The 55,194-nt window shown below is 31.5% G+C and carries 73 protein-coding genes, 10 tRNA genes and 1 pseudogene (2 of these 84 cut by a window edge); 16 read left to right on the top strand and 68 right to left on the bottom strand.

Annotated elements, in window-relative coordinates:
* On the bottom strand, positions 1-319 hold the beginning of the coding sequence (locus B5D14_RS05405) for a Shedu anti-phage system protein SduA domain-containing protein (protein ID WP_159443733.1). The gene continues 893 nt to the left of window position 1, outside the view; only the first 319 of its 1,212 coding nucleotides appear in the window; its start codon is at positions 317-319; the stop codon falls past the left edge of the window.
* A gap of 208 nt (positions 320-527) precedes the next feature.
* Here B5D14_RS05405 and B5D14_RS05400 point away from each other — a divergent pair, with 208 nt between their 5' ends.
* The 3 genes and pseudogenes from B5D14_RS05400 to B5D14_RS05390 all read left to right on the top strand — a co-directional run.
* Positions 528-725: a helix-turn-helix domain-containing protein gene (locus B5D14_RS05400; protein WP_078711566.1), complete on the top strand. Its 198-nt coding sequence runs from the start codon at positions 528-530 to the stop codon at positions 723-725.
* Between the two features lie 129 nt (positions 726-854).
* Positions 855-1,127: an IS3 family transposase gene (locus B5D14_RS05395; protein ID WP_078711565.1), complete on the top strand. Its 273-nt coding sequence runs from the start codon at positions 855-857 to the stop codon at positions 1,125-1,127.
* A 16-nt stretch (positions 1,128-1,143) separates the two neighbouring features.
* A pseudogene (locus B5D14_RS05390) lies at positions 1,144-1,662 on the top strand (IS3 family transposase); the annotation flags it as partial.
* A gap of 198 nt (positions 1,663-1,860) precedes the next feature.
* On the opposite strand, the gene B5D14_RS12135 reads toward B5D14_RS05390, so the two are convergent.
* The 3 genes from B5D14_RS12135 to B5D14_RS05380 all read right to left on the bottom strand — a co-directional run bounded on the left by B5D14_RS12135 (position 1,861) and on the right by B5D14_RS05380 (position 3,532).
* Positions 1,861-1,952, bottom strand: a tRNA-OTHER gene (locus tag B5D14_RS12135).
* Positions 1,953-2,012: 60 nt separating this feature from the next.
* Positions 2,013-2,663, bottom strand: coding sequence for a hypothetical protein (locus B5D14_RS05385; RefSeq protein WP_078711563.1), 651 nt, complete (start codon positions 2,661-2,663; stop codon positions 2,013-2,015).
* A 401-nt stretch (positions 2,664-3,064) separates the two neighbouring features.
* Entirely contained in the window at positions 3,065-3,532 is a 468-nt protein-coding gene (locus B5D14_RS05380) for a hypothetical protein (protein ID WP_078711562.1), read from the bottom strand.
* A gap of 115 nt (positions 3,533-3,647) precedes the next feature.
* On the opposite strand from B5D14_RS05380, the gene B5D14_RS12355 reads away from it, so the two are divergent.
* Positions 3,648-3,773 (top strand): hypothetical protein, encoded by a 126-nt coding sequence (locus B5D14_RS12355; RefSeq protein WP_280940283.1) that lies wholly within the window; start codon positions 3,648-3,650, stop codon positions 3,771-3,773.
* Positions 3,774-3,960: 187 nt separating this feature from the next.
* A complete protein-coding gene (locus B5D14_RS05375) occupies positions 3,961-4,164 on the top strand; it encodes a hypothetical protein (protein WP_078711561.1) in 204 nt (67 codons plus the stop codon).
* Between the two features lie 314 nt (positions 4,165-4,478).
* Here B5D14_RS05375 and B5D14_RS05370 read toward each other — a convergent pair whose 3' ends face one another.
* From B5D14_RS05370 to B5D14_RS05185, 38 genes are all read right to left on the bottom strand, one after another.
* On the bottom strand, positions 4,479-4,760 hold the full coding sequence (locus tag B5D14_RS05370) for a hypothetical protein (RefSeq protein ID WP_078711560.1): 282 nt from the start codon (positions 4,758-4,760) through the stop codon (positions 4,479-4,481).
* A 2-nt stretch (positions 4,761-4,762) separates the two neighbouring features.
* Positions 4,763-5,110: a hypothetical protein gene (locus tag B5D14_RS05365; RefSeq protein ID WP_078711559.1), complete on the bottom strand. Its 348-nt coding sequence runs from the start codon at positions 5,108-5,110 to the stop codon at positions 4,763-4,765.
* Between the two features lie 14 nt (positions 5,111-5,124).
* The gene (locus B5D14_RS05360; protein ID WP_078711558.1) at positions 5,125-5,955 is read right to left on the bottom strand and encodes a hypothetical protein; all 831 of its coding nucleotides are present in this window, start codon (positions 5,953-5,955) and stop codon (positions 5,125-5,127) included.
* Positions 5,956-5,989: 34 nt separating this feature from the next.
* Positions 5,990-6,184, bottom strand: coding sequence for a hypothetical protein (locus B5D14_RS05355; RefSeq protein ID WP_078711557.1), 195 nt, complete (start codon positions 6,182-6,184; stop codon positions 5,990-5,992).
* On the bottom strand, positions 6,181-7,224 hold the full coding sequence (locus tag B5D14_RS05350; protein WP_078711556.1) for a hypothetical protein: 1,044 nt from the start codon (positions 7,222-7,224) through the stop codon (positions 6,181-6,183). The genes B5D14_RS05355 and B5D14_RS05350 overlap by 4 nt, the downstream gene beginning before the upstream one ends.
* Positions 7,214-9,031 carry a hypothetical protein gene (locus B5D14_RS05345; protein WP_078711555.1) on the bottom strand — a complete coding sequence of 606 codons (1,818 nt, stop codon included), beginning with the start codon at positions 9,029-9,031 and terminating at the stop codon, positions 7,214-7,216. Before B5D14_RS05345 ends, B5D14_RS05350 begins: the two co-directional genes overlap by 11 nt.
* 2 nt (positions 9,032-9,033) lie before the next feature.
* On the bottom strand, positions 9,034-10,491 hold the full coding sequence (locus tag B5D14_RS05340; RefSeq protein WP_078711554.1) for a hypothetical protein: 1,458 nt from the start codon (positions 10,489-10,491) through the stop codon (positions 9,034-9,036).
* Entirely contained in the window at positions 10,491-10,802 is a 312-nt protein-coding gene (locus tag B5D14_RS05335) for a hypothetical protein (protein ID WP_078711553.1), read from the bottom strand. Before B5D14_RS05335 ends, B5D14_RS05340 begins: the two co-directional genes overlap by 1 nt.
* Positions 10,763-11,086 (bottom strand): hypothetical protein, encoded by a 324-nt coding sequence (locus B5D14_RS05330; protein ID WP_078711552.1) that lies wholly within the window; start codon positions 11,084-11,086, stop codon positions 10,763-10,765. Before B5D14_RS05330 ends, B5D14_RS05335 begins: the two co-directional genes overlap by 40 nt.
* Positions 11,087-11,112: 26 nt before the next feature.
* Complete coding sequence (locus tag B5D14_RS05325) at positions 11,113-11,613, bottom strand: hypothetical protein (protein WP_078711551.1); 501 nt, start codon at positions 11,611-11,613, stop codon at positions 11,113-11,115.
* Entirely contained in the window at positions 11,597-11,971 is a 375-nt protein-coding gene (locus B5D14_RS05320; protein ID WP_078711550.1) for a hypothetical protein, read from the bottom strand. Before B5D14_RS05320 ends, B5D14_RS05325 begins: the two co-directional genes overlap by 17 nt.
* Entirely contained in the window at positions 11,958-12,494 is a 537-nt protein-coding gene (locus tag B5D14_RS05315; protein ID WP_078711549.1) for a hypothetical protein, read from the bottom strand. Before B5D14_RS05315 ends, B5D14_RS05320 begins: the two co-directional genes overlap by 14 nt.
* On the bottom strand, positions 12,481-12,786 hold the full coding sequence (locus B5D14_RS05310) for a phage head closure protein (RefSeq protein WP_078711548.1): 306 nt from the start codon (positions 12,784-12,786) through the stop codon (positions 12,481-12,483). The genes B5D14_RS05315 and B5D14_RS05310 overlap by 14 nt, the downstream gene beginning before the upstream one ends.
* Positions 12,779-13,084, bottom strand: a complete 306-nt coding sequence (locus B5D14_RS05305; protein WP_078711547.1) for a hypothetical protein — start codon at positions 13,082-13,084, stop codon at positions 12,779-12,781. The genes B5D14_RS05310 and B5D14_RS05305 overlap by 8 nt, the downstream gene beginning before the upstream one ends.
* A 40-nt stretch (positions 13,085-13,124) precedes the next feature.
* Entirely contained in the window at positions 13,125-14,294 is a 1,170-nt protein-coding gene (locus tag B5D14_RS05300; RefSeq protein WP_078711546.1) for a phage major capsid protein, read from the bottom strand.
* Complete coding sequence (locus B5D14_RS05295) at positions 14,291-14,866, bottom strand: HK97 family phage prohead protease (protein ID WP_200804763.1); 576 nt, start codon at positions 14,864-14,866, stop codon at positions 14,291-14,293. The genes B5D14_RS05300 and B5D14_RS05295 overlap by 4 nt, the downstream gene beginning before the upstream one ends.
* Positions 14,850-16,031, bottom strand: a complete 1,182-nt coding sequence (locus B5D14_RS05290) for a phage portal protein (protein WP_078711544.1) — start codon at positions 16,029-16,031, stop codon at positions 14,850-14,852. The genes B5D14_RS05295 and B5D14_RS05290 overlap by 17 nt, the downstream gene beginning before the upstream one ends.
* Before the next feature lies 1 nt (position 16,032).
* Entirely contained in the window at positions 16,033-17,694 is a 1,662-nt protein-coding gene (locus B5D14_RS05285; RefSeq protein WP_143254392.1) for a terminase large subunit, read from the bottom strand.
* A complete protein-coding gene (locus B5D14_RS05280) occupies positions 17,687-18,106 on the bottom strand; it encodes a hypothetical protein (RefSeq protein ID WP_078711543.1) in 420 nt (139 codons plus the stop codon). Before B5D14_RS05280 ends, B5D14_RS05285 begins: the two co-directional genes overlap by 8 nt.
* Before the next feature lie 73 nt (positions 18,107-18,179).
* Positions 18,180-18,500, bottom strand: coding sequence for an HNH endonuclease (locus B5D14_RS05275; RefSeq protein ID WP_200804762.1), 321 nt, complete (start codon positions 18,498-18,500; stop codon positions 18,180-18,182).
* Positions 18,457-18,597, bottom strand: a complete 141-nt coding sequence (locus B5D14_RS12130) for a hypothetical protein (protein ID WP_159443732.1) — start codon at positions 18,595-18,597, stop codon at positions 18,457-18,459. Before B5D14_RS12130 ends, B5D14_RS05275 begins: the two co-directional genes overlap by 44 nt.
* Positions 18,598-18,635: 38 nt before the next feature.
* Positions 18,636-19,190, bottom strand: a complete 555-nt coding sequence (locus B5D14_RS05270) for a hypothetical protein (RefSeq protein ID WP_078711542.1) — start codon at positions 19,188-19,190, stop codon at positions 18,636-18,638.
* A 35-nt stretch (positions 19,191-19,225) separates the two neighbouring features.
* Complete coding sequence (locus B5D14_RS05265) at positions 19,226-19,702, bottom strand: hypothetical protein (RefSeq protein WP_078711541.1); 477 nt, start codon at positions 19,700-19,702, stop codon at positions 19,226-19,228.
* 1 nt (position 19,703) lies between these two features.
* Entirely contained in the window at positions 19,704-20,456 is a 753-nt protein-coding gene (locus tag B5D14_RS05260; protein ID WP_078711540.1) for a hypothetical protein, read from the bottom strand.
* Between the two features lie 105 nt (positions 20,457-20,561).
* A complete protein-coding gene (locus tag B5D14_RS05255) occupies positions 20,562-21,035 on the bottom strand; it encodes a sigma-70 RNA polymerase sigma factor region 4 domain-containing protein (protein ID WP_078711539.1) in 474 nt (157 codons plus the stop codon).
* A gap of 149 nt (positions 21,036-21,184) precedes the next feature.
* Positions 21,185-21,382: a tyrosine-type recombinase/integrase gene (locus B5D14_RS12425; RefSeq protein WP_078711598.1), complete on the bottom strand. Its 198-nt coding sequence runs from the start codon at positions 21,380-21,382 to the stop codon at positions 21,185-21,187.
* A gap of 164 nt (positions 21,383-21,546) precedes the next feature.
* Entirely contained in the window at positions 21,547-21,840 is a 294-nt protein-coding gene (locus B5D14_RS05245) for a site-specific integrase (protein ID WP_078711538.1), read from the bottom strand.
* Positions 21,841-22,266, bottom strand: a complete 426-nt coding sequence (locus B5D14_RS05240) for a class I SAM-dependent methyltransferase (RefSeq protein ID WP_342585672.1) — start codon at positions 22,264-22,266, stop codon at positions 21,841-21,843. It lies immediately after the preceding gene.
* A gap of 274 nt (positions 22,267-22,540) precedes the next feature.
* Positions 22,541-22,849, bottom strand: a complete 309-nt coding sequence (locus B5D14_RS05230) for a hypothetical protein (RefSeq protein ID WP_078711535.1) — start codon at positions 22,847-22,849, stop codon at positions 22,541-22,543.
* 47 nt (positions 22,850-22,896) lie between these two features.
* The gene (locus B5D14_RS05225) at positions 22,897-23,082 is read right to left on the bottom strand and encodes a hypothetical protein (protein WP_078711534.1); all 186 of its coding nucleotides are present in this window, start codon (positions 23,080-23,082) and stop codon (positions 22,897-22,899) included.
* A gap of 14 nt (positions 23,083-23,096) precedes the next feature.
* Positions 23,097-23,825: a DUF4373 domain-containing protein gene (locus B5D14_RS05220; protein WP_078711533.1), complete on the bottom strand. Its 729-nt coding sequence runs from the start codon at positions 23,823-23,825 to the stop codon at positions 23,097-23,099.
* Positions 23,826-23,861: 36 nt separating this feature from the next.
* Positions 23,862-24,479, bottom strand: coding sequence for a hypothetical protein (locus B5D14_RS05215; protein ID WP_078711532.1), 618 nt, complete (start codon positions 24,477-24,479; stop codon positions 23,862-23,864).
* Complete coding sequence (locus B5D14_RS05210; RefSeq protein ID WP_078711531.1) at positions 24,476-25,339, bottom strand: hypothetical protein; 864 nt, start codon at positions 25,337-25,339, stop codon at positions 24,476-24,478. Before B5D14_RS05210 ends, B5D14_RS05215 begins: the two co-directional genes overlap by 4 nt.
* Entirely contained in the window at positions 25,308-25,964 is a 657-nt protein-coding gene (locus tag B5D14_RS05205) for a ThiF family adenylyltransferase (protein ID WP_078711530.1), read from the bottom strand. Before B5D14_RS05205 ends, B5D14_RS05210 begins: the two co-directional genes overlap by 32 nt.
* A 2-nt stretch (positions 25,965-25,966) precedes the next feature.
* Positions 25,967-26,305 (bottom strand): hypothetical protein, encoded by a 339-nt coding sequence (locus tag B5D14_RS05200; RefSeq protein ID WP_078711529.1) that lies wholly within the window; start codon positions 26,303-26,305, stop codon positions 25,967-25,969.
* The gene (locus tag B5D14_RS05195) at positions 26,298-27,329 is read right to left on the bottom strand and encodes a hypothetical protein (protein ID WP_078711528.1); all 1,032 of its coding nucleotides are present in this window, start codon (positions 27,327-27,329) and stop codon (positions 26,298-26,300) included. The genes B5D14_RS05200 and B5D14_RS05195 overlap by 8 nt, the downstream gene beginning before the upstream one ends.
* A gap of 163 nt (positions 27,330-27,492) precedes the next feature.
* On the bottom strand, positions 27,493-27,708 hold the full coding sequence (locus B5D14_RS05190; protein WP_078711527.1) for a hypothetical protein: 216 nt from the start codon (positions 27,706-27,708) through the stop codon (positions 27,493-27,495).
* Between the two features lie 68 nt (positions 27,709-27,776).
* On the bottom strand, positions 27,777-27,968 hold the full coding sequence (locus tag B5D14_RS05185; protein ID WP_078711526.1) for a hypothetical protein: 192 nt from the start codon (positions 27,966-27,968) through the stop codon (positions 27,777-27,779).
* A 51-nt stretch (positions 27,969-28,019) separates the two neighbouring features.
* On the opposite strand from B5D14_RS05185, the gene B5D14_RS05180 reads away from it, so the two are divergent.
* Positions 28,020-28,436, top strand: coding sequence for a hypothetical protein (locus B5D14_RS05180; RefSeq protein ID WP_078711525.1), 417 nt, complete (start codon positions 28,020-28,022; stop codon positions 28,434-28,436).
* Positions 28,437-28,971: 535 nt separating this feature from the next.
* On the opposite strand, the gene B5D14_RS05175 is transcribed toward B5D14_RS05180, so the two are convergent.
* A complete protein-coding gene (locus B5D14_RS05175) occupies positions 28,972-29,163 on the bottom strand; it encodes a helix-turn-helix transcriptional regulator (protein ID WP_078711524.1) in 192 nt (63 codons plus the stop codon).
* A gap of 119 nt (positions 29,164-29,282) precedes the next feature.
* Between B5D14_RS05175 and B5D14_RS05170 the strand changes: the two genes are divergently transcribed.
* The 4 genes from B5D14_RS05170 (at position 29,283) to B5D14_RS05155 (ending at position 32,274) form a co-directional block, all read left to right on the top strand.
* Positions 29,283-29,621 (top strand): XRE family transcriptional regulator, encoded by a 339-nt coding sequence (locus tag B5D14_RS05170; RefSeq protein WP_143254390.1) that lies wholly within the window; start codon positions 29,283-29,285, stop codon positions 29,619-29,621.
* Between the two features lie 7 nt (positions 29,622-29,628).
* The gene (locus tag B5D14_RS05165; protein ID WP_078711522.1) at positions 29,629-30,054 is read left to right on the top strand and encodes an ImmA/IrrE family metallo-endopeptidase; all 426 of its coding nucleotides are present in this window, start codon (positions 29,629-29,631) and stop codon (positions 30,052-30,054) included.
* A gap of 14 nt (positions 30,055-30,068) precedes the next feature.
* Positions 30,069-30,935, top strand: coding sequence for a DUF3825 domain-containing protein (locus B5D14_RS05160; protein ID WP_078711521.1), 867 nt, complete (start codon positions 30,069-30,071; stop codon positions 30,933-30,935).
* A 226-nt stretch (positions 30,936-31,161) separates the two neighbouring features.
* Positions 31,162-32,274, top strand: a complete 1,113-nt coding sequence (locus B5D14_RS05155) for a tyrosine-type recombinase/integrase (RefSeq protein WP_078711520.1) — start codon at positions 31,162-31,164, stop codon at positions 32,272-32,274.
* Between the two features lie 154 nt (positions 32,275-32,428).
* On the opposite strand, the gene B5D14_RS05150 is transcribed toward B5D14_RS05155, so the two are convergent.
* From B5D14_RS05150 to B5D14_RS05115, 8 genes are all read right to left on the bottom strand, one after another.
* A tRNA-Phe gene (locus B5D14_RS05150) sits at positions 32,429-32,504 on the bottom strand.
* A gap of 3 nt (positions 32,505-32,507) precedes the next feature.
* Positions 32,508-32,584: transfer RNA gene (locus tag B5D14_RS05145), tRNA-Met, on the bottom strand.
* Positions 32,585-32,607: 23 nt separating this feature from the next.
* Positions 32,608-32,698, bottom strand: a tRNA-Ser gene (locus B5D14_RS05140).
* A 16-nt stretch (positions 32,699-32,714) separates the two neighbouring features.
* Positions 32,715-32,791, bottom strand: a tRNA-Ile gene (locus B5D14_RS05135).
* 37 nt (positions 32,792-32,828) lie between these two features.
* Positions 32,829-32,905, bottom strand: a tRNA-Met gene (locus B5D14_RS05130).
* 16 nt (positions 32,906-32,921) lie between these two features.
* Positions 32,922-32,998, bottom strand: a tRNA-Pro gene (locus B5D14_RS05125).
* Positions 32,999-33,008: 10 nt separating this feature from the next.
* Positions 33,009-33,085: transfer RNA gene (locus B5D14_RS05120), tRNA-Arg, on the bottom strand.
* Between the two features lie 103 nt (positions 33,086-33,188).
* Complete coding sequence (locus B5D14_RS05115; RefSeq protein ID WP_078711519.1) at positions 33,189-33,560, bottom strand: nuclear transport factor 2 family protein; 372 nt, start codon at positions 33,558-33,560, stop codon at positions 33,189-33,191.
* 197 nt (positions 33,561-33,757) lie between these two features.
* Here B5D14_RS05115 and B5D14_RS05110 point away from each other — a divergent pair.
* Positions 33,758-33,832: transfer RNA gene (locus B5D14_RS05110), tRNA-Cys, on the top strand.
* Positions 33,833-33,847: 15 nt separating this feature from the next.
* A tRNA-Leu gene (locus tag B5D14_RS05105) sits at positions 33,848-33,934 on the top strand.
* Positions 33,935-34,021: 87 nt separating this feature from the next.
* Here B5D14_RS05105 and B5D14_RS12235 read toward each other — a convergent pair.
* From B5D14_RS12235 to B5D14_RS05060, 10 genes are all read right to left on the bottom strand, one after another.
* Complete coding sequence (locus tag B5D14_RS12235; protein WP_200804761.1) at positions 34,022-35,101, bottom strand: ABC transporter substrate-binding protein; 1,080 nt, start codon at positions 35,099-35,101, stop codon at positions 34,022-34,024.
* Positions 35,070-35,894 (bottom strand): ABC transporter permease, encoded by an 825-nt coding sequence (locus B5D14_RS12230; RefSeq protein ID WP_200804760.1) that lies wholly within the window; start codon positions 35,892-35,894, stop codon positions 35,070-35,072. The genes B5D14_RS12235 and B5D14_RS12230 overlap by 32 nt, the downstream gene beginning before the upstream one ends.
* Complete coding sequence (locus B5D14_RS05095) at positions 35,894-36,679, bottom strand: ABC transporter permease (protein ID WP_078711518.1); 786 nt, start codon at positions 36,677-36,679, stop codon at positions 35,894-35,896. Before B5D14_RS05095 ends, B5D14_RS12230 begins: the two co-directional genes overlap by 1 nt.
* A gap of 3 nt (positions 36,680-36,682) precedes the next feature.
* Complete coding sequence (locus B5D14_RS05090) at positions 36,683-38,251, bottom strand: ABC transporter ATP-binding protein (RefSeq protein ID WP_078711517.1); 1,569 nt, start codon at positions 38,249-38,251, stop codon at positions 36,683-36,685.
* 15 nt (positions 38,252-38,266) lie between these two features.
* The gene (locus tag B5D14_RS05085; RefSeq protein WP_078711516.1) at positions 38,267-38,806 is read right to left on the bottom strand and encodes a helix-turn-helix domain-containing protein; all 540 of its coding nucleotides are present in this window, start codon (positions 38,804-38,806) and stop codon (positions 38,267-38,269) included.
* A gap of 211 nt (positions 38,807-39,017) precedes the next feature.
* Complete coding sequence (trxA, locus tag B5D14_RS05080; RefSeq protein ID WP_078711515.1) at positions 39,018-39,329, bottom strand: thioredoxin; 312 nt, start codon at positions 39,327-39,329, stop codon at positions 39,018-39,020.
* Positions 39,330-39,337: 8 nt separating this feature from the next.
* Positions 39,338-40,063 carry a glucosamine-6-phosphate deaminase gene (gene nagB / locus B5D14_RS05075; RefSeq protein WP_078711514.1) on the bottom strand — a complete coding sequence of 242 codons (726 nt, stop codon included), beginning with the start codon at positions 40,061-40,063 and terminating at the stop codon, positions 39,338-39,340.
* Positions 40,064-40,106: 43 nt separating this feature from the next.
* Positions 40,107-40,943, bottom strand: a complete 837-nt coding sequence (locus tag B5D14_RS05070; protein WP_078711513.1) for an aldose 1-epimerase family protein — start codon at positions 40,941-40,943, stop codon at positions 40,107-40,109.
* Positions 40,921-42,756 carry a YgiQ family radical SAM protein gene (locus B5D14_RS05065; protein ID WP_078711512.1) on the bottom strand — a complete coding sequence of 612 codons (1,836 nt, stop codon included), beginning with the start codon at positions 42,754-42,756 and terminating at the stop codon, positions 40,921-40,923. Before B5D14_RS05065 ends, B5D14_RS05070 begins: the two co-directional genes overlap by 23 nt.
* 34 nt (positions 42,757-42,790) lie before the next feature.
* A complete protein-coding gene (locus B5D14_RS05060) occupies positions 42,791-43,801 on the bottom strand; it encodes an acyltransferase (RefSeq protein ID WP_078711511.1) in 1,011 nt (336 codons plus the stop codon).
* A gap of 141 nt (positions 43,802-43,942) precedes the next feature.
* On the opposite strand from B5D14_RS05060, the gene B5D14_RS05055 reads away from it, so the two are divergent.
* Both B5D14_RS05055 and B5D14_RS05050 read left to right on the top strand, forming a co-directional pair.
* On the top strand, positions 43,943-44,941 hold the full coding sequence (locus B5D14_RS05055; protein ID WP_078711510.1) for a phosphodiester glycosidase family protein: 999 nt from the start codon (positions 43,943-43,945) through the stop codon (positions 44,939-44,941).
* A 1-nt stretch (position 44,942) separates the two neighbouring features.
* Positions 44,943-46,001 (top strand): hypothetical protein, encoded by a 1,059-nt coding sequence (locus tag B5D14_RS05050; RefSeq protein WP_078711509.1) that lies wholly within the window; start codon positions 44,943-44,945, stop codon positions 45,999-46,001.
* Between the two features lie 55 nt (positions 46,002-46,056).
* Here B5D14_RS05050 and cysK read toward each other — a convergent pair whose 3' ends face one another.
* Entirely contained in the window at positions 46,057-46,980 is a 924-nt protein-coding gene (cysK, locus tag B5D14_RS05045; RefSeq protein WP_078711508.1) for a cysteine synthase A, read from the bottom strand.
* A gap of 103 nt (positions 46,981-47,083) precedes the next feature.
* On the opposite strand from cysK, the gene epsC reads away from it, so the two are divergent.
* Entirely contained in the window at positions 47,084-47,614 is a 531-nt protein-coding gene (gene epsC, locus B5D14_RS05040; protein WP_078711507.1) for a serine O-acetyltransferase EpsC, read from the top strand.
* An 8-nt stretch (positions 47,615-47,622) separates the two neighbouring features.
* Here epsC and B5D14_RS05035 read toward each other — a convergent pair whose 3' ends face one another.
* From B5D14_RS05035 to B5D14_RS05020, 4 genes are all read right to left on the bottom strand, one after another.
* Complete coding sequence (locus B5D14_RS05035) at positions 47,623-48,219, bottom strand: immunoglobulin-like domain-containing protein (RefSeq protein WP_078711506.1); 597 nt, start codon at positions 48,217-48,219, stop codon at positions 47,623-47,625.
* 55 nt (positions 48,220-48,274) lie between these two features.
* Positions 48,275-48,847, bottom strand: coding sequence for a phosphate propanoyltransferase (gene pduL / locus B5D14_RS05030; protein WP_078711505.1), 573 nt, complete (start codon positions 48,845-48,847; stop codon positions 48,275-48,277).
* A gap of 71 nt (positions 48,848-48,918) precedes the next feature.
* Positions 48,919-50,298, bottom strand: coding sequence for an NAD(P)/FAD-dependent oxidoreductase (locus B5D14_RS05025; RefSeq protein WP_078711504.1), 1,380 nt, complete (start codon positions 50,296-50,298; stop codon positions 48,919-48,921).
* 65 nt (positions 50,299-50,363) lie between these two features.
* A complete protein-coding gene (locus B5D14_RS05020; RefSeq protein ID WP_078711503.1) occupies positions 50,364-51,206 on the bottom strand; it encodes a DegV family protein in 843 nt (280 codons plus the stop codon).
* A gap of 117 nt (positions 51,207-51,323) precedes the next feature.
* Between B5D14_RS05020 and B5D14_RS05015 the strand changes: the two genes are divergently transcribed.
* A complete protein-coding gene (locus tag B5D14_RS05015; protein WP_078711502.1) occupies positions 51,324-51,854 on the top strand; it encodes a DUF1836 domain-containing protein in 531 nt (176 codons plus the stop codon).
* Positions 51,855-51,992: 138 nt separating this feature from the next.
* Here B5D14_RS05015 and B5D14_RS05010 read toward each other — a convergent pair whose 3' ends face one another.
* Entirely contained in the window at positions 51,993-53,987 is a 1,995-nt protein-coding gene (locus tag B5D14_RS05010; RefSeq protein WP_078711501.1) for an immunoglobulin-like domain-containing protein, read from the bottom strand.
* A 10-nt stretch (positions 53,988-53,997) separates the two neighbouring features.
* Positions 53,998-55,194, bottom strand: the 3' portion of a protein-coding gene (locus B5D14_RS05005) for a lipopolysaccharide biosynthesis protein (protein WP_078711500.1). 333 nt of this gene lie beyond the right edge of the window; 1,197 of the gene's 1,530 nt are visible here — the last part of the coding sequence; its start codon lies off the right edge, out of view; the stop codon is at positions 53,998-54,000.

Genomic DNA, 55,194 nt, shown 5'->3' with positions numbered 1-55,194 from the left:
CATCTTTTTTAAAACTTTCTGTATAAACAACTACAGTATTGGTTTGTTTATCATAGCACATCTCACCAAACCCCACCTTAAACAATAATCGTATTTTATTATCGATTTTTTGCTTAAGTTCTTTAATATTATCAACTTCAAAAAGTTCCAGTAACTCATCTTTAAAAATCGTTGTAATACTAGTGTTCTCTTCATTCTTGAAATAATGTGATTTTCTAAACGCTTCCTCATCTTCAACTATTATTCCATCTTTAAAAATAACAATTATCTCTTTATTCATTGATTCAATTTCATAAAAAACTTCCTTATCATTTTGCATTTTCATTCCCTCCTTGTCTATAAATTTACTGAATTAATCTACTCATTTTCATAATAGTAATAAAAAGTCATTAAGTACTTTATTTTTTTTATTATATCACTAAACTTATTTTTAACATATAAACTCTATAATTAATTGTTTGTTTGTATTGTTTATAGTTTAATATAGTATACTCCTGCGTTTTGAGCGCTGAAGGAGAATTCAATAAATGAAAAAAATCAGTTTGAAACTTCAAAAAAAGTATGTATCTTATTATCAACGAGGCAAATCGGTAAAGGATATCTGTAAAAAGTATAAAATTCCTAAAAGTTCTTTATATTTATGGATTTTTAAATATAAAGAAACCATTACTACTGGTGAAAGAGTAAATGTTGCAGAATATCAAAAACTAAGATTTCATTCATAAAAGCTTGAACAAATCATAGAAGTACTGCAAAAAGTTGATTGTTCAATTCAATCCCCATTGGCTGACAAGCTATGAGAACTTGAAAAACTGAAAGGCTATTACAGTACAAGAGTTTTGTGTGAGGCACTAATGGTAAATAGGAGTACCTTTAATGCATATTTATCTTCAAATATCCAACAATTCATGAAGAAAAAACAAAGGAATGATCAATTAAAAGAGCAAATACTCGAACTGTTCACTGAATCCAAACAAACTTATGGTGCATATCGTATACGTGAAGAACTTAAAAAATTAGGTTATAAAGTAGTACCTCAAACAATTAGTCTACTTATGAAGGAATTAGGGCTATTTAGCAATAGAGGAGGTAGCAAAAAGGAATATTTAAAGATTCTACAGGAATAAAAAAACTGATTTAGTACAAATACATTTTACAGTAAACCATCCAAATGAAGTTTGGGTAAGTGATGTTACATACTTGAAATTTAAAGATTTATTTTACTATCTATGTGCAATTATTGGTTTATATTCAAGAAAAGTAATTGCTTATCATATTTCTACAGTACATTCTACACGACTAATCACTACAACTTTTCGAAAAGCTTGCAAAACTAGAAAGCCAAAGGTTGCTCTAATATTTCATTCAGATCGTGGAACACAATACACTTCAAATCGATTTAAGTTATTGCTAAAAAAATCTAATGTACGACAATCATTCTCTAAACCATATAATCCATTTAATAATTCTGTTGCTGAATCATTCTTTGCAACATTGAAAAGAGAAGAATATTACAGAAAATCTTATCGTTCTGTAAAAGACTTCACAAATCACATCCAACTTTTCATTGAATTCTATAATTCAAAAAGAAAACATAGTACCTTACGTTATAAAACGCCGAAGCAATGGGAGGATTTATATTATGAAAGAAATGATAAATAATTGGAATCGGTGGTCATTTTAGATGTGAAATTCATTTTTTTATTCAAGTTTTTAGTGTTTTGATACAATTTTGTTAGAATAAACAATTTATTCCAAAATTTGCAAATAACCTATTAGAATAGGCTTTTTTAAGTATAGAAAAAGCCTATTTTTAATCAATTCCATAAGAATTAACCAAAAATAGACTACATTTCCAAATGGTGGTCCCAGCCGGGATTGAACCGGCGACACATGGATTTTCAGTCCGAAAAATAGTGAAATTCATATTATAAATAGCCACTTTTTCGTATATGTACCCTAATAATACCCTATATATATATCAATAAACATTTTAAAAAGTGTTACTTAAATTAAGACATCAAATGCTTAATTCTTTCTCGAAAATAATCTATCAAATTTAGATACTCACGGTTAACATCGTTGTTGTATTCAAATTGCTTCAGTTCCTCTATATATATTTCTCCGGAGCAATCATCAAATTTTAATAACGAAAATAGTTCTAATGCCGCTTTATGAATTAATACTAGATCTTCTACTTTTATCTCTTCATCAATAACTCCTTCAGGAATATTATGAGCGAGATATTTATTTCTATATTTTTCTAGTGCTTCTATTAATCTATCAAATTTTATTTTGTTATTTTTATTTCTCCACATTGTCTTAGAAATTGATATTCGTAGTTTTTCTTTATACTGACTCTTTATTTCCTTTAGTATTTTATTTTTAAATTTAGCCAAGGTCATTACATCGCTACCATTTAATTCAAAATAATATCGATAAAATTTCAAAACAGCTGATTTAAGCATATCATCATAAATCAGTTTTTCAGCAAAACGAACATCATTAGATAATTTTTTATACTCCTGCGTTTCACTATATTCTAATTGAATAATTAAATATGCAACAGAATTCGAAATATTAGAAATTGCTATTTCAATCATCTTATAATCTTTTTTATACTCTTCAATGGAGTAACTGTCAAAAATATCAATAAACTTCATAATTTTACCTTTCCTAATATTTAAATTTTTCGCTCTAAGTACATTTTTAGAGATTTTATCAATATTATATTTTATATTGGGGGTACAAAATGTATCAACTTTACTTCAATATAGTTAGTAAAAATCATTAGTTTTTCGTTATAGTTAAACCTATAATTTTATACTTTATATTTTTATGGTGCCAAAATGGTGTCAGTTGGCAGACACCATTTTTTGTTTTTTTATGTGTTAAAAAGTGTTTAAACATGCATTAATATTTCTATATTTAAATGTGCATTTTTGCATATTTATTTATTTTAGTCAGTAATTAGTCAGTAAAATCTCATCATTATTAATCTTCTCTTTCATCGATTTTGATATTGGAATTAGTAACTTTACTCACCAATATTATTGATGAAATTTTATTTGAATATTTCTTCAATTTCTTCTATTGAAATAGTTCTTCCGTGTACTGGTAAATTATATCTATCCAATTCTTCTATTGTCAATTCTTTACAAATTTTAGTTTTCGATAAAATTAATCCCACTATCATCTTAGCGATAAAAATTAAAAATACTGTGATGAGGATAACTAAAATCGTTTTTACGAATAGATACAAACCATCATTAAGATAAAATATTCCTAACATAAAACCAGAGATAATGAATATTAATGAAATAAATAGCAATGCCTTATTCATAACAAACTCTTTAAATGCCTCGCGATCATAAATAAGTTTGTTTTTGAAAGAATCAAAAGTAACAATATTGGTTTTCAGAAACTTCTTTAACACATTCTCTCTCTTTAACGAATTAAATGAAATATCAGCAACAAGTAATGCACCTGTTATTTGTAGCGAAACACTAAGGCAATAAAGAAATACGTACATAAACTACCTCCCTAATTCAACATAACTATTCTATCATTTATTGACAAAAATAAATAAAAAACTATTTACATAGTATATATACTATGTTATAATATATATGTAAAGGAGGTAAGTCATGAATGAGAAAGAGTTAGAAATAGTAAAGGCTCTGATTGAACTAACAACTACCGTGATTAGCTTGGCGGCTTCGGTAATCGCTTATAAGACAGTCAGAACCCCCAAGAAGAAGAGGAAGAAGTAATTCTTCCCTTCTCTTCAATATTATTATACAGAAAGGAGCAAAAATATGCAAAATATTAAAGTTGTCAGTCTTATCATTATTGCCATCAATTTAATTATTATGGTTTCAACAAAGATTAATCTAATATTCTTTTTGGCACTAGCGTGCATTTTACTAAGCTCTTACAACATATTTATCGGTTATAGAAATGGAAAATAAGTTTGACAAAGAAAAATACAAAGCTGAATGGAAAAAAAAGAATATGAGGATGGTTGGTTCACAGTTCAACATTGAATTCGTAAACGAATTCAAGAAGGCATGTAATATACTAGTGACTACACAAGCAGATGTAATTAGAACAGCTATGATTGAAACAATTGAAAAAGCTAAACAAAAGAATAATGATGTATAGAACAATTAAAAAGACAAGCTATTTGATACGTTACTTATTTACTTATATGATATTCAATAATTTTTCGATTCACGAATCAATTTTACTTAACGATTGGATAGAAAGTTTGATTGTAACGCTCGTATTATGTAAGGTTTCATTTTTGATTGTTGGAAAGATAGGTATTGATGATTCTTATGTAAATAGTCTTTTATACTTTGTGATTTACTTAGTCTTACTGTGTATCCTTTGGGTAGTTCTATCTATTTTTACATTTTTCAAAATGCTTCCAATAACATAAAAATGCCTACCCTCAATAAAGAGAGTAGGCATTTTCAATCATGTGATGTTATATGTTCATCTATTCTTTTGTGTGCTGATTTTGTAGATTCTTCAACCACAACAATTTTTTTAGTTATTTCTTTGAGATCATCTTCAATTTTTTTTACTTCCACCTTGATACCTAGAACTACATCTAATTTCGCATTAACTGCACCTTTGAACTCACTATCATTCGCAATCTTTTTATCACGATTTGATATCCATCCAGCTAATCCAACGAAACATCCAATAATAGCGAATAATAGTCCTAGTGTTATTGATGTGTTTTGTTCCATAGTTACTTACTCAATTTTTTATTTAAGTATTCTTCAACACCAAAAATCTTTATCAATACAGCAGTGGCTTTAATAAAATAATATAACGATGTGATGTAACAAATAATATACGGATCAATTATTTCATTGTTTACAAGCCCTAAATGTGTGTAGACAAGCCAAACGTATGTTATACCACTAATTATTGCTACTACAATCAAAACCTTTACAAGCCCTTTAAAAAGCTTCTTGGGTTCAAACTTTTCAACTTCTTTATCCAAGTTGTAATAAATTGATCCTAAAATATGGACTCCTGCTAAAACCGCTATTGTAATTACTATTAAAATCATATTGCTTAAATATGTATTCATATCATATCCTCTTTCTACACTTCTACGTGCATGTAATCTAAATCAATTTGTATATATCCTGTGTCGTTGCCATAGGTTACCACCTTAGCCCATTTGTAACCATCACCTAGTGTTTTATCGCTCAATTCTAAAACACTTAAATAATCGCCTTTTTGTGCCCAATACACAGTTTCTTTATTCATCGGTTGTGTTCTAACTGGATATCCTTTATCCGTTGTAACACGATCTATTTTTATACTTGGAAATGGTTTAATCCATTTCACTGGTTCTTGTTTACCACCTTCAGCTGTAACATATGGAAATGGTTCAATTTCACTTAGTAATGCTCCTAGTGATTTAATCTTTCCATTTACCTTATATGTAACATGCAGATGTGAATTATCGAACCAATTACCATTTGCATCACGACCTACTACCCCAGTATCACTAACTGTTACTAGCATGTCCCCACGTTTATATACCTGGTCTTTTTCTGCAATAATATTCTTGCCATGTGCTAACCGTAATTGATGAATATTACCTTGCTCATCTTTACCTTCAAATACGACCGTATTCGTTGCGTTTCTTGTAACTTCAACGCACTTCATACTATCAAACACCATGAGTACCTGATAAGTGTTTAATGCTAATTTAGTGTTATTACTTGTAATCGCAATAAAATCATCACCATCATGCTTTAATGGTTTACCACCTACAGTGTCATACGACTTAATACCAAGGGAAGTCATAAATCTATAAAATGCTGCATTCACTGTATAAGTGATTCTATGTCCATTCCCTTTATTAAATAAAGGATAGATAGAATCAAACTCATTCCATCTATCCTTGTTATATAGTTGTCCCATTTTATAATTCCTTTCTTAATTAAGTTTTCAATAATTATCTAATTTTCTTTACAATCGCAAACATAACAATATATGTCCCTGCAATTTGAGCTATCGCAACTCTATCACCTACACGTGGTGTATATGAGTTTGCAAACGCATACTTTTTTTGTGTCGGTTTTTCTTCACCATCAATCAATACAGTTAGTCCATTGACTTCATCAATAGATATTACTTCACCTAAAATCATATAAACAAACTCCTCTCAATTGTATGTTTCATGTTAGAAGAACCAATTTCAATCTCCCATTGAACTTCTTTAAATAAACCCTTAATTTCTTTAGTGTTCAACTCAACCATATCTTCATAACCATGATTATTTTCTATGTCTGTATTTAATGTAACTGATTGTGTTGTATAAAGAGATTTTAAGTATTCATTATCAATAAACTTTTTCAATTCATCATAATTTGGAATATTATCTAATTTATATGTTTTAACAAGATTATACTTTCTCGAAACAGTAGAAAGTTTACTCATTTTATCATCATTTATTTTTTTATATTTAATTAAAGGGAAATCAGGATTGCTAACTTCACCAATGAATATATTCGGTATTTCATAGATGTCAAAATCGGTAGTTAAATCGCCTGTGATAATAGAATCAACACCATCTCTATATCGGTGTTTTGGTATCTTTTTTTGCTTAATCGATTCTAGAATTACATAACCATTCTCATCTACATACAGAGAATTAAAGTTTATTTCGCAAAGTAAGGTATTGATTATATCCAAAACATTCTCACCAAAAGCAAACTCTCTATCAGTAGCAAAGATTGAATCAGACAAATCGCATATGATATTAGAAAGCCCAATTGAAACTAATAATTGAGTAATTATTTCAGAATATTTGGATCCTTTACTAATGAATAATCTTTCAATCAAGTAAGAATGATCAACAATATAAGTTTCATCATATAATTCAAATTGAACCGTATTATTCTTATCATTATATTTTTCAGGACTGGCTACAATTACAAAAATGCCTACTGATTTCTCATTCAGCATAATTTGAACCTTATCTGAAATAAAATCGAATTCTAACTTCTTTGTCTTTATAATTCCATCATCTTCATACTGTATATCATTCATAATACAATTATCTTTATCAACAACCATAGATGCAGCACGTTTTATCCGAGCTTTACTATCAAATTTAATATTACAAGACTCAACCATTAGTTTTCCAATTTCAACACCATATCTGACTATTTTGAAATCAGATTTCATATTCTATACCTTCTTTATATGAAGTTTGTTCTAGTGTTAAAGTAACATCATTCATTAAATCATTGTTTGAAATTGCCATTTGATTACATATAACCCATCCTTTATTTCCAAATACATTACGATAGAACATAATTTCTCCTAATCGGTTAAAATCAGTATTACATTGTACATTAAATTCTTTAGTCTCAATTGTTCCTTGTTTATGAACTACATACCTCCTACCAATGTAACTCACTTTAGTTGAATCTTTATTCACATTAAAATTATGAATCGGTTTATTGTCCATCCTGTAAGACAAATCATACATCTCACCATCTAACATGATTAACTGAGATTTCTTTGAAGTGAAATTATTTTTGATTACAGTATCTGAGAAATTATCAAACTGATCTACCCCTCTAATTAAGTATGTATCTTCACCATTTACATATTTATCAAGATAAGCTTCAGTAATATTTGCAATACAAACATCATTTCTATAAACATAGTATTTTACAAACTGATTATCCTTACTTATGTAGATAAATGCACCTAATTCAGTGTTTGTTATAGTTACCTGAGGATTACTTAAAGTCATATATTGAATATATTCAATTTTCAACCAATTACTAGATTTACCTAAATCGTTAATAATTCTCAATTGAATGTTATATTCACCATTTACTATATATTCATTTACTAAATGAAATTTTTCGCTTGTGTAAATTTCTCCTGAATCATAGACATTATCAATTTTCAAATGATATCCTATTTGATTTTCTGCAGTCCATTTTATTAATGGCCTGCCTTTAGATTCTATACCGACTAATACTGGTTTTGGCGGAGGTGAGTTATTGATAAATAACGATATTTCTGACCATTCACTAGGAATATCATTTTGATTGTAGCCTCTGACTCTCCAATAAACATTTCCCACATCAACATTCAATATTTCAGTGACTGTTTTATTTGTTATTTGGTGATTTACAATTGATTTCCAAATAGTTCCATCACTTGATATTTCTAGATCATAAGCAAATTGCTCAGTTCCAGTTTTGTTTGAAAATTCCCAAGAAAAATATGTAGAATCATATACAACCATATTAATTGGATAAATTGGTTTAACTACAGGTACACTGTCAACAGTTGATAGTTCTATATTTGGCGAATTAGCTATCTGCTCATCATCCACAGTACACGAAGCATAACACTCATATATTTTCCCACCATTCAATGTATTTGCTTGAATAATTAAAGTTGTTCCATCAAAATCAATTTGGGAATATTCATCTTGCGTATTCTTTTCTCTAAACTTGAATACTCCACTATTTATTACGAATTGTTCAAACATGTTATAGATATTATTTGTTGAAAATACTATTTTAAACTCCTTCTTAAAATCAACAAAAGAGTTAACGATATTTGATTTAATTGTTGGTTTTGCTAAATTCCCAAAATTTGCGTATGCGTTAACCGAACTAATTGGTGAGTCAATTTGGTTAGATGTAGTTATCATACCTGATTTATATGGTGAATTTTGAGTAGCAGTTCCTCCAGTATTTGATACAACTCCTGTGTATACTGGCGAATATCTAAACGCATCACCAACTTTCAAACTTTCAATATCTTCTCTAATCAATTTGATTTCTAATTTTGTTCCTTGTCCATTTCTAAAAGTGATTGTATATGACATTATCAAATAATGTTTTTTATTTGAATCAATACTTATTGGAAAAATTAGTTCTTTTTTACTCGAACTTACACCGACCGTTCCACTGGATAAATTAGCAGCTGTAACAGTACTTGAAACTAATTGCTTTAGTGCCATAATTAAATACCTACTATTCCCATTCTTTTTCTTTGCTTAGCTTGCTTTGCTAAAATTAAAAGTTGTTGTATGTCTTGAATGTTATTCATATCAACCGTTATATAGATAGTATCTCCACTTCCAGTTGATCGTCCTTCACTTATGGGCGTTACTATTGATTTACCACCAATATTTTGAAGTAACTCACGGCCATATTCACCAACAATTGCCGTTTGTCCATCTTGTAGTGATCCACCATTTGCATAATACTTAGTATCTTCTTGATAGTATGGAGAATATTCAGTAGAAGTACCATCATCATTTTGTGATACTTTAAATTCTTTCTTTGGTGCATTAACAGGCTTACTTGATATATCTATTTTTTGAAGATTAAGCAATCCAAATGATAATGTATTAATCACATCAATTAATCCATTTAATAAATTGATTATTCCTTTTGCAATTGGTGTTACAACTGCTTCAATACCAGTAAAAGCAATATCAAAAACTTTAAAAACCCACCCAACAATAGTCCCTAACAATTGAAAACCAGGTGTAAGTAGTTTTATCGCGAATCCAATGCCACCAAATACCTTTTCTGAAACCGATCTAATAGTCGGCATATTTTCTAATACCCAATTAAGAAAACCTTGCATTGATGGCATGAAAGTTAATCCCATTTCATTTGATAGTGCCTCAAACGAAGCATTGATATCGTACATAGTATCACCAAATGTTGCCCCTGCACTGATTGCTTCATTACTGAATACTAAACCTAAATCATCGGCACGATTCATTAAATTTTCAATACCATCTGCACCTTGATTGAATAGTGGTGCTAATTCAGTTGCACTTTTGCCCAAAAGGTCATTCGCTAATGCTGCACGCTCTGCACCTACAGGCATCTCTGCTAGTTTCATGATCGTTTCAGACATTAAAGTATCATTGTCTTTCAATTGACCATTTGCATCATAGATAGATAACCCTAATTTATCAAATGTTTCAATTGATTTCTTATTACCTTCATCTGCTGAAACTACAGTATCAAGTAATTTCTTCATTCCTGATTGCATGATGTTGATATCTAATCCACTTTGTTTCATGGCATAACCAAATCGTTGATACGTTTCAGTTGTTATCCCTATCTTTTGTGCATAATCATCAATAGCACCTGCATAATCAGCGAACTTATTTACACTATCCATAATCGCTGATCCAATAGCTGCAAATGCAGCAACTGCTGCAATTGCTAATCCCCCTACAGCTAATGCATTGGCATCCAATTTAAAACCAAATTCCCCTGCTTTAGAAGTGATTCCTTCAAATCCTTGTTGAATAGACGAACCCATCGAACCTGACGATCCAATCATATCTAGGAACTTCTTTGAAACACCTTCAGCTTTATCTTCAGTCTTTTGCATTGATGATAGTGCATCTTCATTTTTAACCATGATTGTTCCAAATAACTTAAATAGTTCCACTAGTCACCCACCTCCTCAAATGCTTGAACTGCTTCAGCTATTTCTTTTCGTGCTTCCTCAATTGATTTCTCTTTTTTCTTTTTCTTATAAAATTCATCAAAAGGAATATAATTCTCTTGTGTCATAAATGGATAAGCACTCGACCAAATTCTAAAGGCATATTCTTCGTTTTTATTACCAATAATTTTATCGACAAAGTCTCTAAATTTTTTTACTGGTATCTTTTTTACATAATCATATGAAACGCTAGATAGTAATAAAATAACTTGATTTATTTCAAATCTAGCGGATGTGTAAAAACTTCTTTCCATTCCTCAATATCCGCTACTTCCAACACTAACTTAGCGAGTCTAGGAAGTGATAATTTGCGAACTTCTTCAATAGTCATTTCTAAGGGATAAGATAAAAATGTAAATAGCTCAACTCTCATCTCTTCTGTTGTAGCTTGTCTTAATAAAGCCAATACTGCATTAAAACCTATTTTTTCAATATTCTCCTTATCTTCAAAATTCAAACTATAGATAACTTTAACCATGTCAAATTTATCACTTAACGCAATTGCATTTAAGACATCATCAATATTCAGTTTTCTCATGTTTACCTCCAAGTAAAAAGGTGGAATTAACCACCTACAACAACTTTCTTCATTTCAATTTTATAAGGCTTTATTTCATCACCTTCATAACAAGCTTCAAATTCTACAGGTGTTGCTACCTCATCCTTATCCGCAAATGTCATTTCAATATTTGATGAGTTAAATCCTTTCAAAAGTGTGATTTTTACAGGTGTTCCATCTTTTTGTTTTCCTGTAATTGCAATCTCTTTAAAATCCGTATCTTGAATCACAAATGACGGCTCAATTACACCTTCGTTATTCACTAATGCAGGAAACAAGGTTACAAGTTTATCTGCATCAAATTCAAGAAAACTAAATTTAATTTTGGCTCTCTCTTCATCAATGATAACACCACCTACATCTTTCCCTTTTGATCCATTGTGTTTTACTTCATGAAATGTTCTTTCTACTGTAAAAACCACATTTTCACGAGTTATTCCAACTGATGTCTTATTAATAGAAACATCACAATTACCCAATACTATTTTTTCAAATTCCTTTTTCATAACTGCTCCTTTCATATGCAATTATTTGAAACCTTAATGATCTAACTTGAATATCTTTATCCACATCAGTCATGATCCCTCTTGATTCCAAGTAGAACGTTAGTCCTACATCATTATTGTTATGCTGCTTATAGTTTAGAAGTTCAATGATTTCATCACACTTATCTTCAACAACTTCAATTTCATTAAAATACAAATCAACCAAGAGAGTAAAATCATATCGATTAGGATATCGATTAGACTGATTCAAACGATAAGTAATATAGTTTAGACTATCATCACTCGCAACATTAGAATAAACTTGACCTACTTGTCCTAATAATTGCTTTACCAATAATCTAATTTTATTCGTTATCATTCTCATCACCTCCAATTAATCCACTTGCTCTTGCTTCATCTTCAACTGCACTGATGTAGGTTGAAATAATCTTTACAATATTCCTGTAGTTTTCATCTACAGTATCCGATAAGATATCTCTTTGTTTTGTCATATTTCTCTTTGAATAAGCTTTAACATTTTGAACTCCACGTTTTGTATTACGTGTATATCCCTTAGCTGGAAGAACTTGATTAAAGCCTTTCTCTTGTCTATTTGCATAGTAAGTATCCGCTTTAGTTCCAATTTGCAAATCATTTTCAATCTTTCTTTGCCAATACTGCCACGAAGACTTTAAACGTGATTTACTTCCGTCACTAGGTATATTTTTAAATTCCTTTTTTGTTCTTTCACGCAATCGTTTAATTAGCAGCCTTTGAACTTCATATAACGCCTGACAAATAAGTTCACGCATCAAATAGTCTGCCCTATTCAAGCTTGACTCAATATGAACTGTTCCATTTTTATTGTGATAGATTTTTACTTCTTTTCTAGGAAGTGGCATAAATATCCTTTGTTAGAACAAGTTCTACTATCTTTTTACCGACTGGATATGTTCGTAAAACTTTATATTCAATATCATTGTATACAACGATAGTTTCATCTGAATAATCTTCTTGTCTAACTTCAAGCACTACTTCAGGTTTCATCCCTACTGCACTTGCTTGATAAAACTCATTCCGTTTTACTGACATAACTTTGCAAAATACTTCAGTTTCAACTTTTTCACCTGGTATTACATCACCGTATTTATTTGTTGATTTGTTACCACTAACTAATTTACATACATCATCCATGAGTTTCCTCCACTTGTTCTATAGGATCATAACTAGTTGAAAGCAATAGGTCTTTGATAATACTTTCATAAGATATTTGGTATTTATCACTGTCTTCTTCAAATCCATAATTTGCTTTCGCATATGCTTTACATGCTTTTAAAATTAATGGATCATCAAGACTTACTACAACACCTTTACGTTTTAATTCTTCTAAGCATTCATCAACAACATCCTTGATTTCTTCTAAAATATCGGTATTTTTAGAGGAACTTCTCAATGCTATTTTAACTTTTTTTACTATTTCATCTTTTTGCATGATACCTCCTCATTTAGAAAAAGAGGGTTTTTACACCCTCTTATGCAGTTACTTTAGTTAACTTCACAAACGCTTCATCAACCGCTAGTTTACCATCAAACATTGCTGTTCCTAAGAACTCATACACATTGTTTTTAAGTACACGACCTGCTTCAATAGTAATTCCATCAGGCATATTACCTACATAATATTTGAAGTCTCCTAAGAAGGCATCATGTAATTTGATATCACTATCCAAATTAACCGGATATCCACTAATGTAGTATTGCTTACCTTCATTCGTTACTAGTTTGTTTTTAGATTGATCTTGAAGTGGCATGAAATCTTGGAACAATGTTTTCTTTGACATTGTGAATTCCGCATTAGCATCAAATGCTCCATCAAGTAAAGCAATTAAGTCCCACACATTTTGAGTTGTTAACTTAGCATCTTTAGCTACTGTAATTGAATTTGTTTCATCCCATGTTACACTCACATCAATCCCTTTTGATTGATTTGTTCCAGTACCAAAGAAAACTAATTTTTTAATTTTATTCGCAATTCTACGTGCTACAACACGACTTAGCCAACCTTCAAATGCATCAATTGCCATTTTTGATACCGTTTTAGAAATAGTAATATACTTATTAACTTCATAAGTAGTAAGCGAAACTGGCACAGTACCTTCAGTACCTTCATTAATTGGCGTTCCTTCTTGATGAATAATAGCTTCACTGCCTTCTACTTCAACATTGAATGTTACATTTCCATCTACTTGAAGAAGTTCGATTTTATCAAGAATATTAATTTCTTGTTTTACTAATTCGACAATTAAATTTTGTGTGTCAGTTGGAATTACACTTCCTACTGAATCAGCTGCACTTGTAAGTGTTCTTTTTTCTTCATCAGTCAATTCTTTCTTTTGTAAGTTTTTCAACCACGCATTACGGTACTCTTTTGTTTCTTGGATATTTTCCATTTTCTTGTCCTCTTTTCTTTCTTCTTTTGTTTCTACAACTCGATCTGATTTGCCTTTTGCAATTTCATCTAACAATGAACGTCTTTTTGACTGTGCTTCGATTTTTGCACTTTCTACTGCTAGTAGTTTCCCACGTTCTTCCTTTAAAGATGCAACCTCTGCTTCTAGTTCATCCATTCTTTCATCTGCCACATCACTATCTAGCTCATTAGTAATTTCAGATAGTCTTTTTTCAATTTGTTCTAAGTTCATTTCATAGCCTCCATTTTTAATTTAAGTTTTCTTAACCTCATCTTGCACTTATTAGCCTCCGCTACCTCTTTCTCCGCCTCCGCTTGAAAAAAAGAACGTGCACTGATTGATGTTGTATCGTAAGCAGGAATATCAACAGCTGCGACATCATAAAGTCGCTTGATTCCTGTAATACGTCTTGTATGTGTTTCTCGATCATATTCATCTTTAGAAACAATAAAGGCGAATGACATTTTATCAATGTATCCGCCTTTTATTTCTTCATGTAATTTTCTTGCCTCATCAGTTCCACTTAAATCAGAATCAATCTTTAATCCAGTAGCATCTACAAGTAACTTGAGTGTTCCGTTCTTCGTTCTTGCAACTGGTTTACCTCCATGATTATAATTCATGACGACATCTCGCATTTCGCAGTTATCAAACGCCTTTCGGTCAATAACTTCTTTGTACTGAATACCGTTCATTTCATACATCACAGTAGGTGATTCAAATATGCAAGCATATCCTGATGCATGCATTTCTTCGTTGGGTTCTAGGTTAAATTGTCTATATTCTCTATCCTTTGATATCATCTTTTTCTTCCTCCTCATCACTTAAGATGTCTTTATCCAATTTATCAACCTCTACGTATTCACGTCTTATGTATCGCTTATCTCCATTTGGAACCTTCGGCATATTCATGATTGTAAGACCTTGATTTTGTGACATCATTCCACGATCAGATAATTGTGTAATCATTTCAATTTTCGTCTTTGGCGACATGAACTGTAGTCGATTAGATTCAAATAAAACTTCATTTCCATAATATAGTTCATTGGTTGTATATAACATTTTAGTTAATACTTGAGATAACTGTATTCCAAAAGGTTCAATTGCTCCTTCATATGTTGAATTCCATACATCTTCAGTTGCCTTGTTTTGAATGACATCAATTGAAACACCAAAATAATTTTGTATATTTGTTTGAATTAGCTCTTGTTGCTTAGCATCAACTACATAGCTTTGTGGTGTGATTTGCTTAAAATCATCATACTTTTTATCAATCAACAAAATGCCATTGGGGTTATTAGAATCAAAGTTTTCTTCCTCCAATCGCTTACGTTCTGCGACTAAGTCATTGGTTTTAAATGTTCCTGATATCTTTCCTATAAAGCGTATGACTGCACTCGCCTTCACACTATTCTTAATTCCTTGGTTTTGCGTTTCAATCATATCCATTGTTGCGGATAATGGTGCATTTGATTCACCAAAAAATTCTGACTTATATTGCATCTTTTTTAAGTGTCCTACCTTGTCATATTCAATAGCATCAGGTTCATTATTAAACATGTATCTTAAATAAACTTTACCATCTCTATTCACAATTGAACTTCCTATTGTAGAAATTGGATACAAGCCGATAATATCTCCATTATCCGCATAAATTGGAATAATATATGCATTATTTTCGATTTCATATATTGTTCTTAAGCGATATAGAAATTGAGATAATGTCATATTATCGTTTGGCTTAACTCTCAAAATCTTTTCTAATGTCTTATAAGAATTACCATTAATGACAATATTCAATTTGGATGTATGAGTTGCAAGCACATGAATCGCCGTTCTCGTTAGATCCATTTCATATAGTCCACCTTGAAAGCTAGTGAATACCGGTGAGTAAGCATTAATCATTTCCAACCTTTGCCTTATCCCATGCATTTGTTTTCTTTTAAATACTTTATCAATAATTCCCATATCATTCCTCCTCGGTCATTCTCATAAAATCTTCATAATTTTCTTGATATACAACGTAAGCATCGATGAGTGATACTGTTCCATCAATTCTTAGTTTTTGATTCTTTCCCTTAACTGGTCTGATGTTGTCATTTTCATCACGTTTTACTACTGTATTAGTTAAACACCATTTTAATATTGGATTGTTATTGTAGTTAATCTTCTTAGCCCAAAAATCAGACTCCATAATCTTCATTGGTGTAGACATTGTCTTTGCACCTTGAATTACTTCCAATAAGTTAAATGAATTTGATTCCATCTCTTGAATCCAATAAGAAGCACTCCAACGATCATATCCAATAAACAGTGGGAAAATACCATGCACTTCACGCATTTCAACAAACCACTTTGTAACATCAGCATAATCAATCTTGTGAGCACCTGAATATCTTAAGAAACCAAGTTTTTCCCATTTATCATATGGAACTTTATCTTCTCTGATTTTCTTTTCTGCAAGTTCTTCAGGTATAAAATACATTTGACTTACAAATAGCTTTTCTTCTTTTCTCCACATAAGAGTTGCACATGTTAAATCGACTGTAGATGATAAGTCAACACCACCCACTGCATACACATCTTTAAAATCATCAATATTGTATGTTTCCTTGTTATCAACAGTTTCAAAGGATAGCCATGCATCACTTGTTGTTTCTCTAATATTGAATTCTTTACATAATAAGTTCTTAACAAGTCCTGGATTCGATTTTGCTTTGTTGACCTTTTCTCTAAGTACTTCAATCTTCTTAAAAATACCTAGTGCAGGATTAGCTTTTTTCCAACACTTCTCTTCAGTCCATTCATCTTTTGAATCTAGTTCATAAATGAAAGCAATGAAATGTTCATCCACATAACCATTTTCATCAAAGTACCCATCAATTACTTTTTCTGCATACTCATATTTTTCATCATAGATATCTTCACGAACAGTGCCGGCTGTTGTAGTCGCTAGGAATAAAGGTTGTTCACGTGCTTGAATACCATCATACATAATGTCATACAATGCTTTACCATTCTTCCATTGTTGCAACTCATCCGCTAGACAACAATGAACATTCAATCCATCTAACGTATCGGAATCACTTGCTAATGGTTTAAAAGTGCTATCGTTGTAATCACTAGTTAATTCTGCTACTAATGTTTTAATACGTTTTCTCAACAATGGTGATTTTCTTATCATTCGTTTAGCTTCTTGCCAAATGATTTTTGCTTGATCTTTCTTTGTTGCAACTGCATAAACTTCCGCACCTGCTTCACCATCCGCAATCATCATGTACACACCAATAGCAGATGCTAATAGTGATTTACCATTCTTTTTAGCCACAATATAAAGTGCTTCAGTATATTGCCGATTACCATCAATATCAACAAACCCAAAAATAGCGGATATCATCGCTTTTTGAAATAATTCAAGCTTGAAAGGTTGTCCACCCATCTTACCTTTTGAGTGCTTGCAATACTTTTCAATAAAGTCGATTGCATGATGTGCTCGTTTATTAGAAAAAGAGTATTTATCTTGATAATCGATACAGTAATTAAGGTACTTGTAAGTTTTATATATTTTCTTACTTACGACTTCTTTACCACTATCAATCAACTTCCAATACTCTTTGATGTAATTAATCATCTCTATTGGTTACAAAATCATCAAAAGGATCACCATCATTTGTTACTACAGTTTTTGTCAATGAAATCAAATTTTTATAGATAGTATCATATGTTTTCATATAACCTAGATACGATTTATAGTAAGGTGATTCTCTTAAAAAAGATTGTTTTCCTTGTTTGAATTCCTCAACTGTTCCATTGTATACAATATATTTCTTTACAATAGAAAGTTGATTAATAATAAATATTAGCTCTTTTTCTAACATTTTAGCTTCATTGATTTTATCTTTAGGAATCTTTTTCATAATTTCTGATAATTCTTTCAATTCCTTTTTATTTGCAGCAACTTTTTTCTTTTTAGTTGTACTTTTTTTTACTTCCTTTAACTTCTTTTTATTTTTCGGTATTTCCTTAGTTTTTTTCTCTTTCATGGACTGAACCCCCCCCTCCTATGAAAATGACCTGCGTGTTATACGATCCTTTTCCCATCGGTCTTTAAAGCCCCTACTTTTCAAGCTGAATAGGGGGCATAGTGATTAACTCACCGTTATCATCAAACATCAAACCTTCAACAGTACTACCATTCTTGCTCATGTGCTCCCTGTTGTGACACTCTTTGCATAATAGTTCTAGGTTATCTCGATTCAATGTTATGTTAGGATCATCTATGTTATTTGGTGTTATGTATACCTTATGATGAACAAGTCTTGCATACTCACCACAACGCTCACACAAGAAGTTCTTACTTCTTGCATAACCATAACTAAGATTATTCCATGATTTACTTTTGTAGAACTTCTTTGCATATTCTTGCATACTTATCATCATCCTTCTTCCTAGCATTCATGTAATCTTTACAGTGATGTGGATTAGGACATCTATCTCTTAATGTGCAATACTTGCACGGTTTTGGTTTCTTCATCGTTACCTCCAAAATAAAAGCAACCCTATTTGGATTGCTTAAGCACTTTCTAATAAATTTAGTACTTTAATCATAAAGCTAATACAATAATTGATTTCCATTTTAAGTTCAAGCCAAGAGGCTACTTTTTTATTTCCATGAAACATGTTATTTCTAAATCTATATACAACGGAAAATATTGTTTCAATGTCGTTAACTACTGACCTTTCATTCTCAAGTAACTTTAGAAATTCAGTTTTTTCATTGTCTCTTTTGTAAAATAAGTGTTTAATATGTATATTATGATTATCTTTAATTGTGTATCTATGAACAAAATGGTTCAATTCATCCGTTATATCGAAATTATTATTCTTAATTCTATTTGATATGTCCACGGAATATTCATGAATTTTATTAAATGTTAACATGTTGCCATTCGTCAATCTACTTTCAAATACAGACCATATCATTAAGAATCCAATAGCAATCGGAGACCGAAGAGTATTTATTATATCTATTTCATTGATTTTATATTTATCTTCTTCTCGACACCACAAAGTAGGGTTTTCTACAAAAAAATGCACTATCTTGTTTTCTAAATCATTATCATTCATAATATCACCTATATTCTATAAATCTTATCTGATTTTCAATTAATTTCACTGCCATGCCATGTTCCAATAATTAATATAAAGCCTATAACCAAATAAAAAATAGACAAGAACAATAATAATATAAATTCTATATTGAAGATGTACAAAACATACTGCAGTGCTAATAATATAACTTCAGATATGAGAATTGTAAAAAAAGTATTTACAAGCCTATCTCCTTGAGAAGTAGAAAAATTCTTTGATACATTTTCTACTTCCCTATATTTTTCAATTAATTCACGAAAATTAATTTTATCAACAGCTAAAACTAAAAAAGTTGACAAAATACCAATAGTATTCAAAATACCCAAATAATCAAAAGTTATACTGTTTCTTATTACTTCTTCTATTTCAATATTTATATAAAGTAGAAATAATAAGCACGATAAAACAATAATCAATAAGTGAATCAACTTATACGAGCTGTGATATTGTCTAAATATTTTTTTTGTAAATTCCCATAATATTTTCATTTTACTTACCTTTCAAACTTTTATTTAATTCATCTATTAATTTTATAAAACTTATGTCTCTTTTCTCTTCAAATGTTTGAAGTTCTAAATCAAGTGTAATTTTTTTATTTAAAACACCATCAGAATCTGAAGAAAGTGAATTTCCATCTTTATCGATTCCATTCAAAAATATTCTTTTTGTGCCACTTCTATTCTTTTCTATTAACTTCTTTAAACTATTAACTCTAAATCCACTTTGTGCAAAAAACTTATACTCTACTGAACATTCTTTTACTTTTTCGGATGAAGTCAACTCAAGTATATTCCTCTCGACCTTAAATGCCTCAGTTTGATCAAGTGAAGTTTGACCATATATTACATCTACAATTTTTATAGATGTCAAATACTCCAGATATTCTATAGCAACTTCACCAGTAAGTTTAGGATTAGAAATGTTAAAAAATAATTCCAACACTTTTTTTACTTCTTTCTTTGATCCATCATAATAAATTGTATTTAATATTGTATCTACAATTATGAATTTAATATCTATTAGCTTATTATCATTTACATAGTCAGATAAAGGAATTTGATTATCCTCATCAACTCTTAACCCAAATTTATTAGATTCTTTATATGTGTTGTATTTGACAACAAAATATTTATTAATTAGAAAATATGAATTTATTTTTTCTTCGCTAACTTCTTTATAATTTTCCCTTATCTTCATTATTGTATTATGTGGCATTTCTACGTACGCTTGCTTTAGATCCATATAATTATCTCCATTATTGTATTTATTAAAACAATTATATTATAAAAATCACCTTTTGCAAAAGGTGATTATCATTAATTTAAATATACTGAATGCCTAAAGCCATTATAACCTAATTTTCATGGCACAACTGTGCAAATTACTAATAATTTTATTTATTTTTTTCGTAATTACAGAAACATCTAGACACATCTGATCTGCTATTTTCTGATGAGTCATTCCATACCAGTAATATTTTTCTATTAATTTTAGATCATCAAAAGTAATATTTAATATCAACGTATGTACTTTATCAATGGCAAATTTGTGAAACTTTAGTTCCTTATTAGTTTTTTCTTCTTCATCCAACAATTCAGGAATATTATTGGTATAAATAACAGTCCCTTTTTGATATTTCGCTTCATTTCTATCTTTAAATCTTGGAGATTTTGCTCCTCCCTGTAGTAAATCATTAATTTCTAATAATTTACTTGAACAACTATAATAAGATTTCACATGCCACTTAAATGATTTTAGAAGTAAATCTATATCTTTAATATCCATTTTAAATATTGTTATCCTTTCTATGTTACTTGACAAAACCCCCTCTTCTGTCAAATCAATTCTTGTTAGTACTAATCATCAAATAACCTTTTATTCATGCATTAATTGCCTAGTTTTTAGCTTCGAAATTTATTAGGTCATTTGACATAGTACTTTTTTTGACAAATCCTCTTAATTCCATTACGTTAATGGATTCCAAATACTGCTTTTTTTCTCTGCTTTTCAACAACATTATCTTCCAAACAAATATAACGCATAGTATCATATGGGTTCTCATGCCCTAATAATCTTTGAACAACGTAGATATCATGCGTTTCATCGTAAACAAAGCGTCCGAATGATTTTCTAAGTGAATGGGCACCAACAGGATACTTGATACCTATTTCATCCGCTAAAGAATCTTAATAAAGTTATAAGCTTGCTGCCTAGTCAAAGGTTTAATACTATTTGGGTATGTTTTTAAGAGGAACTCATTTTTTGAAACATTATAGAATTCTATAAACTCATCCAGTTCATTTAGGAGAATATCATTAATTTCATATTTCAATTATTTACCCGTTTTAAACTCTTCTATAGCTAATGGTCCACCTTCAATGTTCCTTGGGGTAAACTGTAGTAATCTTTCGATTCGATGTCCTGTATTAGCTCCTGTGATTAATATGATGGAATTTCTCCACCATCGGTGTTCACCTTTAAGATCGCCTCTTTCACGTGCAGCATCTCGTTTAACAAGGCATAGTCGAGTCATCATATTAAAATCTTTTAGTTTTATAGGGAAAACATCTTGTTGACCACCTTTGTGATACCTGATATGTCTAGGTACGTACTTTTTATCAGCCACCTAATCACCTCCTTTAAAGAAAATAATCCAGTGTGTTGTGCCACGTTGATTACCTAGCAAAGGCTTATATTCGCAACACGCCAACACATCTTTTAAAGGTATCTGACATTCACTCCATTTGAAGATTAATGTTCCGCCTATTTTAAGTACTCGCATGCATTCTTTAAACCCAGCAGCTAGGTCTTGGTTCCAATTGTTTTTATCGAGCTGACCATACTGTGCTTTCATAATTGAGTTCGGTCCTGCCCATTTTAAATGTGGTGGATCAAAGATAACAAGATTGAACCTTTCATCGTCAAACGGGATTGATCTAAAATCTGCAATTATATCAGGATTCACATTGACATGTTTACCGTGTATATCAAACGCTTCTCTTCTTATGTCCATGTAGATTGTATGTATATTCTCTTTGTCGAAATAGAACATCTTACTACCACAACAAACATCTAAAACTAATTGCTTTTCTACCATAAATTTACCAGGTATTGAATGATGTTTGTGAGTGGCCAAGATATTGCTATAAATAGGACTATACCTAGTGCTGAATATGTTATACCAATAAGTAGTCCTCTGACTTTTATAATAGTCTTATAATTCTTTTTCGGTTGAATTATAAGCCCTATAAATATATCAATTAAGAATGAGCATATTAGCATAACGAGTGCGAGTATTAATGCTCTACGATAAAATTCATTCATCATTAATCTTCCTCATCGATAAATCTTCTTACTAAGGAGCCAAGTTTGCTATCTTTCAAATTACTTTTACATAGATAATTCCAACACTCCTTCAGTAAATCTATTGCTTTGTCAATTGTTGCGTTTAGATTTTTGTTTTTATTTTGTTCATCAATTAAATCTTCTTTTAGCTCTGATATTTCCGCCCTTCCATTGTAGTTATTACTTAGATATGCTGTTGCATCATCACCCATGTATTTATCCACAAGTTTTTCAAAATCTTCTTTTGAGCAAACTAAGTGTTGCTCTTCATTAATAAATATCGTTGCCATATTAATCCCACCCTTCTTCAGTTTTATTCTTTCTTGATTTCGGCATATCAAACTTCCATAAGACGAGCGATTAAATCAGTTTTCTCTTCAATCACTTTATTCTTTTGTTTAAGCAAATCTTTATACAAGGCAATTCGTTGTTCTAATTCTTTATTGGTAGTCATTAATTTTGCTACACGAGAATTAATCTCATTCACTTTTTTAATGCACTGTTCACAGTTGTTTTCAGGCATATCTATTCTCCATTCTATGTGTGCGTGTGTTTAGTAAAGAAGAAGCGAGCTACATCAATATCTCTTTTGTTGTTGATGTCATTTAAAATCAATGAACGCTCCATCTCATTTAATTTTCTTCCCACTGCCACTTCGATATTCTCGATGATTGTTGGTAGGTCAGAGGCATCTAAATCTTTACTATCTTCTTCTTTACTATTATTTGATTTATTTTGGTTTATTTTGATTTCATTTCCTTTATCGGAATTAACCCCAGTTTCTTCCGAATAAACCCTAGTTTTTTCTGAATTAAATCCAGTTTCTTCCGAAGATATATCATTTTTAGGTACACTTAAAGGAACATCTATTAAAAGATATTTTTTATTTTTGAAATCAATCGTTCGTCTTAATACTTTTTCCATGATTTCAAAGTATCTTTTTTGAATGCCATCTGAAGTCCATACATTACATTCCACGAGGTTTTTATCAAATAAACCTATATCGGTGCAGTACCGGAGGATTTCAGCGCATTTATTTTCATCACACCATTTGGTTCCTATTTTTTGAGCCAAATCATATGACAGTTCATCTATATCAATAACAATGTAATAATTCGTTATATAAATTAGATCTAACATTCTACGATATATCGTTTCGCCAAGAGGACCATATTTTCTAGATAATTTTTTCAATGTAAAATTAGTATCATAAGCCTTGCATGACCAATTGTAATAATCTAAATGTTCCTTTTTTGGTGCTGCCATTAGATGTATCTAAGTAAATAAGTTAAGACGATGTGCTTATTCATCAACTAGATCACCTACTTTCAATTTTGTTTTTATTAACATGTCATATGGAAATGGATTTTTAGATAAATATTGAAAGTACTTTTTAGTATCTTTAAATCCCTTAATTCCATCGACAATAGAATGTGTGAATTCAGTTTCTATAATTGAATTTAAAGTATTCTCCACATTTGTTTTGATTTTTCTATCTGCAGTCCCAATACATAATTTGCTTTCAGTCAGCATATTCGGCATTGGGTATTCATATAACGTTGTATCTTGACCTTTAAATTTTTTAAATGAATAAGCTTCAATGTTTTCTATTCTTTCGTTCGTAAATGTGACAATATAGAATGAATTGGGAAATTGTATATCATAGCATTTTCCTTCATAGGTTACATATCTTTTTTGTTCTTTTTGAACGATTGCATACTTCCCGACATCAACAGCATAGATATTTTTGGATAACACCTTTGGCTTATTAGCACTGGATGTTAAATTACTAAATTTCTTTTTTAATAGCTTTAAAATTTCAGTTGCACTAACTGATTTAAAAAGTTGTTGATTATTTTCTACAATTAATACTTCTGCATCGGGCTTAGTTGAAGTAATTCTAATGACAACTTGTTTCATAGAATAACCTCTACTGTAGATTGGTAAACTTTCAGTATGTCGCTTATTAAGGAACTTGAATGTTGTTCTTCGAGATCATCAGAATAACTAACAAGTACATCTTGAAATAATTCTGCCGTTCTAATTGGTTTTACATTTATCAGTAAATCAACGACTTTTTCTTTTGAAATTTCTATAGAATCATAATATCCATCATAAGCATCCACGTCCGCAACATAAAATGTATCTGGATCGAATTTAACGAATTCCAATGCTTTCATGACTTGATGAAATTTTCTTCTTTTTCTCTTATTCATAAGTTTTATGGCTAAGAAAGAGCCGAATGTCTCACAAGTATTGTCCATATCATCTATTTCACCTGTTTCACTATCGATACCTCGAAATAAATGTATAAATTCTTCATCTTCATTAATTCCAAAATATTTTCTCAACTCACCAACCCAATAGGTGATAACGCCTGTAAATTCATCATTTGTGTTCTTTGAAGTATGATCTAAGCTGTCACAATAATAATCACTTGAGTTACACACCAGGTAAATCTTTATATCTGATTCTTCTAAATAACAAAACAACACCATGAGTAGCACCACACTAACACATCCATAATCAGTTCCATCCGCACTATATTTATTATTTAAATCATGAAAAACATCATCATACAGAGAATAGTCGTAAGTATATCCCTGAATAATTTCTGCACGCCGATTCTTACACTCCCATACATTTTGTCTTGATGTGTCTACAAAGTAATCAAATAATCGATTATTTCTTGTTCTCTCCAAGATTAAACGAATAAAATCACCAAACTCATCAACACTATCACTATCTTCAGTAATGTACTGTTTTAAGTCGCTCAACATTTGTAACACCTACCTTCAGTTGATTTATTAATAATAGATGGATGTGTTCTAACAGAACACACGCCATTTTATTATTGGTAATAAGAAATTGAACATTTCCTTTTGATGCTTGCTCTTGGCAGCTTAATTCATTTGGATGCTTATCTTTTTTTAATTTGTATGTTTTCCCTCGCAAAGCACCTTTAATTTCTTTGTTAGATTTTACACAGATATAAATGTCTCCTGAATATTCTGAATTTGCTGAATCTATATAAATACACTGTTTCAATCTTTTAACAACTTTCTCACACACTTTCCTAGTTGCATCATTATCAACACATCCAACAATCACTGGGATGCGACTTTCTTTTTGAATAACTTCAAAAAAGTCAGATTCAGTAATGTAACGATCAATTGCATAGCAATTCGTTCCATAAAAAGTATTGATTTTTTTAGACAATGCAATCGCTTTATTTTCGCCTATATCTTGTGTTTGATACGATTGACGCTTCATGTTCTTCCCTTCTACTATGTCACCATCAATCAACGTCATTTCACAATTGCTACCTATCAGTAGTTTGGGCATATCACGTGCTAGAAGTGATCCGGTTCCACCGACACCAACGATATAAAAGTGATAATTCATAATTATCCTTTCTTATGGTGCTTGAATATTGGAATGAGCACATTGTCTTTATCTCTGTAATCAAACGATACTTCACCTGAGAATTCATAGAACTGATGGTTTAACATCGCTTCCTTAATTTCGGATTCAGTGTATTCAGCTCCTTCAGTAAAGATATGATCAACATCTCTTGTCTCACCACCAAAATGAATTTTAAAAGGATAAACATATTTCTTTGATGAACTCTTTTCTTCAGCATCATTTGTTGACTTACTCACAACAGTATCTTTTTTTACTTCCTTTTTTGTTTCCTTGGTTTCTACAGTCTTCATGCCTAATACATCAAATAAATCGTTATTCATTTTCTATTTCCTCCACTGTCTTGTTTTCGCCTGGTTTCACAGTAACTGCTTTAATTTTTAAATCTTCTGAATTTTGATTAGAAACAACCATAGTCACTGATAATTCATCACCATTTTTCATCATGAATGCATTCTTATCGATGCTTATTTCTTTTGCCGATACCGCATCTATCACTTTTAACAAATGATCTACTCTGAACACTTGCTTGTATTCTTGTATGTTAGTTTTCACAATCTTTATTGATGATGTAAACTCTTTGTGAATACCTTCATCAACAAGTGACAAGAGATTGAGCTTATCATTTTTTATTTCAAAACAAACGTGATTGCTAAAAAGTGAAATATTTTGTAATTGTGCTATAAGTTCATTGCAATCAATCGATAGTATTCCTTCAAATTTAGGATCGTAATTTTCTAACATCGTAATTTTTTGCTCATACAATGGTGAGTAAACAATTTCCCCCTGCTTTGATGCGAATATAACTTTCCCAGTTGATTTAATTGAATAATTATCCTTTTCTAAATTTTTTAAGAATGATCCTGGAATATGAATTGTTTGTGTGTTTGTTTTCAATACCTTTTTATATGTATTTGATCCTGAAGACCCAACAACAGAGTTTTCATAGACTAACACACCAGCACATTCTTTGCGTGTTGCATCAGCAAATGCAATACATTTATTCATAATATCAATAGGAACATTCATTTCAACAGCACCTGTTGTATCTGGTCGATTAAGACTCAGTTCATAGTTTTGTATTTTAAATTTTGATACACCGCTTTTAAAACAAATACTATCTCCTACAAGTTCAACATCCAATTCATTAAACTTTGATAATAAATTGAAATCCTTTGCTACAAGATTAAATTCAATTTTTCCACCTTCTTGTAATCCAAATTCATTTTGTTCCATTCGATAGATTCCTGTTGTTCCATCAAAGGAATGAATCAATACATAATCTTTTTCGATTGCGATATAGTTATTGGGCATACCTCGTTTGAAATGTTTACCACTTATCTTCATTTCCCATTTCCTCCTGTTGAATTTCTAAGTGTTTATATTTACTTAATTGTTGTGCATGTGTTTCACCGATATATATATAGCCATTAACATAAGCATGATATAAATACCTATGGTGATTGCAACACCCTTTAGAAATAGCCTAATAGGCTTTCTCAATCTTCTTTTATTCATCACTTATACTTCCGACATAGCTGCATTTATTTACTTGTTTAGTTAGTCCATATTTATAGGCACTGACTTGTTCGTTACTTAATCTATGTTTTTTCATATATCGTAGTGATATTTTAATTAAGTCTTGAACCAACTTATCGTCATTACTGATTACTGGGTTTTTCTTGGTTGCTGTTTTTTGTAATGCTTCTTGTTTCATTTTAGGCATTGCCTTTCCTCCTTAAAATTTGTATAATGAGGATGTACATAAAAAGTTTGTACATCAGATTGAGTTCGCTACTTTCCAGGTGAGGAACTCTTTTTTTGTTGTTGAAGCCAAGTGTTAAAATGATCTTTAGGTATTAGCCATTTTCCTCTTAATCCATTTCTCATTGCCTGTGTTCCTTTGGATCTTGTATAGTTCCGACAAATTTCATCAGGATAACCAAGCTGTTTCAATTCTGTTATGGTATAAACTTCTTTTTCCATTTACTATTCCTTTCTTCTCCATGGTATAATATTTAAAATGGAGGATTCACAATGGATTTAAATCAAATAATACTTACAATTTTAACTGTTACTATCCCCAGCTTAATTACATATTTAGCAACAACAAAATCAAATCAATCAAAGATCAAAGAAATCGAAGCTATTAATAAATTAGAGACTGAAAGGTTAAAATATAATCAAGAACTTAAATATAAAGAGCTTGAGTCTACTATTGAAAAAATGAAGCTAGAGCATAGTAATGAAATTGAAAAAATGCACTTAAGCTATCAATTAAAAAAAGAAGAAGCAAGTAGCCAAATGACAGCTAATTTAACTAAAGACTTCTTAACAGGTTCATTAGATCTTTCTACTATTACAAGTAGTATTGATCAATTAAGTGTTGTTCAGCAAAAAGTCAATAAACTAAATAATAAAAGCAACACTTCAAATTTTCTCAACAAAAAGTAAAGTTATTGAAGTAACCTTAATAGCGTCGGTAACGACAGCAATTAACGCTAATTCACTACTAGATGTCAAATTATTAGATATCGTCGATAATATTAGTAAGTGATTTTCTAATATTTTTTCAATACATTCTTTTTCCATTAAATTTTTCCTCTCTTTTTATTTGATGTGTGATGCAGATTATAGATACTATGCACAACCTATCTATATGCAGTTTTCGGTACTTATTCATTTTTTTGTAGCAGAATTCCTATAAAATAAGTATTTAAACAATTTAATGATTTTATGTTACTTAAGTATCTCTGTATTGCATTATCCAGTGAATTTGTAAAATAGAACTCTCTTAACTCTCTTGATTTTATATGTTGATTATAATTACCATTAAAATCATTTAAAATAAATTCAGGTTCTTTCCTTTTTTACATTCTTCACATGTACAAACTTTAGACAGTATTTTAATTTCATTTGCCTTAATTACCTCATAAAGTATAAGTACCTGCTTTCTTTTAAATTGTTAAATATCTACATTTTGTAGAATTTAACCGAAAAAAATTTGCTCGAATTTTTTATCTAAAACATCGCAAGCTTTTTCAGCTTCTTGAATAGACATATTTTTAGAATCTGCTTCCCAACTTGCAACAGTATTCCTATGAACACCCATTAATTTAGCAAATTCTTCTTGAGTTAAGCCTTTATTTACTCGTGCTGACTTCAAACTAACTTTATCCATATAGCCACCTCCTTGATTACATTATATTCTACAATTTGTAGATGTCAACGTTATTTTCTACATTTTGTTGATTTTTTTGTGCAATAGTTCTACAATATAGATATTAAATGAGGTGCATTATGAGAAAAATAGTTATTGGAGAAACAATTAAAAAACTAAGAGAATCCATGAGCCTTAGTCAAGATGAACTTGGCGAAATATTGGAAGTAAGCGGAAAAACTATTTCTTCTTGGGAAATCAGTCGCACTGAGCCAAATATGGGATATGTTCAAAAGCTTTCGAATTATTTCAATGTTTCTATGGATTATTTGATTTATGGTAAAAATTCATCTGTCGACTCAGATGTATCATTCGACGATTTCCGATTCGCTTTGTATGGTGAAGTGAAGGATTTGACCGAAGAACAAAAACAAGATGTTCTTGATTTTGCGAGATTTATTAAAAACAAGAATAAGTAGGTGAATTATGGATTCCTTACTAAATTATGCAGATGATAACAACTACCCAGTATTTTTCAAAAGAATGAATGTAACAAAATCTCTTTCAGTAGAACTTGATGATATGCTTTGCATAAATATCGATGAATCAAAATTCGAAACTGAATCTGAAAAAATAGTTTGTCTAGCTCATGAACTAGGTCACTGCATATCAGGTACTCTCTATACAATTAATCATTCTAACTTATACCGAGGAAGTGCTGAATACAGGGCCGACTATCGCGCAGCACAATTAGTTATGCCTATAGACGAATTAAAGGAATGCATATTAAAAGAAATTACGGAAGTTTATGACTTGGCAACATTCTTTGGAATAACCGAAGAATTTGTTAAGCGAATATTATATATATACAGTAACAAAGGTCTATTAAAGGATATAACGCAAAGCGTTTAATAAGGAGAAGATTTATGAAAATTACCGATGGCATTACTGTTACAGAAAATACCCCGTTGTTGCGACAAGTTGCTTTCTTAGGTACCCGGGAACAGTACAATGGAAAACTAGCTCATCTTGCACAATTAGCCGAAAAAGAAACATGGCAAACAAAGGATAGTACTTTTCAAAATGACATATTATTTCAGTATATACTTCATACCTTTGATCGATTGGTTGACGAAGATAAAATAATTTTCACAGAAGATGGAAAATTTGCTTCATTCAATACAGGATTAATGTCAGAAAGTGGTGAAGACATTGTATGTATGTTAAATGAAAATACAAATCAAACTTCAACACAAAAATGGTATTTATACGGTTTTCACTTAGTATCAGATAGATACTTCTTGAATTTTTTTAATACAATCCCATTAGTAGCGGATTATTTTGCTAGTGATCCAAATAAGATGTATTTCAATCCATCTTACGAAATTAGAGTCGATACAAACCATATTTTTAGTGATAATATTGAAAGATTCCCTAAAGAAATTACCGAAAAAGGTTTTTCATATTTTATTACACTTTTTAACGGAGCATTTCATGTAATCAAAAAGAAAATAATGAGGAACTACAGAATAGTTGTTCCTCAATATTTTAATAAACAAATCACTTATTTACTTCCTATTGATTTGGATGGATTCAAATGTGCACTAGCTATTGAATTACTATCAAATCATCAATATAGAGCAAACACAATTTTAACTCTTGACATGGCCTATAGTAATGCAAGACTATTAATGAAACCCGAGGCTGATTGGCTCGATTTAAATTCTATAGAAATTTCATCAGAAAGTGAAGATGCTCTAAATGATGCTTTAGAAATAGAAAAAGAAGCCTAGCTTGTAGACTTCTTTCCAATTGATATACAAATGATTTATATACGAAAACTTTATATATGTATTAAGTATATAGCTATAATTTGTTTAAGTCAATATTCTAGCCCAAACATTTTATTAAAAGGCAATCACTTCCGCCGGCAAGCTAAGTAGTGATTGCAATCGCATAGCATTAGCATTTGTGCTTTTACTATGCCTACATTATAACAAATTTAATGGAGGTGGTTCAATGCCAAAAGCAAAATATAGTCAATGTTCTAACCGAACACAGTACAAGACTTCAATAACGATAGGATTTGATGATAATGGTAAACGTATAACTAAAAGTATTTATGGAAAAAGTTCCGCAGATTTAGAACGTAAAGTCCACGAATATAGACTTTACCTTGAAGAAAATCCCTATGATGCTGTTAAACATAACTTTAAAGAATACGCTACTAAATGGTGTGATACAAAAAGTATAGGAGTCGAAAAAGCAACCTATAAGATGTATAAAACAGTAATTGATTTTAATCTGCTGAATTTACACGATAAAGAATTAAATGAAATTACTAGACAAGATGTCCAAGATGTCATCAATCACCACGCTCTAAAGGCACGGACATGCCAAAAGATAAAAATAACGATTAATCAAATACTTAAGCAGGCTAAGAAAGATGGATTGATCAAAGATAACTTTGCAGATGATCTTGTTATTCCAAAATATGTACCTGAAACAAAAAGACCTCTGATGCCACACGAAGCGAAGTTAAGCGTTTTAACAACCTTTTCAGATAGAGAGAGTTGTTATATTAGAATGATTAAAAATTGCGGGCTACGCAGAGAAGAAGCCCTAGCACTTCAAAAAGATTGCTTTAACTTTGAAAAGAATACTGTTACCATATCGAAAGCCATTCACTTTGACAAAAACCAAGCCACAATAAAAGATCCAAAATCAAAGGCAAGTAAACGAACCTTACCATTATTGAAATCTGACATTGATTTTCTCAAGGCATACTTAGATAAACTGAATACACCTTACCTATTTACTAGCCTGCAGTCCAAAGAATTAATTAGCGAGCAATCGTTCAAAAGAATGTTTGAATCTATCATTGATAAAATGAACGCAAAAGCCACCACAGAGAAGCTGCCACAGGTAGGTGATGATCTTACTTCACATATATTCAGACATGATTATGCTACTGCATTGTATTACGCTGGTATTGGAGTTAAGGAAGCACAATATTTACTTGGCCACTCCAGTGTCAGAATTACATTAGAAATATATACGCACCTTGATTCACTAGCTAATCATGAAGAAATATCAAATAAACTTGAAGACTACAATAAGACAAGAATGTAGTCTTTTTTGTACCCTAATTTGTACCCTAATGACATCAAAATACCCTATAAAAACCCCGAAACTTTGGCAAAAATCGGCAAATCTTCACAATTCATTTTGAACATAGAAAAAGCGTATAAACCCTTTTAAATAGGCTTATACGCATGTTTTCTAATGGTGGTCCCAGCCGGGATTGAACCGGCGACACATGGATTTTCAGTCCATTGCTCTACCGACTGAGCTACAGGACCACATGGTTGCGGGAGAAGGATTTGAACCAACGACCTCCGGGTTATGAGCCCGACGAGCTACCAGACTGCTCTATCCCGCGATGTGATAAATAAATTTTAAGAATGGCGGAGGAACTGGGATTCGAACCCAGGCGCCAGTTTCCCGACCTACCGGTTTTCAAGACCGGACCCTTCAACCACTTGGGTATTCCTCCAAAGATTTTTTTTGATTGGTGGACCCTGTAGGACTCGAACCTACGACCAACCGGTTATGAGCCGGTAGCTCTGACCAACTGAGCTAAGGGTCCAATGTTTCCGACCTCATAAACTTTTGTTTTAAAGCGATGGTAGCGAGGGTGGGACTCGAACCCACGACCTCCCGGGTATGAACCGAGCGCTCTAGCCAACTAAGCTACCTCGCCATCTTGAATAAATAAATGGTCGGGATGACAGGATTCGAACCTGCGACCCCTTGATCCCAAATCAAGTGCACTACCAAGCTGTGCTACATCCCGTTTATTTAAATGGCGCGCCCAGTAGGAATCGAACCCGCAACCTTTTGATCCGTAGTCAAACGCTCTATCCAGTTGAGCTATGGGCGCATTTTAAGAAGATGTACTGTAATTTACAGTGCTATATTATAATAGCAAACAACAACACAAATTGCAACACATAATTTCAAAAACTACGAAATAGATTAAAATACTATAGCGTTGTAAATGTTTTGCATACAATCTTCCATTCATTATCAAACTTTATTAGATGAAATGAATCATTAACTGTAGCTACACCATAAAAGTTATCTACCAAAATAGAAGCTGTGGCCGTATTGGAAATAACTTGGATTGAATCAACAACACAGGTACACTTTATGTTTTGTTTAATCATTGAAGGTTTAGAATTTAAATCTGCATAAAATATTTCTGGTGTACCTACAACAACTTGATCACCTAGATAACCATACATGGATGCATTTGGATGAAAGATTGTTTTTAGTTTAACTACATCTGCATTACTTATTGCATCAAAATATTGTTCTAATAAATCTCTAATACTTTTTTCTCTCCTTGTTTCCATTTTATCTAATCACTTAATTAGAAGCAATTACTTTCAATATATTTTGGTAAACCTTCTTTTATTCCTTATTAATAAAAGATTCTTCATCCTCTATTTAATGTGAATATTTTTTTAAAAGTCTTTGTGAAAAAAACTTAATTTTGTGGTTGCATTTTGATAGGTCGTACTATATAATAATAAAGCACGGAAAAGAAACTGGTTCCTTAGCCAAGTTGGTAAGGCAATAGACTGCAACTCTGTGATCGCCGGTTCGAGTCCGGCAGGAACCTCCAACAAAAATTTAATAAGGGGATATGGCGGAATAGGCAGACGCATCGGACTTAAAATCCGGTGATGGCAACATCGTATGGGTTCAAGTCCCATTATCCCCACCATTCGAAAATGAAGCGAAGTATACATTGTATAAGTCGCTTTTTTTCATGCTATAAAAAGAAAAGCGATCGAGATGATCGCTTTATGTCTTATTGATTTTTAACTTTAATCCAAAGGTCTGATAATACTTTCTTCATTGCTTCATTGTGTTTGAAGAATTCATCATTTGGACCATCTGTACGTGGTAGATATGCTGGATTGCCATCAAATTCTCCACCTTCCGCAGTCATTTCTTCTAATACATTTTTATTAGAACTAGCATAACCAACTGTAGATGAATTGTCATATGATGCATCATCTGTTAATACAAAATTAATAAATTCGTGTGCTAATGCTGGACATTTTGAGTTTGCAGGTATCACCATTGCATCAACCCAGATGTTTGTTCCTGTTTCTGGCATATAGTAATCCATATCTTCATTTTCAGATAAGATATACGCTGCATCACCACTATAAACAACTGCTAAGTCTTTTTCTCCATTAACCATACTGTCAATAACTTCATCTGTTACATAGGCTGGATTTACATTCTTATCTAGTTCTAGTAACCAATTGTATGCTTCGTTAATCTCATCCATGTTTTCAGTATTCATTGAATAGCCAAGTGCTTTTAACGCAATCATAAAGCTATCTCTTTCTGAATCATACATATAAACACGGTTTGCATATTTAGAATTCTTTAATACATTAAATCCTTCTTTTTCTACATCAGAGGGATCTACGTTATTTTTATTGTACACAATTCCTACACTGCCCCAAAAATATGGTGCTGAGTATGTATTTTCTGGATCAAATGCTGCACCCATAATTCCATCGTATAAGTTTTCTTTGTTTGTGATTAAATTCCAATCAATAGGTTGAAGTAAATTTTCTTCAACTAATCGTTCAATCATATAATCAGAAGGTACTAGAATATCGTATTCATTTCCTCCTAATAATTTTGTATACATAACTTCATTTGAATCAAATAAAGAGTAATTTACTTTTACATTGTATTGTCTTTCAAAATTACCAATTACATTTTCACCAACGTATTCACCCCAGTTATATACATTAAGTACATCACAACCATATTGTGCAATAGGATCTACATCACTTGTTTTAGTGCCACAACCAGTTAGTGATAAAGCGAATAAACTACATAATACTGTTACTAAAATCTTCTTCATTTACTTTCCCTTTTTTCTTTCTATCTCGAATGAGAGGTACCACATTGACTAAAACAAGTACAATCGTAATGACAAATACGATAATCGATGACAATGCGTTAATACTTGGATTGATACGTTTATACATTGTATAAACATAAATTGATATATTGTTTACTCCAGGACCTGTTGTAAAGAATGAAATGATGAAATCATCAAAGGACATCGTAAAGGCAATTAAAGCCCCTGATACAATCCCTGGTGTAATTTGTGGAATAATTACTTTGATAAGTGCTTGCCAAGGAGTACACCCCAAATCGAGTGCTGCTTCTGCAAGATTATTATCAAGTTGTCTAAGTTTTGGCATAATACTTAAAATAACATAAGGAATACAGAATGCAATATGAGCAATCAGCAAAGTTGTAAATCCTGTTTTAATTTGAAGTGATGTAAAGAAAAGCATCAATCCAATCGCTGTAACAATCTCCGGATTAAGCATTGGTAAATTGTTTACTTGCATCACTGTTTCTTTTAATATTCTTCTTGATTTACTCAAACCAATAGCAGTAATTGTTCCCACAATAGTAGAGATGATTGTTGCAAGTACAGCAATAATTACGGTGTACCAAATTGCTTCCATCATCGTACGATTGTTAAACATTTTCTCATACCATTGAAGAGAGAACCCTGTAAAATTAGTTAAACTCTTTGATTCATTGAATGAAAAGATAACAACATATAAAATTGGTAAATAGAAGAACGCAAGAATTAAAAGTAAGTAGATTCTTGAAGGTAAGTTTTTTAATTTCTTCATTAGTCACCCACCTCTGCACTTTCATAATCCAATTTCTTTGTAACAAACATTGAAATCAAGATAATCATTGCCATAATTAGTGATATTGCCGAACCAAAGTTCCAATCACCTGTAGAGACAAAGTAATTTTCAATTAAGTTACCCACTAAAACGAAGTCTCCTCCACCAAGTAATTTTGGAATGAAGAAACTTGATACTGCTGGTAAAAATACGAGTGTAATCCCAGAGATAACTCCTGGAATTGACAAAGGAAGTACAACTCTTCTAAATGTTTCAAATTTATTTGCGCCTAAATCATTTGCGGCTGCAATTAAACTTGGATCCATTTTTAATAGTGAGGTATAAATTTGTAAAATCATGAATGGTAAGAAGTTATACACCATACCGATGTAAACTTTAATTTCACCTGATACAGGAACATCTAACAAAATACCACGCCATGCATAAGTACGTACTAGCATATTAATCCACATGGGTAGTGTGATAAGTAATACCATCATTGTGCGTTTATTTACATGCAATTTCGACATGAAATAAGCAGCAGGATATCCAATTAATATACAAATAACCGTTGTGATTATAGCTAGTTTTAATGATCTCCACAATACATTGGGGAAAATACTATCGCTAAAAAATCTAGCAAAGTTATCAAAAGTAAATTGAAGTGTTAATACACCATTACCTTCTTTAGTAAATGCATACAAAACAATTAATAACATCGGCACGACAATAAATATCGCAGCCCATACAACATAGGGGTAAACCAGACGAGAGAAACTCTTCATCGTCTAAAAACCAACCTTACTCATAACATGAATGTCTTCAGGTGCAAATGATAAACCAACCTTCATGCCTTCTTTTTTGTAGTCAGTTGTGTGAATTTTAAATTCTCTACCCTTAGTTGCGAATGTGATTTGATAATCACCTTCAGTTATATTTTCATCATCAAAATCATATTTCACATCATAAATTTCTACAACACTGTCATCTTCAAGTGACCATGCAGTTGCATTTGCCCAACGTTTTAAATCAGTATCAAGCGCAATACTTTCTTTAATTTCATCAACTGTTTTGTAGAAATCAAATGCTTGTACAGCTTCTTCATTAGTAGCATCTTCTGTAAAGATTGGCTCTACTACTGTGATATTGATTGTTACCGCAGTTCCATTACTTGTTTCAAATGTACAAGGATATACACCTTTTTCATTTTTCACATCATAAGTCACTTTACTGATTGATAAATCTTCATTATCAAAGTTCCATGCTTGTGCATTGGCACGTGCAGTCACATCACCCGTTGTTAAATTAGGTACATCTTCTAAATCCATATAGAAGTTACTTGCACTTATCTTTTCTTTTTCTTCTTCATTGACAATATCTTTATTTCCTAAAACATGCATTGTAACTGTTTTTGAAGTCCCTGATACTGTTTCTACGATGATTTCATAGTGAACACCTTTGAATAATGTTGACTTTACCTCACCGTTTAAAACACCTTTATTTCTTGCGACAATATCAATGTCTTCCGGACGAATCATAATATCTACAGGTTCATTCTCTCTAAACCCATGATCAACACATTTATAATCTTTATCATCAAAATCAACAAGATAATCTTCTTTCATTACCCCATCAATAATATTTGATTCTCCAATAAATCTTGCAACATATTCATCTACTGGTTCATTGTATATTTCAGTTGGTGTACCAATTTGAATAATTTCTCCATCTTTCATAACCACAATCTTATCACTCATTGTAAGAGCTTCTTCTTGATCATGAGTTACAAAAATGAAGGTAATTCCAACTTCTTGTTGAATCTTTTTAAGCTCATGTTGCATTTCTTTTCTAAGTTTTAAATCCAAAGCTCCTAGTGGCTCATCTAACAATAAAACATCTGGTTCATTAACCAAAGCTCTTGCAATCGCAACACGTTGTTGTTGCCCTCCTGATAAAAGAGTAACATTTCTTTTTGCATATCCTTCAAGTCCAACTAGACTTAACATACGATTTACTTTTTGTTCAATAATATCTTTTGATTGTTTCTTTATTTTTAAACCAAACGCGATGTTATCATAAACATTTAAATGAGGAAATAATGCATATTTTTGGAATACTGTATTTAAGTTTCGCTTATATGCTGGAACCTTACTAATTTCATCACCATCAAAGACAATTTCTCCTGATGTTTGTTCTAAGAATCCACCTAGAATACGTAATAATGTTGTTTTACCACAACCAGATGGTCCAAGTAATGTAACAAATTCATTTTCATAGATATCCAAATTTATTCCTTTTAATACAATTTGATTATCAAATGATTTTACAATGTTTTTAAATTGAATTAATTTTTTCATAGATCCCCTCTCCTTCTAGAAAATTGGTGGTGTACATATCCATAGAACTTTAGCACTTTGTGTTGAATCATTTTTTAAGTAGTGCTGCTCATTCCCCTTAATGTAAAATGTCTCACCTTTTTTAATTGAAATCCCTTTTTTACTCTCACCCTTAATCAGTCGAATACGTCCAGATAATACATATCCAAACTCTTCTCCTTCATGAGGTAATACAAGTTGGCTTTCCCCATTTTCTGATAATTCTAAAAGAATGGGTTCCATCTCATTTTTTTGTGCATTGGGTACAATCCAATTCACAATGCTTCCATCACGTTCATCTACAAAATAATCATCAATACCAAAGACAATTTTCTCATCTTTTTCTTCTTGGAAGAATTTAGCCATGGTTGTCCCTAAAGCCTCTGCAATATCCTCCAGTGTTTGAATGGATGGCGATGTTAAATTACGTTCCAATTGTGACAAAAATCCTTTGGTCAATTCACAACGACTCGCTAATTCTTCAAGCGTTAGATTGTTCTTGGTCCTTAGTTGTTTTATTCGATGTCCTATGTCCATAAAATCGCCTCCTTTTGTTTAGTATTACTAAACTACTTGTTTTCATTTAATAAACGCAAATATTATTATACAAAAACTTGTCAAAAATGCAATAGGTTTTATAAACTTTTTGTTTAGTAACCATAAACATTTATGTTCATTATATTCCTATTTTAGAGTAGTCACCATTATTTTGCTTAATTGCAAAAGAAAAGAGACGTTTTATCGTCTCTTACTTAATTAAATTTAACATTGATTCTAAAGCAGGTTTTGGTTGAAAACCAACTGCACTTTTAACAACTTGACCTTCTTTAAATGCAAATAGCGCTGGAATTGACATCACACTATATCGTTGCGCTAATTCACCCAATGCATCCACATCAACCTTCACAAACTCAATAGTTTCATATGATTTACTTAATTCCTCAAGAACAGGTGCAATCATTTTACATGGTCCACACCATTCAGCAAAGAAATCAACCAAAACAGGTTTGTTGCTTTCAATAAGTTGGTCAAACTCTTGTATTGTTTCAATTACTTTCATTTGGCTACCTATAGTTTGCTTGCTGCAGCTTTATCAACGATTACAATAACATTTGGATGATTTTGTAATGCACTAGCTGGACAATCTTCAGAGATAGGACCTTTGATCATGCCATAAATAGCATCAGCTTTATTTTCACCTGTAGCTACAAGTAATACTTTCTTTGATTTCATAATTGTTGCGATACCCATTGTAATTGCTTGAGTAGGTACTTCATCAATGCTATCAAAGAAACGAGCATTATCTAAACGTGTTTTTTCTTGTAAATCTACAATATGAGTTAATGTATCAAATGATGTTCCTGGTTCATTGAAACCAATGTGACCATTTCCACCGATACCTAATAATTGAATATCAATGTTGTATTCTTTCATTGCTTCTTCATATTTTACGCATTCTGCAGGGACATTGTCACTATCTCCTACTGGTATATGAATATTTTCTTCTGGAATATTTAATCCATCAAATAAGTTTTCATGCATGAACGTATAATATGTTTGCTCATGTGATTTTGGTAAACCAATGTATTCATCAAGATTGAATGTAATCACATTCTTATATGATGTTCCATTTGATTTATGATCAGCTTGCATTTTCTTATATAGACCAATTGGTGTTGAACCTGTTGCTAGACCTAATACTGGTTTTTCATGAGATACAACTTCTTCCTTCATTACTTTAAAAGCTTCACTACTTGCTTCATCGTAATTCTCTACGACTATGATTTTAAACATTTCCTCTATCTCCTTCTTTTCTCATATATTTATATCACGTTTTCTAGTAAATTTCTATACAATACGCTGTTTCATAGTGATGATTCGGTGCTAAGTTAATCGTTCCTTCTCTTTTATCAAAAGGAAGATCGTTTTCACTATAATCACCATGTCCATGCCATGGTTCAATGCACATAAATGGTGCATTTTGCTTTGTCCAGAATGCTAACCATCGATAACCTACTAAATCAACAATGACACCATGTTTGCCATTAGTAAGCTTCACAGATGATGATTGAGGGTATTCAAAACAAATTGTTGGATTACTTTCAAATAAAGAATAGTCGCAAGGTATTTTCTTGTCATTATTTAAACTAAATGGTCCAAGTAATCCATTTAATACTTCTTCATTAGAAAATTCTAAATGATAGTCTTCAAACTTCTCACCTTCAGTTAATGGACAATTAAATGCAGGATGTAACCCAAAACTAAATGGCATTGTTTCTTTTGAGTGATTTTCGATTTGATATCGAATGTGTACTTTTGTATCACAAAGTGTATAAATTACTCTTAGTGTGAAATCAAATGGATATAGTTTTAATGTTTCCTCATTTTGTTTCAATACCATGGTAATTGTATATTCAGTTACATTCTCTACTTCAAATTCAGCCGAGCGTGCTAGACCATGGTTGCCCATGAAGTATTCTTTTCCATTGATGATTTGTTTTTTATTCCAAGTATTGCTTACCATTGGAAATAAAATTGGATTTCTTCCAGCCCAAAATTCACTGTTACCTTGCCACATATACTCTATTTCAGTATCTTTCATTTTAAAACTTGTGATTTCTGCACCTTTTGTACCCACTTCTAAAATTGCTTTATCGTTTTCTACTCTTACCATGTTCTACTCCCCTCTTTTGAGTTTGTTGTTTGTTGTATATAGGTGGAATTAAGCATTTGTTGTTATTTCCAACTAAATCTAATCGATTTGCTTTTTTTAATGCCTCATAAACTAAATCATAATTCTTTGGATAAGAATACTGCATAAGTGCTCGTTGTAAGAGTTTCTCATGTGAATTCTTTTCTACATATACCTTTTTACCTGTCAGTGGATCTATCCCCGTGTAGTACATGCATGTACTTAGGGTAGAAGGGGTCGGATAAAAATCTTGCACTTGTTGTGGTGTATGACGAATTCTCTTCAAATAACATGCCAACTCAACTGCATCTTGCAAATCACATCCAGGATGGCTACTCATCAAATACGGAACTAAGAATTGATTCTTATTCGCTTCTTTATTTAATCGTTCATACTTCTTGGTAAATGAATCATATAATTCAAAATTGCATTTTCCCATAACATCCAATACTTTATTGGAAACATGTTCTGGGGCTACTTTCAATTGACCACTAATGTGATGTTCAACTAACTCTTTGAAGAAAGTATCATCTTTATCGTGCATTAAATAATCATAACGAATTCCCGATCTTACAAATACTTTCTTTATTTTAGGTAGCTTTCGGCATGCCCTTAGAATTTCTAGATAATCTTTGTGATCCACTTTTAAGTTTGGACATGGTTTTGGATGCAAACATTCTTTGTGCTTGCATGTACCTACTTTTAATTGTTTATCACATGAAGGGTGATAGAAATTCGCAGTAGGGCCACCCACATCATGGATATATCCTTTAAAATCATCATATTCAGTGATTTTTTTCACTTCATTTACGATTGATTCTTTTGATCTACTTTGAATGATACGACCTTGATGTGCCGTTAATGCACAGAAGCTACAACTTCCAAAACAACCACGATTACTAATTACACTGAATTTTACTTCTTCAATTGCAGGTATGTATTTATAGCGAGGATGGAACTTGCGCATATAAGGTAAACTATAAGCAAAATCCATTTCTTTTGTTGATAGCGGTAATGAAGGTGTATTTTGCACGACATAACAGTTTTTATAAGGTTCCACAAGTATTGTTGCGTTAAGTGCATCATGATTTTCATGTTGAATTTTAAAACTTTCAGCATATTTACGTTTATCATTTTTTATTTCTTCAAATGTTGGTAATACAACATGTTCAAACAATGTATCCAATGTATTGGTTTGATATACCGAACCTCTAATATAGGTAATATCTTTTATATTCAAACCGCCATCTAATGCTTCAGCCAGCTCAATGATACTTGTTTCTCCCATACCATATAAAACCATATCAGCTTGAGCATCCAATAAAATACTAGGTCTTATTTTATCATCCCAATAATCATAATGCGCAAGTCTTCTTAATGAAGCCTCTATTCCTCCAAGAATAATTGCAGAATTGGGGAAAAGTTCTCTAACTTTCTTACTATAGACAATGGTAGCACGATCTGGTCTTTTACCCATAGCCCCTTCATCTGTATAACTATCTTTATCTCTTCTTCTTTTACTAACTGAATAATGGTTTACCATTGAATCTATATTGCCTGAACTGATTAGAAATCCAAGACGAGGTTCACCAAATTGTAAGAACTCATCATTCTTTTTCCAGTTGGGTTGTGAAAGCATCACAACCTTATAGCCATGTGCTTCTAACATTCTTGTAATAATTGCCGCACCAAAAGAAGGATGATCAACATAAGCATCCCCAGATACGTATATAAAGTCAGGTTGTTGCCAACCTCTTTGTAACATTTCATCTCGATTTATAGGTAAAAATTCCATTTTATCACCAACCTCTTCTATTATATCAAACTTTCTAGAATGTAACTAAAACTCTTGTTGCTTTATTCATTCTTAAAATTGAACTCATAATTTGCGCAATCACAAATATTACGAAGGGAAGTAACAGTGTGAATTGTTGATTCTTGTAATCAAATATAAGTTGCATTATACTCATTAAATAAACATGCATTACATAAACACCAAATGTATTTACACTAATATAGGAAACAAATTTTGATATCCCATTATTCTTTATATCCAAGCGATTTAAGAAACTAAATAGTGTAACAATCCAAATCATAACAAAGGCATTATCATAAAAGAATTCCGCATAGGTGGTTCCATAATAATTAACACCCATAAACATTTCATAATTCACAACTGCAATTGTGATGACGATGAGAAATAATAGATGCTTCCAAATCTTGATTTCTGACTTTATGATTTCTTTTATCTCAGGTTTTCCTAAAAAACCTCCTAAAAAGAAATAAGCAAAGTGGTTCCACAATCTAAACGTTTGTGGCACATAGGATTGAATCAGTGGTTTATCTACAGCTACAAAAAGTACATTGATGATATCAATTCCAAAACAAATTAAAAAACAAAGTACTATAATTAAGAAAGCTGTTTTTGGATGAATAAAGATTCGATGCAATAATGGTAAAAACAAATGAATTAAGATTAATGTACCAATAAACCAAAATTGCCACATATTTCCTTTTTGCATTAATCCCAACACAACTGTTTGGATTGGATTAACCCAAGACCCTGTTGTAAAATAATTTATACAACTATAAATTAGGCACCATAAGAACACAACACCTAACATTTTTAATGACTTCAATGATTGTCTTTTAAACGTAATCTTATCTTTATTTAATAGTAAATACCCATTAACCATAAGTAATAACGGAATGGCACATCCACTTAAGTAATATACCCATTGGTCTACCTTATTACTTGGTATATCAATTAAATGTAAACAAATAACTGCAAATGAGGCAATAATCTTGATTAAATCAATACTAACTTCTCTTTTTTTCATTTTTTTGCCTCCGTTTAATAAGGATACCACGATTTTTCACTTTTTCAACTTTTTGGAATATCACAAATTTCACCCAAATTTGTATGTTATAATAAAAACGCTAAATTTTCATTTAGTTTTTTATCGTGAAAGGAATTACTAATGACTAGAAAAAAGATTAAAGCTACTATAAAACGTAAAAGCAAACAAAGCATACTCATTTTTTTAGCTGTTATGATCGCATTTTTGATTACTGCATATATTGCAGCGTTAATTATATTAAGAGGTCCTTCTCCTACATTAAGCAATCTTGTTACAAGTACTTTGATGGAAACACGCAGAGGAAAAGCTGTTGCTCATTTGTTTTTCTCTAGCAATGAAATAGAAGAAATCTTACAAAAGAATACATTATATCAAACAGATGAAATTACTGATTATACAACAGAAGGATTTGATATTCCTGAGAGTGAAAAAGATAATATTCAAATTATCCCTATTAGTGGTCCTACTTATAAAGGAACATTAATGATTATCCGTGATCCTTCACGCATTGAATTAGGAGTTAATGTTTTGATGAATACCGATAGTCAAAAAGGATTTTTAGTTGAAGAATTCGTTGCAAGTGAGAATGCAATTGCTGGAATTAATGCTGGAGGTTTTGATGATCCAGGTGGTAAAGGTGATGGAAGTATTCCTTATGGAATCGTTATCAAAGATGGTGAACTTGTAACTGGTAAATTAGATGACTACTATTCAGTGATTGGATTCAATGATAAAAATCGTCTAGTCGTTGGAAATATGACCGCTGAGCAAGCTTTATCTTACAATTTAAAAAACGCTGTGTCTTTTGGACCTGTATTAATTGTAAATTATGAAGCTGTTCCAATTACGGGTACAGGTGGTGGTTTAAACCCACGTACTGTAATTGGTCAAAGAGAAGACGGTGCCGTACTTCTTCTAGCTATTGATGGACGTCAAACCACTTCACTTGGAGCTTCTTATAGTGATTGTATTGATATTATGATGGAATATGGTGCAATGAATGCTGCAAACTTAGATGGTGGGTCAAGTACTGTTATGGTTTATGAGGGAGAAATCATCAACAATGTCGTATCAATGAATGGAGATCGCCGCGTACCAACAGCGTGGATAGTAAAGTAAGATGAAAAGACATTCGAAAATACAATTAAGCTTTTATAAAGGTTTAGGCCAAACATTCCTCGTCTTAATTGCAATTAGTTCTTTCTTTCTTGGACTATTGTGGATTGGGCTAAACTATTATGAAAGTACTACACCAAATGGTGCATTAATTCACTATGTAGATCAGCTTGAGCAAAAACAATATGATGCAATTTATGAAGAGTCTAAAAAAGTATATGCTCAGTATAATGAAAAAGATACTTACATAGAATACTTAAAAAGCTTTTATGGAAATTTGGATTTAAGTAAAGCAACTTTTGAAAAACAAAACTATACTTCAACAGAATTTCAATACTATGACATGATTATTGATGGAAGTCCTATTGCAACAATAGAAATCAAAAAAGACGCCGATAAAAACAAATGGAATGCAAGAACTTTGACAAAAGTTCACAGCTATAAGATTGATTCACCTACGACTGATCTTCAAATGGTAGTCAACGATAACCATATTGGAAGTGATCGTATTGTCGCAAGAGATATACCTTCTGTAGCTTATTCTAATTTGAAAAATCAAGAAGATGCACCGTTAGTTACTCAATATTTTATTGATAACCTAATTGGTGATCCAATCATTGATGTTCAAAACAATGAATATATCCTTGTAAAAGATGCAATTCTCGATCAATACTATGCAGGTCCAGTGATTGATACTGAAACACTCAGCGAATATGAAGCATTGATCGAAAAAGTAGCTACAACTTATTGTATGTACATTACTGAAGATGAAACATTTAATAACTTACGTAAATTACTTTATACAAAAACAGAATTCTATGATGCAATTCGTTCATTCAACAACGCTTATTTTTCAGCACATGATTCAATTGAATTTAAAAATATGAATGTATTTGACGTTGTGGAGATTGGTGAAGATGGGTTTATTGGATCTGTATCCTTTGACTACATCGTTTATGTTGGTGAGCGTTCTCAAACTTACAGTAGTACCTACCAATTAACATTCTTAAAAGTAAATGGCAAATGGTTACTTTCTAATCTTGCTATTGCAGAAGCAAACTAAGCAAAAAAGAAGACAATATTCAATACTTTATTGAGTTTGTCTTCTTTTAAATTTATTATTTAAACAAATCAGTAGATAAGTATCTCTCACCAGTATCAGGTAATAGGACAACAATATTTTTACCTTTGTTTTCTGGTAACTTCGCAAATTCTAATCCTTTTGCTAAAGCTGCACCACTTGAAATCCCTGCAAGTATTCCTTCTGTTCTTGTAAGCATTTTTGAAGCATCAATTGATTCTTCAATGCTTGCAGTTACAATTTGATCTACTACACCTGGATTATAGTTAATGGGTACAAAATTTGCACCAATTCCTTGTATTTTATGAGGCCCAAATATTCCTTCTGATAATAAAGGTGAATCTTTTGGTTCAACACCAATGACTTGTGTTATTGGATTATTGAGTTTCAATGTTTGTCCAACACCACTTAGTGTTCCCCCAGTTCCAATTCCTGCTACAAAGATATCTACTTGGTTATCTAAATCATGCAAAATTTCTATTGCTGTGGTTTTGGTATGTATACTTGGATTGTTTGGATTTTCAAATTGTGATGGTATAAATGAATTTGGTATACTTGCCATTAATTCATTAGCCTTTTCAATTGTTCCTTTCATTCCTAGCTTACCTTCCGTAAGAACAAGCTCAGCTCCATATTGTTCAATTAATTTTCTTCTTTCAATACTCATCGTATCTGGCATAACAAGAATACATCGCATACCTAATGCTGCTGTAACCATAGCGAGACCAATGCCTGTGTTTCCACTTGTTGCTTCAATAATTGTAGTTTCTAAATCAATGTCGTCATCATCAATTGCTTTTTGAATCATATTATAAGCAATACGATCCTTTACGCTACCACCAGGATTAAAGAACTCAACTTTTGCATAAAGATTAGCTTCTAAACCAAACTTTTCCATCAAGTTATTTAACTTCACTAACGGGGTACTTCCAATTGTTTCAAGTATGTTGTTTACCTTCATGGTTAAATCTCTCCCTCTCTTTGTAAGTATTATAGCACTCTAAAATTAATATAGTTGAAATATACTTTTCAACCCTTTATGATATATCTCTAAGGAGCAAATTATGTTCAAAGACCTAAGAATGCAGATTCAACATATTAAGCGAAGTGATCCCGCTGCTAGAAATGCAATTGAGATTATTTTACTATACCCAAGTGTCCATGCAATCGCATGGCATCGTCTATCTAATTTACTTTATAAAGCACATTTTTATCTATTTGCTCGAATATTTTCACAATTCGCGAGATTTCTAACTGGAATTGAAATTCATCCAGGGGCGACAATTGGATATGGACTTTTTATTGATCATGGTATGGGTGTTGTTATTGGAGAAACTACCATCATTAAAGATAATGTAAAACTATTCCATGGTGTTACTTTAGGCGGCACAGGACGTGAGCATGCGAAAAGACATCCAACATTAGAGGAGAATGTTGTCATTGGTGCTGGTGCTAAAGTATTAGGTAACATTACAATAGGAACAAATTCTAAAATTGGAGCAAACGCTGTTGTTTTAAAAGACATTCCACCTAACTCAACTGCAGTAGGAATCCCTGCAAAAATAATTAATATAGAAAAAAGTGAATCACTTTAACTCGTGATTCACTTTTCATTTACCTTTATACCATATCCCCATAATTCATTATCATTACGAAGTAATTTTTCACAAGTATATTGAATGGATTCATTTTCTGCCATTAAGGAGTCACCATAGGCAACGCATCGATTGTATCCATCATTATCTTGGAATATCATCTTATAATCTGTAAGATCACTTACAACAACATGACAAGGTTTGTTTTTATCCATTGCATTTGCTTGATCACAAGTTTTGATTTCCTCAGATTCATTCTCATTCTCTGCTAATGTCTCCTGCTTACTATCTTTATAAACTATGACAGTAAACGGTTCTTCACTAACATTACCACTAATATCTTTCGTAGTATATTTCAAGTAATATTCACCAGGTACATTAAAATTTACTCTACCTACTACACGGACATCACATGGACCATCCGTTTCATCATAGGCAGTTGCAGTTTCATAATTAATTGGATTACCCACTTCTGTTTCAAATACATAGTTTTCAACATTAATCCACGGAGGAGTTGTATCTTCTAACTCATTGCTAGTCATTGCCTTATTTGCACAACCAACCACAATCAAGAATATTAGAAGAAATAAAATTAGTTTTTTCATAAGTATCCTCCTCTTTTAATTATTATACCAAATTAAAGATTGAGTTTCCTCAATCTTATTTTATAATCTCACCTTGTGCTGATCCGCTAATTCCTGCAGCATTTGCTTCATCAGTATCAATGTGCATTGCTAATGCGAAATCATCACGAACACGAACTACTGTATCACCGAATACGATTGAACGACCATTTGTGTCAATTTTAACACCGACGATTTGACCATTTTCCACACCAAATTTTTCTGCATCGCTTGGAAGCATATGAATATGACGTTTCGCAACGATAACTCCTTGAGTTAATTCAACTTCACCTTTTGGACCTACTAATTTAATTGGAGCAGATTCTTTTGTATCTCCAGATTCTCTTAAAGGTGCATTAATCCCTAATGCTCTTGCATCTGTATAAGAAACTTCAATTTGAGTATCTTTACGAGTTGGACCTAAAATTGACATGTTAATTGTTCCCTTTGGTCCTACAACTGCTACTTTTTCTTCACATGCAAATTGGCCAGGTTGTGATAACTCTTTTTTAGATGTTAATTCATGACCTGCTCCAAACAATGTTTCTAAATCTTGTTTTGACACGTGTACATGACGTGCTGATACTTCTACTAATACTTTCTCACTCATTTTTTTATCCCTCTCTCATTAACTTCTTATCTATTATAGAATTATTTCTCTTAAACTTCAAATAAGTATAATTATTTCACAAGTAAATCCGCTACAATCAAACCATTTGCTGCAGCTTGCGATAAAGAACGTGTAAATCCTGCTCCATCTCCTAGCGCATAAAATCCAGGTAATCCTACGATTTCAAAGTTTTCGCATTTTGGTCTAGCAGAATAGTACTTGCATTCAACTCCATACAATAATGTATCGTAATTAGCAATTCCTGGTGCTACTTTATCCAATGCATGTAGTGTTTCAATAATGTTATCTAAATGACGCTTAGGCATACATAGGCTCAAATCACCTGGCACTGCATTAAGCGTTGGTTGTACAGTTGATTGTTTAAGACGTTTATCATCTGTTCTTTTACCTGATTCTAAATCACCTAAACGTTGCACTAACACACTGCCTCCACTAATTTTATTTGCAAGTGATGCAACATATCGTGCATATTCAATTGGTTCATTAAATGGTTCGGTAAAACGAATTGTGCACAAGAGCGCAAAGTTAGAATTGTTTGTCTTTCGATCCAATTCTTTAAATGAGTGTCCATTGACAGTTAAGACACCATCTGTATTTTCAGTCACTACATGCCCTCTTTCGTTAAAACAAAACATACGTGTTACATCGCCATAAGCTTTAGAACGATATAAAATTTTAGGTTCATAAATTTTCTTTGAGAAGTGTTCCCAAACAATTGCCGGGCACTCAACACGAACACCAATATCGACCTGGCTGTTTTCTAAAGATACCTCATTGTTTTTACACCAATTTGTAAACATTCTACTGCCTGCTCTACCTACTGCAAATACAATTTTTTCACCTGTAACGACAAAATCTTCCTTGCCATTAGTAAAAGTAACTTCTTTATTACTTTTATTTACATCTGTTACTGTACAACGTGTTTCTATTTGAATTTTGGTTCTTAATTCTTCAACCATATTCATCATGGTTTTATAGTTTGCATCAGTACCTAGATGTTTTAGTTCAGCTTGTTGCATATGCAAATCATATTGTATACATAGTTTTTTAAGTTCATCATCAGGTGTATATCTTTCTTTTTGCGCACCATATTTTACAAGCACAGAATCAGCTTGTTCAATATAATTCATGACAACATCTTTTGGTAAAAAGTCTGGAAGCCACCCTCCGTATTCAGTAGAAATAATATATTTTCCATCAGAAAAAGCACCAGCTCCACCGATTCCTTCCATAATGGCACATGGATCACATTTAATACAATGATTCACTTTCTTTGCAATAATTGGACATTGTCTTGATTCTAAAGCATTTCCTCTTTCAAGAAGTAATACTGATAAATTAGGATCTTTCTCGATTAAGCGATATCCACACATTAATCCCCCAATACCGCCTCCGATAATTACGATATCATACTTTTGTTTTAGCTCCATTTTCTCCTCCTTTTACCTTTTCCCAGTTCATTTTAACATATAAAAAGATACCACGAAAGTGATATCTAAAATCCAATTAATACGCCTCCAGCCATTGCATAAAATGATGTTAAGCCTTTACAATCTCTAATTTCAATTTTTGCTGTACCAGCAGTTTCTAGAATTTTATTTTTGATATATTCTGCAGCTTCTAAATTATCACAATGACTAATATAGATAGATAAGTTATCTAATGATTTCTTTTTCATCATAAGATCTACTAAAGCATTGTACGCGGCTTTTTGACCTCTTGTTTTCTTTGTAATTTGAATTTCACCCTCTGGTGTATTCTCACATACAGCACGAATATTTAATGTTGAAGCAATTGCACCAACAAAGTTACTCATTCTTCCTGTTTTAATCAAGTTAGAATAGCTACCTAATGTAAAAACAAGATGCAGTGATTTATTAAATTCTTCTATTTCTTCACTTATTGCTTCAAATGTTTTTCCTTCTTGTATTAATTCAATTGTTTTCTTTATTAATACGATTAAATGTCCTGCAGTCGACTTAGAATCACACACATGAACCTTAATTGACTTATCTTCCTCATCTAAGGTTGTTTTGGCAATATTTGCACTGTTATTAGTACCTGAGAGTGCACTTGTTAAGGTAAAACAGAAAACGTTCTCTGATTTCTTAAACCCTTCTAAAAAATCACCTGGTGATGGACACGCGGTTTTAGCTGCATCACTGTACTCATTCATATCTTTAAGCATTTGTTTGACATCAATCTGATCATCATCCACATATTCATTACTTCCCACAATGATTTTTAAAGGAACTACCGTAAAATCAATTCCTTCAACATTGATGTCATTTGATTTTAAATCACAACTACTATCAACTACTATTCCAAATTTAGACATAAATTTCCTCCTTACATCTAATTTACAATATTATGTTATGAAATTATACTTATTATGTCAAGGCATATTCAATTCCTTTTTGTTTTATGTTAGAATTGTTTCAAAGTGAGGTCATTTATGAATAAGTTTAATCAGCAGTTCAAACATTTCCATATCCCTAGATACAATGAATTACCAAGTATTGATATCTATAGTGATCAATTAATCAATTACCTCAAAGATACTCTTGAACCCATTCAAATTGATAAAAGAGATTCCCTTATCACTACTGCCATGATTAATAACTATGTTAAGTGTGGTTTAATTCCCCCTACAGTAAAGAAACGTTACAATCGCAAACATATCGCTTATTTGATGGTTATTTGTGTATTTAAGCAAATCTATCCAATTCCTAAGATCATTAAAATGATTCGTGTTCAAAAACAACATTTTGAAACTGAGACTGCTTATGATTACTTTTGTACAGAACTAGAAAACGCTCTTCGCACCGTTGATATTAGTTCGATGAAAATGTCCAAAGACACCTCACAAACAGGCAAGGAAGAGCGTTTATTTGTCCGTGCATCCATTTATGCATTTGCATTAAAATACATGGTTGAAAATTACTTAGATTCAATTACTGAAAACGAAATTAATAATGAAAACTAGTTTTTCATTAAATTCTAACTTATTATTTTAGCTCAATTCTTTAAAACCCATCCTATTTCTTTTTCAATGTAGGTAGTGGTATTCTAGGATTGAGCTATATTTTTAATCAATATTTATCATTCGCAATACAATAGATATTTAATTATAATTTGATAAAATTCGATCTAATTCTTTTTGTGTTACAGGTATGATCGAACCATGTCTAACATCATCATTTGGTAATTCATAATTGGATTCATCTAACCATACAAAATCTGTCTTATCACCTAATTTTGTAAATTTAGCTACGTGGAAAGTTCCTTTAGGATAGTAATCAACATACAATACATAACCATCCTCAACACGTGCAACAAATGGTCCTTCAATATATTTTTGATCAAAAATAAATTTACTATCATATGCTAATCCAAAGCCATTTGATAATTTATTTGTTGATGCAAAGAAAATTGTTTGAGCTGCTTTTCTTTCATCCTTATAGAACATCCAATACTTACCATCTAGCGGTAATATAGTTCCATCAATCACATTGTATCCAGGGTTATAATATGAATACGGATAGCTAAACTCTTTGAAATCTTTCGTATTTACAGCGTAGATATGACCAACTAAATCTTTTTCTCCAGGGTCACTAAAATAAATATAGTATTGATCACTTTCCATGTCATACATCATTTCAGGAGCCCAAGCACGCTTACCCGTCATTTGTAGTGCTTCATCAAAATATGCTACCCTCACTAGTTCTTCACTTGTAATGTTAACTAAATCTGGACTATTCATAATATAGATATAAGGATTATCAAAACCTTCGGTTGCAAGTATTACAAAGTTTCCCTCTTTATCGCGAGTGATGAATGGATCACGTACTCTTCCATTACCTAAAGAACTTGTAATGATGCTTGATCCACCTTTTAAATCTGTCCAATTTAAAGCATCTGTACTGTATGCAAGTTTCCCAGTTTCTTCTCCTAATTTACCATTGAAGTAAGATAGTATATAACCAGCTACTTGATCTAATAAAACTAAATCATATGTTTTTGTGATTGATTCATTTTTATTTGTGATTGTAGCTTCTAAAATAATATTTTCTTTTTCTTTTTCTGAATGTTTGATTATTTTATTATTTTCTATTGTTGCATTACCAGAAGTAATTTTCCATTCAACATTTGAATCATTTGTAAATGTAGTTGGTAATTCAAAACCATCATGAATCACCTTTTGAATATAAGAGTTACATTCTTCAACATCACGATTTAATTTTGTTAAATCAGTTAAGGCTTTAACAGTAAACTCAAAACTCTTTGATGTTTTAATATTGTTGTAGTCAATTGTTGCAGTCATTGTAACAATTGTATCTTCTTTGACTGGATTTAATTTTGCATAAACACTCATCACATCAGGCATATCACTTACCCAAGTTACAGGTATTTCATCAATTGTTGTATCTACAAGCCACGGTGCATTAATCACATCATCCATATTTGAGAATGTAATACTATCTAGTAAAACATTCCCATAATTATTATCATATATTTCTTTTATTTTTGATTCATCCAACAAATCACTACTCACAACCAATTCTGAAACATATCCTTCTTCATGATTTGTATTATAAAGCATATCTCTACCAAAAGTTAGTGTATTGTCCGTATAACCGATAGGAAGAATTCCTTCCGCAACTTTCTCACCATTTAAATAAATACTTGCTTTGCCATCTTGAAACTGTGTAACTACATAATTGAATCTTCCAGTTTGCAAAGTTTTATTTCCCTCTGCAACAACCCAACTTTCCCTACCATTTACCTTAGCGTTAAGTGAAATGCCACTGTAGGTAGTCCCATCAGGTGTATCATTTGAACCTGATGTAATTAATTGAACATAGTTGTTTTGATCACCTATTGTGTATAGAACTGTTCCAGCTTTATTTGTTGTTGGTTTAATCCAAAAACGAATACTGAATGTCTTATTTTTGAGCAAATCGATATTACCCGTGATTGAATCATCAATTCGTTGTGCATTCCATAAATCCAAATTCTCATTGTCTTTCGATAACTTAACTTCACCATTAAAATTACTGCTAACTGAACAGCTTGTTAACAATAAGACTGTAAGTAATCCAACAAGAATTTTTTTCATATAATTTCTCCTAATCAGCAGTTCTACTTCTTCTGAAAATGCTTAATAAACGAACAAATAAATTTCTAAATGATTTGTATGATACTGCATAAATTAAAGTCATTACGCCACCTACTGATATACCCAAAATCAAACAAGCAATCACAAAGTGAATCATACCTCCACTAATATAGGCAAGGTTATTATTCCAAATAATATAAGCTATTGTTCCAATACCTAAAGCCAAAAGAAGTCTAGAAACAACCATTTTATAATAGCGCAATGGATTTAAACTAAACACATTTTTATAAACTAGTATTGGATTATAAAAGAAATCAATAATCCAGTTTGTTACAAATGTCGCCATAAGCACCCCTGCAAATCCCCAATATCGAATAAGTATTATTGATAATAACACTTTTGAAATTGCCATTAAGTATGCATTATTCTTGGCATTTTTAAATAAGCCATTCGCATCTCTTGAAATAATAATTGGTTCTCTCATCGTTAAATAGAAGATATTCATAGCAAACAAGAAAGCCATGATTACAGTTACACGATATACTGCAGGATCTTTCATCCAATAGGTTAAGAATTCTTGCATTACAACAAAGATACAAATTGAAATAACACTTGCTATATAGGTTGCAAAATTAAAGAATTCCGTAAATACATTATATGCATCTGCTCTATAGTCATTGAATAAATTTCCAAAACTATTAATCGGAGAAGTTATCGCACTATTAATAATTTTAGAAACAGAATCCGTTAGATAACTATAGTTTCCGAAAACACTTGTCATGTCATACCCCATAAACATGGAGATAACAATGTTATCGGTATTGGAAGTTGCTAATACTGACAATCGTTGTATAATTGTGTATTTTGCGCTATGTTGAAATGATTTATCACTCGTATCTTTAGGTTTATCCTTCAACCATGGATAGGCTTTAAGTGCAATGCGACGAGCAACAAAATTTGATAATAAAATATTTGCACCTTCAATTAGAATAATATAATAGAAATTTAATTTCATTAGAATAACAAATATCATGAGTCCCATACGTAAAATCGCAAAAGTTTGAATCCATATATTAATTTTATACTCTTGTTGATCAGCAATAATTACAAAGTTAGGACCCATTAAGAAATATGAAATACCATATGGCACACAAAGAATAATAAATGTTAATACTGTATTGAAATAATCTAAAGGTGAATGGGCAAA

The sequence above is a fragment of the Anaerorhabdus furcosa genome (assembly GCF_900167375.1).
Lineage (GTDB): Bacteria > Bacillota_I > Bacilli_A > Erysipelotrichales > Erysipelotrichaceae > Anaerorhabdus > Anaerorhabdus furcosa.
This window is presented reverse-complemented; position numbering and strand designations above follow the sequence as displayed.

What these genes read in the sequence shown, in the direction of transcription:
- B5D14_RS05400 (WP_078711566.1), top strand. Translation starts at nt 528, where the DNA reads ATGAAAAAAATCAGTTTGAAACTTCAAAAAAAGTATGTATCTTATTAT.
- B5D14_RS05395 (WP_078711565.1), top strand. Translation starts at nt 855, where the DNA reads ATGGTAAATAGGAGTACCTTTAATGCATATTTATCTTCAAATATCCAA.
- B5D14_RS05385 (WP_078711563.1), bottom strand. Translation starts at nt 2,663, where the DNA reads ATGAAGTTTATTGATATTTTTGACAGTTACTCCATTGAAGAGTATAAA.
- B5D14_RS05380 (WP_078711562.1), bottom strand. Translation starts at nt 3,532, where the DNA reads ATGTACGTATTTCTTTATTGCCTTAGTGTTTCGCTACAAATAACAGGT.
- B5D14_RS12355 (WP_280940283.1), top strand. Translation starts at nt 3,648, where the DNA reads ATGAATGAGAAAGAGTTAGAAATAGTAAAGGCTCTGATTGAACTAACA.
- B5D14_RS05375 (WP_078711561.1), top strand. Translation starts at nt 3,961, where the DNA reads ATGGAAAATAAGTTTGACAAAGAAAAATACAAAGCTGAATGGAAAAAA.
- B5D14_RS05370 (WP_078711560.1), bottom strand. Translation starts at nt 4,760, where the DNA reads ATGGAACAAAACACATCAATAACACTAGGACTATTATTCGCTATTATT.
- B5D14_RS05365 (WP_078711559.1), bottom strand. Translation starts at nt 5,110, where the DNA reads ATGAATACATATTTAAGCAATATGATTTTAATAGTAATTACAATAGCG.
- B5D14_RS05360 (WP_078711558.1), bottom strand. Translation starts at nt 5,955, where the DNA reads ATGGGACAACTATATAACAAGGATAGATGGAATGAGTTTGATTCTATC.
- B5D14_RS05355 (WP_078711557.1), bottom strand. Translation starts at nt 6,184, where the DNA reads ATGATTTTAGGTGAAGTAATATCTATTGATGAAGTCAATGGACTAACT.
- B5D14_RS05350 (WP_078711556.1), bottom strand. Translation starts at nt 7,224, where the DNA reads ATGAAATCTGATTTCAAAATAGTCAGATATGGTGTTGAAATTGGAAAA.
- B5D14_RS05345 (WP_078711555.1), bottom strand. Translation starts at nt 9,031, where the DNA reads ATGGCACTAAAGCAATTAGTTTCAAGTACTGTTACAGCTGCTAATTTA.
- B5D14_RS05335 (WP_078711553.1), bottom strand. Translation starts at nt 10,802, where the DNA reads ATGGAAAGAAGTTTTTACACATCCGCTAGATTTGAAATAAATCAAGTT.
- B5D14_RS05330 (WP_078711552.1), bottom strand. Translation starts at nt 11,086, where the DNA reads ATGAGAAAACTGAATATTGATGATGTCTTAAATGCAATTGCGTTAAGT.
- B5D14_RS05325 (WP_078711551.1), bottom strand. Translation starts at nt 11,613, where the DNA reads ATGAAAAAGGAATTTGAAAAAATAGTATTGGGTAATTGTGATGTTTCT.
- B5D14_RS05320 (WP_078711550.1), bottom strand. Translation starts at nt 11,971, where the DNA reads ATGATAACGAATAAAATTAGATTATTGGTAAAGCAATTATTAGGACAA.
- B5D14_RS05315 (WP_078711549.1), bottom strand. Translation starts at nt 12,494, where the DNA reads ATGCCACTTCCTAGAAAAGAAGTAAAAATCTATCACAATAAAAATGGA.
- B5D14_RS05310 (WP_078711548.1), bottom strand. Translation starts at nt 12,786, where the DNA reads ATGGATGATGTATGTAAATTAGTTAGTGGTAACAAATCAACAAATAAA.
- B5D14_RS05305 (WP_078711547.1), bottom strand. Translation starts at nt 13,084, where the DNA reads ATGCAAAAAGATGAAATAGTAAAAAAAGTTAAAATAGCATTGAGAAGT.
- B5D14_RS05300 (WP_078711546.1), bottom strand. Translation starts at nt 14,294, where the DNA reads ATGAACTTAGAACAAATTGAAAAAAGACTATCTGAAATTACTAATGAG.
- B5D14_RS05295 (WP_200804763.1), bottom strand. Translation starts at nt 14,866, where the DNA reads ATGATATCAAAGGATAGAGAATATAGACAATTTAACCTAGAACCCAAC.
- B5D14_RS05290 (WP_078711544.1), bottom strand. Translation starts at nt 16,031, where the DNA reads ATGGGAATTATTGATAAAGTATTTAAAAGAAAACAAATGCATGGGATA.
- B5D14_RS05285 (WP_143254392.1), bottom strand. Translation starts at nt 17,694, where the DNA reads ATGATTAATTACATCAAAGAGTATTGGAAGTTGATTGATAGTGGTAAA.
- B5D14_RS05280 (WP_078711543.1), bottom strand. Translation starts at nt 18,106, where the DNA reads ATGAAAGAGAAAAAAACTAAGGAAATACCGAAAAATAAAAAGAAGTTA.
- B5D14_RS05275 (WP_200804762.1), bottom strand. Translation starts at nt 18,500, where the DNA reads ATGATAAGTATGCAAGAATATGCAAAGAAGTTCTACAAAAGTAAATCA.
- B5D14_RS12130 (WP_159443732.1), bottom strand. Translation starts at nt 18,597, where the DNA reads ATGAAGAAACCAAAACCGTGCAAGTATTGCACATTAAGAGATAGATGT.
- B5D14_RS05270 (WP_078711542.1), bottom strand. Translation starts at nt 19,190, where the DNA reads ATGAATGATAATGATTTAGAAAACAAGATAGTGCATTTTTTTGTAGAA.
- B5D14_RS05265 (WP_078711541.1), bottom strand. Translation starts at nt 19,702, where the DNA reads ATGAAAATATTATGGGAATTTACAAAAAAAATATTTAGACAATATCAC.
- B5D14_RS05260 (WP_078711540.1), bottom strand. Translation starts at nt 20,456, where the DNA reads ATGGATCTAAAGCAAGCGTACGTAGAAATGCCACATAATACAATAATG.
- B5D14_RS05240 (WP_342585672.1), bottom strand. Translation starts at nt 22,266, where the DNA reads ATGTTCTATTTCGACAAAGAGAATATACATACAATCTACATGGACATA.
- B5D14_RS05230 (WP_078711535.1), bottom strand. Translation starts at nt 22,849, where the DNA reads ATGGCAACGATATTTATTAATGAAGAGCAACACTTAGTTTGCTCAAAA.
- B5D14_RS05225 (WP_078711534.1), bottom strand. Translation starts at nt 23,082, where the DNA reads ATGCCTGAAAACAACTGTGAACAGTGCATTAAAAAAGTGAATGAGATT.
- B5D14_RS05220 (WP_078711533.1), bottom strand. Translation starts at nt 23,825, where the DNA reads ATGGCAGCACCAAAAAAGGAACATTTAGATTATTACAATTGGTCATGC.
- B5D14_RS05215 (WP_078711532.1), bottom strand. Translation starts at nt 24,479, where the DNA reads ATGAAACAAGTTGTCATTAGAATTACTTCAACTAAGCCCGATGCAGAA.
- B5D14_RS05210 (WP_078711531.1), bottom strand. Translation starts at nt 25,339, where the DNA reads ATGTTGAGCGACTTAAAACAGTACATTACTGAAGATAGTGATAGTGTT.
- B5D14_RS05205 (WP_078711530.1), bottom strand. Translation starts at nt 25,964, where the DNA reads ATGAATTATCACTTTTATATCGTTGGTGTCGGTGGAACCGGATCACTT.
- B5D14_RS05200 (WP_078711529.1), bottom strand. Translation starts at nt 26,305, where the DNA reads ATGAATAACGATTTATTTGATGTATTAGGCATGAAGACTGTAGAAACC.
- B5D14_RS05195 (WP_078711528.1), bottom strand. Translation starts at nt 27,329, where the DNA reads ATGAAGATAAGTGGTAAACATTTCAAACGAGGTATGCCCAATAACTAT.
- B5D14_RS05190 (WP_078711527.1), bottom strand. Translation starts at nt 27,708, where the DNA reads ATGCCTAAAATGAAACAAGAAGCATTACAAAAAACAGCAACCAAGAAA.
- B5D14_RS05185 (WP_078711526.1), bottom strand. Translation starts at nt 27,968, where the DNA reads ATGGAAAAAGAAGTTTATACCATAACAGAATTGAAACAGCTTGGTTAT.
- B5D14_RS05180 (WP_078711525.1), top strand. Translation starts at nt 28,020, where the DNA reads ATGGATTTAAATCAAATAATACTTACAATTTTAACTGTTACTATCCCC.
- B5D14_RS05175 (WP_078711524.1), bottom strand. Translation starts at nt 29,163, where the DNA reads ATGGATAAAGTTAGTTTGAAGTCAGCACGAGTAAATAAAGGCTTAACT.
- B5D14_RS05170 (WP_143254390.1), top strand. Translation starts at nt 29,283, where the DNA reads ATGAGAAAAATAGTTATTGGAGAAACAATTAAAAAACTAAGAGAATCC.
- B5D14_RS05165 (WP_078711522.1), top strand. Translation starts at nt 29,629, where the DNA reads ATGGATTCCTTACTAAATTATGCAGATGATAACAACTACCCAGTATTT.
- B5D14_RS05160 (WP_078711521.1), top strand. Translation starts at nt 30,069, where the DNA reads ATGAAAATTACCGATGGCATTACTGTTACAGAAAATACCCCGTTGTTG.
- B5D14_RS05155 (WP_078711520.1), top strand. Translation starts at nt 31,162, where the DNA reads ATGCCAAAAGCAAAATATAGTCAATGTTCTAACCGAACACAGTACAAG.
- B5D14_RS05115 (WP_078711519.1), bottom strand. Translation starts at nt 33,560, where the DNA reads ATGGAAACAAGGAGAGAAAAAAGTATTAGAGATTTATTAGAACAATAT.
- B5D14_RS12235 (WP_200804761.1), bottom strand. Translation starts at nt 35,101, where the DNA reads ATGAAGAAGATTTTAGTAACAGTATTATGTAGTTTATTCGCTTTATCA.
- B5D14_RS12230 (WP_200804760.1), bottom strand. Translation starts at nt 35,894, where the DNA reads ATGAAGAAATTAAAAAACTTACCTTCAAGAATCTACTTACTTTTAATT.
- B5D14_RS05095 (WP_078711518.1), bottom strand. Translation starts at nt 36,679, where the DNA reads ATGAAGAGTTTCTCTCGTCTGGTTTACCCCTATGTTGTATGGGCTGCG.
- B5D14_RS05090 (WP_078711517.1), bottom strand. Translation starts at nt 38,251, where the DNA reads ATGAAAAAATTAATTCAATTTAAAAACATTGTAAAATCATTTGATAAT.
- B5D14_RS05085 (WP_078711516.1), bottom strand. Translation starts at nt 38,806, where the DNA reads ATGGACATAGGACATCGAATAAAACAACTAAGGACCAAGAACAATCTA.
- trxA (WP_078711515.1), bottom strand. Translation starts at nt 39,329, where the DNA reads ATGAAAGTAATTGAAACAATACAAGAGTTTGACCAACTTATTGAAAGC.
- nagB (WP_078711514.1), bottom strand. Translation starts at nt 40,063, where the DNA reads ATGTTTAAAATCATAGTCGTAGAGAATTACGATGAAGCAAGTAGTGAA.
- B5D14_RS05070 (WP_078711513.1), bottom strand. Translation starts at nt 40,943, where the DNA reads ATGGTAAGAGTAGAAAACGATAAAGCAATTTTAGAAGTGGGTACAAAA.
- B5D14_RS05065 (WP_078711512.1), bottom strand. Translation starts at nt 42,756, where the DNA reads ATGGAATTTTTACCTATAAATCGAGATGAAATGTTACAAAGAGGTTGG.
- B5D14_RS05060 (WP_078711511.1), bottom strand. Translation starts at nt 43,801, where the DNA reads ATGAAAAAAAGAGAAGTTAGTATTGATTTAATCAAGATTATTGCCTCA.
- B5D14_RS05055 (WP_078711510.1), top strand. Translation starts at nt 43,943, where the DNA reads ATGACTAGAAAAAAGATTAAAGCTACTATAAAACGTAAAAGCAAACAA.
- B5D14_RS05050 (WP_078711509.1), top strand. Translation starts at nt 44,943, where the DNA reads ATGAAAAGACATTCGAAAATACAATTAAGCTTTTATAAAGGTTTAGGC.
- cysK (WP_078711508.1), bottom strand. Translation starts at nt 46,980, where the DNA reads ATGAAGGTAAACAACATACTTGAAACAATTGGAAGTACCCCGTTAGTG.
- epsC (WP_078711507.1), top strand. Translation starts at nt 47,084, where the DNA reads ATGTTCAAAGACCTAAGAATGCAGATTCAACATATTAAGCGAAGTGAT.
- B5D14_RS05035 (WP_078711506.1), bottom strand. Translation starts at nt 48,219, where the DNA reads ATGAAAAAACTAATTTTATTTCTTCTAATATTCTTGATTGTGGTTGGT.
- pduL (WP_078711505.1), bottom strand. Translation starts at nt 48,847, where the DNA reads ATGAGTGAGAAAGTATTAGTAGAAGTATCAGCACGTCATGTACACGTG.
- B5D14_RS05025 (WP_078711504.1), bottom strand. Translation starts at nt 50,298, where the DNA reads ATGGAGCTAAAACAAAAGTATGATATCGTAATTATCGGAGGCGGTATT.
- B5D14_RS05020 (WP_078711503.1), bottom strand. Translation starts at nt 51,206, where the DNA reads ATGTCTAAATTTGGAATAGTAGTTGATAGTAGTTGTGATTTAAAATCA.
- B5D14_RS05015 (WP_078711502.1), top strand. Translation starts at nt 51,324, where the DNA reads ATGAATAAGTTTAATCAGCAGTTCAAACATTTCCATATCCCTAGATAC.
- B5D14_RS05010 (WP_078711501.1), bottom strand. Translation starts at nt 53,987, where the DNA reads ATGAAAAAAATTCTTGTTGGATTACTTACAGTCTTATTGTTAACAAGC.